Below are 57,671 nucleotides of genomic sequence, written 5' to 3' on the forward strand. Positions count from 1 at the left end.
TACTCGTCGCAATAGTAATATCCGTTTTACCCTGTTCGATACAGTCTTTGATATTACGGACACTGTTACCCACATCCAATTTTAAGTCCCATAACCAAGTGATTAACTGACTTATTTTTTCTTCGGATTGTTTATCAAATTTATTATCAGATAAAATAAGTAGGTCAATGTCAGACTTAGGATGTAACTCGCCACGACCATATCCACCCACAGCTAATAAGCTCAGATCTTTATTTTCGTTCAAACCAAGCATATTCCATAAACGGCTTAGTAATTGGTCAATATATTGTGAACGAGTGGCAACAATTTGATTGATAGGTTGTTTCGCTTCGAATTGTTCAAGTTGCCAGTCTGAGAAAGTGTGTAAGTGTTTTTTTAGAAAGGGGATAGTTAGGTTATTTTCTTCAATGATAAGTGGGGAGTGTTGTTCAAAGTCCATTTAAAGCCTCGATGTTGATGCCTGTAAGTGAGGTAAACCTTACAGGCTGTTCACGTTTATTCTGGGTTAATGATACGCTCAATTGTTTCTTCAGGACGAAGTGTTAAGATTTCAACACCTGTTTCTGTCACTAACAGTGTATGTTCCCATTGTGCTGATAGTTTTTTATCTTTAGTGACAACAGTCCATTCGTCACGTAGTACTTTACAATCGCGCTTACCGGCATTAAGCATTGGCTCAATAGTAAAACATTGACCTGCTTTTAATACTTCGCCAGTGCCTTTTTTACCGTAATGTAATACTTGTGGTTCTTCGTGGAAGCCAGCGCCAATACCGTGGCCACAATATTCGCGTACGATTGAGTAGTTATGGTTTTCTGCGTGTTTTTGAATCGCTGCACCGATGTCACCTAAGCGAACACCTGGCTTAACCATTTTAATACCAATGTATAAACACTCTTGTGTTACACGTGCTAAACGGTTTGCTAGAATTGAAGTGTTTCCAACCATAAACATTTTTGACGTATCACCGTGATAACCATCTTTAATAACAGTGATATCTAGGTTGATTACATCACCGTCTTTTAGTGGTTTGTCATTAGGGATGCCGTGACAAACTACATGGTTTATTGAAGTACAAATAGATTTAGGGAAACCATGGTAGTTTAATGGTGCTGGAATACCACCTTGGACATTAACAATAAAGTCATGGCAAAGTTGATTCAGTTCATTTGTGGTAACACCTACTTTTACATAAGGTTCTATCATAGTTAATACATCTGCAGCTTGTTGTCCTGCAATGCGCATTTTTTCTATTTCTTGAGCAGTTTTTATAAGTCCAGCCATCTAATGTCTCTATACTTTTTGGAGTGAATAATTTATATATAACTATAAAGAATTTTCCGCTTTGGTGCTAGACAAAATAATAACAACAAAGCCTTGTTCAGTGTAAGGGATTACGGCTTTTGTTGATTGTTAAAAAATCATTATTTAGCACGCTATTTATTGAGCTAATTCGATAACTGTGCTATAAAGCGCACCGAGTCTGATAGATTATTTTTTTAGTCACTTTCTCGAATAACCAATATAATTCATTCAATGCAATTTAATGCGTTGAATATTAAGGATTATTACTTAAATAACACACACGCATCGACACGTCACTCGGGGTGCCTACTTCAGTTTATGAAGAATATGGTCGAGTGTATGGGATGTGTGGAGGCCTAACCCCTTAAAGAGGAAATTCAAATGGCAACAGTATCAATGCGCGATATGCTACAAGCAGGCGTTCACTTCGGTCACCAAACTCGTTACTGGAACCCAAAAATGAAACCATTCATTTTTGGTGCTCGTAATAAAGTTCATATCATCAACCTTGAAAAAACAGTTCCTATGTTTAACCAAGCGCTTAACTTCTTAGAAGCTAAAGCTGCTAAAAAAGGTAAAATCCTTTTTGTTGGTACTAAACGTGCAGCTTCAGAAGCTGTTAAAGAAGCTGCTATCTCATGTGACCAATTTTACGTTGATCACCGCTGGTTAGGTGGTATGTTGACTAACTGGAAAACAGTTCGTCAATCGATCAAACGTTTGAAAGATCTTGAAACTCAAAGCCAAGACGGTACTTTTGACAAGTTAACTAAGAAAGAAGCGCTTATGCGTACTCGTGAATTAGAAAAACTTGAAAAAACACTTGGTGGTATCAAAAACATGGGTGGTATCCCAGATGCAATCTTCGTAATCGATGCAGATCACGAGCACATTGCAATTAAAGAAGCGAATAACCTAGGTATTCCAGTTATCGCTGTTGTAGATACTAACTCTTGCCCAGATAACATCGATTACATCGTTCCTGGTAATGATGATGCTATCCGTGCAGTTAAGCTTTACTTAAGTGCAGCTGCTGAAGCTGTTAAAGAAGGCCGTACTGCAGAAGTAGTAGTCGCTGAAGGTTTTGTTGAAGAAGAATCAGCTGAGAAATAAGCTCTTCTTTAAATAGAAGCTCTTATTAACCAATATTTGGTTGGTTATCAGGGGTCTATATGGCCCCTTTTTTATAGAAATAATATAGGAATTCAAACGATGGCTATTACAGCTAAGCAAGTTAAAGAACTTCGTGACCGCACAGCTGCGGGTATGATGGATTGTAAAAAAGCATTAGTTGAGGCAGATGGCGACATCGACCTTGCAATTGAAAACATGCGTAAATCAGGTGCAATTAAAGCAGCTAAAAAAGCAGGCCGTATTGCTGCTGAAGGTGCTATCTTTGCTAAAACAGACGGTACTACAGCATTAATCATCGAAGTTAACTGTGAAACAGACTTCGTTGCAATGGATAAAAGCTTCTTAGCATTTGCTGAAAAAGCTGCTGATATCGCTCTTGCAAACAAAGTTGACTCTGTTGAAGCACTAAACGCACTTGCATACGACGACATCACTGTTGATGAAGCTCGTGAGCTTTTAGTTGCTAAAATTGGTGAAAACATCTCTGTACGTCGTTTACAAATCGTTGAAGGTGAAAACCTTGGCGCTTACGTACACAGCCGTAAAATCGGTGTTATCTCTGTGCTAACTGGCGGTGACGCTGAACTAGCTAAAGATATCGCAATGCACGTTGCTGCTGCATCTCCACAGTTTGTTAAACCTGAAGATGTACCTGCAGACGTAGTTGCTAAAGAAAAAGAAATTCAATTACAAATCGCTATCGACAGTGGTAAACCTGCTGAAATCGCAGAGAAGATGGTAAGTGGTCGTATGGCTAAGTTTACTGGTGAAGTAAGCTTAACTGGTCAGTCGTTCATTAAAGACCCATCAATCTCTGTTGCTAAACTTCTTAAAGGTGCAAATGCAGACGTTGTCTCTTTTGTTCGTTTAGAAGTAGGCGAAGGTATTGAGAAAAAAGTAGAAGATTTTGCTGCTGAAGTTGCTGCTACAATGGCTGCTTCTAAGTAATTTCTTTAAAACAATAAGTTATGGTTTTATACACTAACATATTGTAATCAAAGAACCGCGGCCGAGCTGCGGTTCTTTTGTATTCAAAAGTAACATAATTTGTTGCTTTTATAAGCTAGTTAAAGACTTATTTTTTAAAAGTACTTATTATAATTTTTTTAAAAAATCGGTATTATTTCAACTAAAGGAATGAAATTATGAGCACTAATCCTAAATCTGCTTATCGTCGTATTTTATTAAAATTGAGTGGTGAAGCACTTGTTGGTGAAGAAGGGTTTGGTATAGATCCTAAAGTATTGGATCGTATGGCACTTGAGATTAAATCTTTGATTGAGTCAGGTGTTCAGGTTGGTTTAGTTATTGGTGGTGGTAATATCTTCCGTGGTGCAGGTCTAGCTGAAGCGGGTATGAACCGTGTTGTTGGTGACCACATGGGCATGTTAGCAACGGTAATGAATGGTTTAGCGATGCGTGATGCATTACATCGTTCACATGTAAATTCTCGTTTAATGTCAGCTATCCCATTAAATGGTGTGTGTGATGATTATAACTGGGCTGAAGCAATTAAATATTTAAAACTAGGCACAGTGGTTATTTTCTCTGCTGGCACTGGTAACCCATTCTTTACAACTGATTCTGCTGCTTGTTTACGTGGTATTGAAATCGAAGCTGATGCCGTATTAAAAGGCACTAAAGTAGATGGTGTTTACGATGCGGACCCTGTTAAAAACCCTGAAGCTAAGCTATACAGTGTATTAGATTACCAAACTGTACTAGAGAAAGAATTACAAGTAATGGATTTAGCTGCATTTACATTAGCACGTGACCACAGCCTACCTATTCGTGTATTTAACATGAATAAACCTGGTGCATTAAGCCGTGTTGTTCTAGGTGGTGATGAAGGTACAACGATTACTCACACAGAAGAAAATATTTAACTATCAAGTAAATAGCCTTGGTATAGACTCAATAAGTTAGGATAAAGATATGATTAATGAAATCAAAGATGATGCTCAAACACGTATGAACAAAAGCATCGAATCATTTAAAAGCCAATTAGCAAAAGTGCGTACAGGTCGTGCACACCCAAGCCTTTTAGACGGTATTATGGTACCTTATTACGGTTCAAATACACCATTACGTCAAGTAGGTAATGTATCAACTGAAGATGCACGTACACTAACAATTACTGTATTTGATGCAACACTAATTGCAGCTGTAGAAAAAGCGATTATGGGATCTAACCTAGGTTTAAACCCTATGTCGGCAGGAACGGTTATCCGTATCCCTTTACCACCATTAACTGAAGAACGTCGTAAAGACCTTATTAAAGTGGTTCGTGGCGAAGCTGAAAATACACGTATTGCGGTACGTAATATTCGTCGTGATGCAAATGGTGACTTTAAAGATCTTGAAAAAGAAAAAGAGATTAGTGAAGATCAACAGCGTCAAGGTGAAGAGTTAGTACAAAAAGTAACAAACGAAAGCATCAAGAAAATTGATGAAGTACTAGCTGTGAAAGAAGCTGAACTGTTAGAAGTTTAAGTATTTAGTGATAAAAATAATGCACCTTTTTAATTTTTAATAAGGTGCATTTTATTTTGTAAAGGTAGATTGTGAATTCTGAAACGTGTACGAATAAGTTACCTCAACACGTTGCTATCATTATGGATGGCAATGGTCGTTGGTCAGAGCAAAAAGGTAAACACCGTGTGTTTGGTCATAAACATGGCGTAAAAGCATTACGCCGCACGATCAGTTTTGCTGCAGAACAAAAAATTAATGCCTTAACTATTTTTGCTTTTAGCAGTGAGAATTGGAAACGACCTAAGCAAGAAGTAAATATGTTAATGGAATTGTTTTTCACAGTGTTAGGCAGCGAAGTTAAAAAGCTAAATCAAAATAATATTAAATTAAATATTATCGGTGATGTATCTGGCTTTAGTAATAATCTACAAAAAAAAATTATGGTTGCGCAACAACTAACAGAGAATAATACGGGTTTAGTATTAAGTGTTGCTGCTAATTATGGTGGTCGTTGGGATATTACTAACGCAACAAAACTTATAGCACAGCAAGTAAAGGATGGTGAGTTAAATATTGACGACATCAGCGAAGCGACAATTACTCAATCCTTATCTTTGTATGATTTACCAGATGTTGATTTTATGATTAGAACGGGTGGTGATCATCGTATTAGTAATTTTTTATTATGGCAGTTATCTTATGCCGAGTTGTATTTTACTAATACATTGTGGCCTGACTTTGATGCTGAAGACTTTCAATTAGCATTAGATGTCTTTTCAGGCAAAGAGCGTCGTTTTGGACAAACTAGTGCACAAGTCAGCGGTTAACATTTACCTGCCTTTTGCCTATAAATAATTTTCAGTCTAAAGATCTCTTTAGCATTAAATAATAACGGGAACCTTCTGTGAAGCAACGAATTATTACTGCGCTGGTATTAGCGCCATTAGCTATTGCAGCTATTTTCTTTCTGCCTCTGCAGTTGTTTACGCTGTTTAGTGCAGCTTTATTTTTACTTGCTGCAAAAGAGTGGGCAGGTTTTGTTAATAAAACACCTTCCAATGCTATTCTTTATATATTTGGCTTAATACTAGGTCTCACCTTGATTGCCATGCCTGTTAGCGATATTTGGCAGAATGGTGCATTAAATTCATCCCTGTCCTTAGCATTGAGTAGTGCCGGTGCTTGGTGGTGTGTCGCTCTGTTGTTAGTACTTCGTTATCCAACTTCTGCCGCTTTATGGTCTTCTAATAAACTACTTAAAAGTATATTTGGTCTATTAACATTGTTACCTTTTTTCTGGAGTTTAATTGTTTTACGTTCAGTTGATATGAGTGAACATTTTTACTATGGTGCTCAGCTGGTTATGTATGTTTTCTTATTAGTTTGGGCTGCTGATACAGGGGCTTATTTTGTAGGTAAAAAGTTTGGTAAAACTAAATTGGCACCTAACGTTAGCCCGGGTAAGACAATTGAGGGCTTTGCCGGTGGTGTTGTAAGTTCACTTATTGTCGCTTTTTTTGCTGCTCAATATTTCGCTATTTCTGACGATAATCTCTTCGCTTTTTTTGTTATCTCAATCATCACAACGTTAGTGTCTGCGTTAGGCGACTTAACTGAAAGTATCTTTAAACGCGAAGCAGGTTTAAAAGATAGTGGGAAGTTATTGCCAGGTCATGGTGGGATACTTGACCGTATCGATAGTTTAACGGCAGCAACGCCTATTTTTGCTCTTTTTTATATCCATTGGTTAATGTAAATGATCAAGAATCTCGCCGTTTTAGGTGCTACGGGCTCTATTGGTGACAGCACCTTGAGTGTGTGCCGTCAAAACCCTGCTTTATATAAAGTTCAATTCTTATATGCAGCGACTAATGTCGACAAAATGTTAGCACTTTGCTTGGAGTTTCAGCCTCGTTATGTTGCTTTATCAAACACTGACAGTGCATTGCAACTTAAGGCTTTAATTAAAGAGCATAGCTTGCTTTGTGAGGTCTTGCCGGAAGAGCAGGTGCTGGCTTTATTAGGTAGCCCTGAGATAGATTCTGTTATGGCTGCTATTGTCGGTGCAGCAGGCTTAAAAACCACCTTAGCGGCGGTTAATGCAGGCAAGGAAATCTTTTTAGCTAATAAAGAATCCTTGGTGATGTCCGGCGCTCTGTTTATTGATGCAGTTAAAAAATCGGGCGCAAAACTATGGCCAGTGGACAGTGAACATAACGCTATTTTTCAATCTATGTCTCCTACATTACAAAATGATATTGGTCATTGTGACTTAGCTACTGAAGGCGTTTCTAAAATATTATTAACAGGATCTGGTGGCCCATTTTTAGAAAAACCTTTAAATGAGTTTGACTCTATTACCCCACAGTTGGCAATTAAACATCCTAACTGGTCAATGGGTCCTAAAATATCTATCGACTCAGCTACTATGATGAACAAAGGGCTTGAATATATTGAAGCTCGTTGGTTATTCAATGCTAAGAAAGAACAATTACAGGTCATTATTCATCCCCAGTCAATTATTCATTCGATGGTCCAGTACAAAGATGGTAGTGTCATTTCTCAAATGGGAAATCCTGATATGCGTGTGCCTATTGCACATGTAATGGGTGGAGGGCATCGTATTAATAGTGGTGTCGCTGGTTTTGACTTTTTTGACAGTGAAAACTTTCGATTTATTAAACCTGATTATACCCGTTACCCTTGTTTAAAATTAGCGATTGAAGCTTGTTACGAAGGGCAGCATGCGACAACAGTGTTAAATGCTGCCAATGAAATTGCCGTTCAAGCTTTTTTAGAGCAAAAAATTCGTTTTACCGATATTCCTGACGTTGTCGATAACACACTGAATAAAGTAAGCTGTCAGGCTGTTTCGACAATTGATGAGCTATTGATGATAGATAAAATGGCAAGAGAGTCAGCTGAGGTATTAATTCATAGAGGTGTTAATTGTTAAGTTTTTTATGGAATACCGCTTCATTCATCGTTGCTTTAAGTATTTTAGTTGCCATTCATGAGTATGGTCATTTTTGGGTTGCTCGCCGTTGTGGTGTGAAAGTACACCGTTTTTCTATTGGCTTCGGTAAAGTGTTATTCAAAAAAACAGATAAACAAGGGACGGAGTTTGCTATCGCTGCGATACCTCTTGGTGGTTACGTGAAAATGCTCGATGGTCGCGTAGAAGAGGTTCCTGATGAACTAACTGAGTATGCCTTTGATAAGAAGACAGTTTGGCAGCGAATGGCGATTGTTGCGGCGGGGCCTATTGCTAACTTTCTATTGGCTATATTAGCTTTCTTCTTTATGTATAGCATTGGAGTGAATAGCGCAAAGCCGATAATTAGTGGTATACAAGATAACTCACCTGCAAGTGCGATGATGGTGTCTAGACCGTTTCAAATCACAGCAGTAAATGGGCAAAGTGTTAATGACTGGGAAGCTTTAAATCTATCTTTAGTTGGGCAGATAGGTGAAGACAGTGTCACACTCGATATTATTCCATTAACGATAGATGATTCAACAATCACTAATGAACCAACTCAAACTTACAAGGTCTCATTAAAAAATTGGCAGTTTGAACCTAAAAAAGAATCCATTATTAGCAGCTTAGGTTTTATTCCCTATTCTCCTGAAGTGCACTTAGTTGCAGACTCAATTTCTGAAGGAGGCGCAGCGCAACGTAGCGGTTTAATGAAAGGCGATAAACTAGTTTCAATTGATGGTGTGGCGCTATCTAGTTGGACGCAATTTGTCACCTCAGTTCAAGGTAGTGCAAATCAAACGCTTAATTTAACAATTGAAAGATCAGGTCAAATAAAGTCAATAGATTTACAGCCTGATGCGAGAGAATTAGATAATGGTCAGTTACAAGGGGTTATTGGATTAGCACCACAGGTTGATACTTACCCTGAGCAGTTTCGGGTTAATTTACAATATGGTGTAGTCGATGCCATTATCAAAGGGGTAGATAAAACATGGCAACTAACAACATTAACATTTGATACGTTAATAAAGTTAGTTACGGGTGATTTATCTGTTAAGAATTTAAGCGGCCCTGTAGGGATTGCTAAAGGTGCAGGAATGAGCGCTGATTATGGTCTGGCTTATTTTTTAGGTTTTATTGCTTTAATTAGTGTAAATTTAGGCATCATGAATTTAATTCCTCTACCTGTATTAGATGGAGGGCATTTAATGTATTACTCTATTGAAGCTGTTACAGGGAAACCTGTTTCAGAAAGGATACAAGAAATTGGCTTTAAAATAGGGGCAGCAATTTTGTTTGCGTTTATGTCCATTGCAATACTGAATGATTTCAATTTATTGTAAAATTGTTACTGCATTGTATTGCTTTAATTTGATAATGTTACTCTTTAATTGATCGTGAGTTTGTTAAAACTGTTTTGTGCACTGAAGCGCAGTAAAGGATTTTATAAATAATGTTTAAGAAATATTTATTGGCAATGGCATTGAGCGTGGTAAGTGGGTTCTCTCATTTTGCGTTTGCTGAAAAATTTACTGTATCTGATTTACAGTTTGAAGGATTGCAGCGTGTTACTTTAGGGGCAGCTTTATTAAGCTTGCCAATACGTGAGGGCGATGTTGTTGATGATTATGATTTATCACAAGCAATCAAAAAACTGTATAGCAGTAGTCACTTTGAATCTATTCAATTATTCAGAGACGATTCAGTGCTTATTTTTAAAGTTAAAGAAAGACCGACGATCAGTGCTATCGAATTATCGGGTAATGATAAGTTAAGTGAAGAACAGATACTTGACTCTTTAAAGACATCTTCAATTCAAGTCGGTGATGCTTTAGATAGAACTGTATTAACCAGCATTGAAAAAAGCTTAGAAGATTTTTATCACAGTATCGGTAAATATAGCGCGCAAGTTGAAACGATTGTGACTGCTTTACCGCGAAACCGTGTTTCTTTGCAGTTTGTTTTTCGTGAAGGCTTAACGGCTAAAATCGAAGAAATAAATATCGTTGGTAATACCGTTTATTCAGACACCGATTTACTTAAGCGTTTAACATTAAGTGATTCTGCTGGTTGGTGGGACTTATTTGCTGATGATAACTATCAAAAGCAAGCTTTAGCTGGTGATTTAGAGGTGATTAAAAGTTATTACTTAGATCGCGGTTATATTCGTTTTAATATTGATGAAACACAAGTTGCTTTACGACCTAACAAAAAAGGCGTTTATGTCACAGTAAATGTTGATGAAGGTGAGGTTTACAAAGTGTCAGATGTGACTTTCATCGGAGACCTGTTGGGTTATGATGAAGATGTTAAAAGCTTAGTATCATTTGAAGATGGCGATGTTTATGCAGCGTCTGACGTTGCAGCTTCAGAGCAAAGTATTCGTAAATACTTTGGTCGTTTAGGTTATGCCTTCCCTGAAATTAATACTTACCCTGAAATTGACGACGAAACAAACACAGTGGTGGTTAACTTCTCTGTTGACCCTGGCCAACGCGGTTATGTTCGTTATATCAATATTTCTGGCAACACTAATACCAAAGATGTGGTTATCCGACGTGAGTTACGTCAAATGGAAGGGGGATGGTTATCAAGTGAAGCTATCGAACTTTCTCGTGCTCGTTTAAACCGTTTAGGGTTCTTTTCTAAAGTTGATATTAATACAGACCGTATTAGTAATGATTTAGTTGATTTAAATGTTAAAGTTGAAGAGCAAGCCTCTGGTAGCTTTAATGCTGGTGTGGGCTTCGGTACTGAATCCGGTGTGAGCTTAAGTGGTGGTATTCAACAAAATAACTTTTTGGGAACGGGTGATAAAGTTTCTTTCCAGACTAAGTTAAATGATTACAGCCTAAGTGCAGATATTAGCTACGATACTCCTTATTTAACCAAAGATGGTGTAAGCGGTGGCGCTCGAATTTATTATGATAAATTTGAAGCAGCAGACGCGAACATTGTCGACTATACCAATACTACTTACGGTATTCGCTTTAGTGCTGGATTCCCTGTTAATGAAATTAATCGCTTAGGTCTTAGTGTTGGTTGGGAGAATAATGGCATTTCTCAATTGAATGGTTATGAGCAACTTAATAACTTTTGGGATATTTATGGTTCGATGCAAGATGCTGATGGCGGAGCTAACTTTAGAAACTTCGATCTTACTGCTACATGGAGTCGAAATAACCTAGATAAAGGTCAGCTTGCTACTCAGGGTATGTCTCATACTTTACGCGGTAAAGTCACTATTCCTGGTTCTGATTTACAGTTCTTTAAATTGAACTTTGATATTCGTAATTACCAACGTATTACCGATGACGGCGATTGGACAACCTTGTTACGTGGTAGTTTAGGTTATGGTAATGGTTATGGTCAATTTGAAGGTAATGACACGATTTTACCTTTCTTTGAAAACTATTATGTTGGTGGTTACCGTACTCTGCGTGGTTTCTCTAATAATACGGTTGGCCCTAGAGCACTGTATACAGGTACAAATAGCGGTAATACTAGCTCTGTTTATACCAACAGTGCTGTTGGTGGTAATGCAAAATATACAATGAGTGCGGAACTTATTTTCCCTGTGCCGTTCTTAGATGAAGCATATTCACGTCAAGTACGTAGTAGTTTGTTCGTTGATGCGGGTGAAGCTTGGGATACAGAGTTTGATAATGAGCTTTATTCACAGTTTACCTGTTCATACAACTGTGATTATGCTGGTGACTATTCTAAACCAGGGCGTATTCGTGCCTCTCTTGGTACGCAATTAACGTGGGTGTCTCCGCTTGGGCCATTAGTATTTACGTTAGCGGTTCCGCTAAAGAAATACGCTGGAGACCAAACGGAAGTGTTCTCATTTAATATCGGGGATACATTTTAGGATTGTTTAGTATTTGCATTATGTTTAAATATAATGTGCTATTTGTTAATTTTATTATTTTACGGAGTTATTTCATGAAAATCTTTTTAAAAGTTATTACTTTAGCTGTTGCTGTTGCAACTTTCTCAACGGTGCAAGCTGCAGAACAAAAAATTGGAGTGGTATTCCCATCTAAAGTAATAGAGGCTTCTCCACAACGTGCACGTACTGATAAAACGTTAGAAAGAGAATTTAAAGGGCGTTATGAGAAGCTTCAAGCCCAAGAAAAACAGATTACTAAGTTACAAGAAAAAATGAAAAAAGACGGTGAACTGTTAAGTAAACAAAAATTAACAGATATGCAGCGTGATCTTGCGGGTAAAGTATCTGATTACAAATTAAAGCGTAGAGCGTTTGAAGAAGATCAACAACGTCGTACTAGAGAAGAGCAACAAAAAATATTAACTTCAGTACGTGATGCAATCGCTTCTGTTGCTAAAAAAGGTAATTACGACATCGTCTTAAATGGTGAGCAAATTGTATTCTCTAAACCTGCTTTAGATATTTCAGATTCAGTGATTAAAGTGATCAGCAAGAAGTAGGTTTTAATATGGTTTATTCATTAGCAAGTTTAGCAAGCCAGTTATCAGCTGAGTTAAGTGGTGACGAAACATTACAAATAAATGCTTTAGCGACTTTTGAAGATGCAAAAGCGGGTGATATCACCTTTGTATCGGATAAAAAACTGTTATCTCGTTTAGCTGAATGTAAAGCAAGCGCGATTGTATTACCTACGGCATTAAAAGAAACATACCCTGGTAACGCACTATTTATGGAAAACCCATATGTAGGTTATGCATTATTAGCAAAAATCTTTGATATTACGCCTAATTTAGAGGTGAGTATTGCAGATTCAGCGAGCATTCATGCGTCTGCAAAAATTGGTAGTAATGTCGCTATTGCGGAAAACGTGGTGATAGGAAAAAATGTCGTTATCGGTGATAACTGTCAAATTTTTGCTAATACCGTTATTATGCAAGATGTTAAACTAGGAAGTGGTTGCAAAATTTACCCAAATGTTTCCATTTACCATGCTAGTGAAATTGGCAATGACGTCATTATTCATTCCAATACAACGATTGGTTCAGACGGTTTTGGTAATGCTCCTTACCAAGGGAAATGGGTTAAAATTCCACAAATTGGTAAAGTGATTATTGGTAATGGTAGTGAAGTTGGATCGGGCACTTCTATCGACAGAGGTGCGTTATCCGATACTATTATTGGCTGTGGTGTGAAAATAGATAACCAATGTCAAATTGCACATAATGTTGTTATTGGTGATAATACAGCATTCGCAGGTGCGGCAAGTGTTGCTGGCAGTACTACAATTGGTAAGAACTGTATTATTGGTGGTAGTGTAGCAATGAATGGCCACATTAGTTTAGCTGATAATGTTGTTATCACTGGTAATTCAATGGTTGTAAAAAGTATCAAAGAAGCTGGTGTATATTCCTCTGGGGTGCCTGCGCAAGATAATAAAACATGGCGTAGAAATACTGCTTATACATTAAAAATAGAAGATTTGTTTAAGCGAGTAAAGCAGCTCGAAAAGCAACTTCAAGATAAAAAATAAAGGAATCATACAGTGCCTAGTGAACTAAGCAGTTTGAATATTAAGGAGATCATGGATCTTCTACCACATCGTTACCCGTTTTTATTACTTGATCGTGTTATCGATCATGCACCTGGTGACTTCTTAAAGGGCTATAAAAATGTTTCTTTTAATGAGCCACAATTTACAGGTCACTTTCCTGGCACGCCTGTTTTTCCAGGTGTCTTAATATTAGAAGCCTTAGCACAAGCAACAGGTGTATTAGCCTTTACAAAACACGGTAAACCTGCTGAAAATGAACTCTATTTCTTTGCCTCTATTGATAAAGTAAAGTTCCGTAAGCCTGTTGTACCTGGTGATAGATTAGACCTTGAGGTTAAATGTTTAAGTGAGAAACGTGGCATGGGTAAATTTCAATGCTACGCTAAAGTTGATGAACAAGTTGTTTGTCAAGCCGAAATTATGTGTGCAAGAAGAGAGATCTAATGATTGATTCTACGGCAAAAATTCATCCAACTGCGATAGTGCATGAAAATGCAATTATTGGTAAAAACGTAGAGGTAGGTCCTTATACCATCATTGGCGATAACGTTGAAATTGGTGATGATTGCTGGATAGCGCCGCATGTTGTTATTAAAGGTTCTACTAAAATGGGCAAAGGTAATAAAATTTACCAGTTTGCTTCAGTAGGCGAAGACTGCCAAGATCTAAAATACAATGGTGAAACAACCTATTTAGAAATTGGTGATAATAATGTATTCCGTGAAAGTTGCACAATTCATCGTGGAACGGCGCAAGATGAAAGTCTGACAAAGATAGGTAATAATTGCCTATTGATGGCCTACGTTCATGTCGCTCATGATTGTATGCTAGGTGATAATATTATCCTATCAAACAATGCGACATTGGCGGGTCACAGTAAACTTGCTAATAATGTTATTATCGGTGGCTTGACTGCGCTGCATCAATTTACTCGTGTCGGTGAATATGCAATGATCGGTGGTTGTTCTGCTGTGAATAAGGATATTCCTCCTTACTTCATGGCATCGGGGAACTATGTGCAAGCGCAGGGAATTAACTCTGTTGGCTTAAAAAGACATGGTTTTAGTAGTGCAACAATAATGCATATTAAACGTGCTTATAAATCACTATGCCGCCAAGGTAAAACATTGACTGAAGCAAAAGCTGATATTGCGGAAAATGTTGATGAGTGCCCAGAATTAAAAACATTATTAGATTTCATCTCTGATGAAAATCGGGGTATTGTTCGTTAAGCCATTTTGTTTTTTTAAGATCAATAAAGGCTCATTAGAGCCTTTTTTTTTACCTAATAAAATTTATTTTTAGAAAAGAAGATAATCATGACAAAACCATTACGTATTGGCATCATAGCTGGCGAAACCTCTGGTGATATTCTCGGGGAAGGCCTAATTAAAGCATTGAAAAAGCAATATCCTAATGCGGTCTTCGAAGGTATTGCAGGTCCTCGTATGATCGCACAAGGTTGTACAGCGCTTCATCCTTTAGAGGCTTTATCTGTGATGGGGTTTGTTGAGGTTTTAGGTAAGTTACGTAGTATTTTACGTATTAGAAAAGACATTATTCAGCATTTTATTAATAACCCACCTGATATATTTATCGGTATCGATGCACCGGACTTTAATTTAACCGTTGAGCTTAAATTAAAACAAAAAGGCATTAAGACTATCCATTATGTTAGCCCTTCAGTTTGGGCTTGGAAGCAATGGCGTATTCATAAAATAGCAAAAGCAACCAATCTAGTATTGGCATTTCTACCGTTTGAAAAAGCGTTTTATGATAGATTTAATGTACCTTGCCAATTTATTGGTCATACACTGGCAGACCAACTACCACTAGAAAGAAATAAAGCGGGGGCTCGAGAGCAGTTAAATCTCAGTTTAGATCAAAAAGTAATGGCGATACTACCCGGCAGCCGTAAAGCTGAAGTGGAGATGTTAGGTCCGATATTTTTAAAGGCAGCACAAGTCATCCATCAAAAATACCCTGATTACCATTTTATTGTCCCTGTGGTTAATGATCGTAGAAAGAAACAGTTCCAAGAGCAAATTGATGCACTGCCAACACCAATACCTTTGACGCTAATAGACGGCCAATCTAGCGCTGTTTTACAGTCTGCTGATATGGTTCTGTTAGCATCGGGAACGGCAGCATTAGAGGCAATGTTAGCTAAGGCACCGATGGTCGTTGCCTATAAAGTATCGGCTTTGACTTATATGATTGCAAAATCATTGGCGACTGATATTAAATATACATCATTACCTAACTTAATTGCTGATAGAGAAGTTGTAAAAGAGCTAACTCAAGATAAGTGTACTGTAGAAAATATTGTCGCTGAATTAGAGCGTTTGATTGAACATGATGCCCAACAAATGATTGAAACGTTCACCGAGTTACATCAGTTAATTCGTTGTGATGCAGATACTCAAGCAGCGAATGCTGTGATTGGGTTATTAAATACAGATAGTGCAAGCGAGAAAGCAAATAATGAAAGTTGAATTTCCTGAGGTTATTTACCCTGATCTGCAGTTTATTGCAGGTGTTGATGAGGTTGGAAGAGGTCCATTAGTAGGAGATGTTGTTACTGCTGCTGTGATCTTAGATCCTGAAAATCCGATCCAAGGCTTAACCGATTCTAAAAAATTAAGTGAAAAAAAATTAGCCTTGTTATTTGATCAAATTAACGAGAATGCATTAGCAGTAAGTATTGGTCGCGCTTCACCTACTGAGATAGATCAATTAAATATATTGCATGCCACTATGCTAGCGATGCAACGTGCAGTAGAAGGGTTATCGACGCAACCTGATTATGTTTTTATTGATGGCAATCGTTGTCCTAGCTTAGCAATGCCAAGTGAAGCTGTAGTCAAAGGGGATTTACGTGTTGCAGAAATTAGTGCTGCTTCTATTATTGCTAAAGTCACACGCGACCGTGAAATGGTGGAATTGGATAAGCGTTATCCTGCTTACGGTTTTGCTAAACATAAAGGTTATCCAACTAAAGCACACTTTGAAGCATTACAAACACATGGTGTGATTCCGGAATACCGTCAAAGCTTTAAACCTGTTAAAGCGATTTTAACTGCCACATCAAAGTAGAATAGAATTTTTATGCCTGAAACAAGCGATCAACAGCTCACTGTAGCCAATCCCGATCCTAAGTTTGTACACCTTCGTGTACACAGTGATTTTTCAATGGTTGATGGTTTAACCAAAGTTAAGCCATTAGTTGCAAAAACTGCCGCACTCAATATGCCTGCTTTAGCGATAACCGATCAAACTAATTTTTGTGGATTAGTTAAATTTTATAGTGCAGCGCATGGCGCAGGTGTTAAGCCAATCATTGGTGCTGACTTTTGGGTGCAAAGTGAATTACTAGGTGATCAACAATTCCGTTTAACTGCATTAGCAATGGATGCCGTTGGTTATAAAAATGTCACCGAGTTGATTTCCAAGGCTTATTTACGCGGTCATGTAAAAGGTCGTGCAGTGATCGAGCAAGCATGGTTAGCTGAGCACCAAGAAGGGGTGATTATACTTTCTGGCGCAAAAGATGGTGATCTCGGCAAGATGCTATTAAAAGGTAAGCATACCGAGGTCGCTGAGATCGTTGATTTTTATAAAACTCACTTTCCTGATCGTTATTACTTAGAGTTAATCCGTACTAATCGAGTCGATGAAGAAAATTACTTACATTTAGCTTTAGATCTTGCCGCTGAGCAGCAACTACCTGTGGTTGCTACTAACGAAGTGGTTTTTGCTGATAAAAGTTTATTTGATGCTCATGATATCCGTGTCTGCATTAACCAAGGTTATGCACTAGGTGATGAAAAACGCCCTAAAGATTATAGCCCAGAACAATATTTACGTAGTGAAGAGGAGATGTGTGAGCTCTTCTCAGATATCCCTGAAGCATTACAAAATAGCGTTGAAATAGCTAAACGCTGTAATGTGACCTTACGTTTAGGTGAATACTTTTTACCTGACTTCCCTACAGACGGTATGCCTATCGAAGAGTTCTTTTGTAAAGTATCAAGAGAAGGCTTGGAAGAGCGATTAGATTTTTTATTCGATAAAAACAGTGACAACTTCGCAGAGATTAGAAAACCCTATGATGAACGACTCGAGATTGAGTTGGGAGTTATCAATAAAATGGGATTTCCTGGCTATTTCTTGATCGTAATGGAGTTTATTCAGTGGAGTAAAGATAACAACATTCCTGTTGGTCCAGGGCGTGGTTCAGGTGCCGGATCATTAGTCGCTTATGCCTTAAAAATTACCGACTTAGATCCGTTAGAATTAGAGTTACTTTTTGAACGTTTCTTAAATCCTGAACGTGTTTCAATGCCCGATTTCGATATCGACTTTTGTATGGATCGTCGAGATGAGGTAATCGATCATGTTGCTGAGCTTTATGGCCGAGATGCGGTATCACAAATTATTACCTTTGGTACGATGGCAGCAAAAGCGGTTATTCGTGATGTTGGACGTGTACTAGGCCATCCTTATGGTTTCGTTGATAGCATTTCTAAATTAGTGCCACCGACACCGGGGATGACCTTAACCAAAGCATTTGAAGAAGAGCCTAGGCTGCAAGAGCGTTATGATGGCAGTGAAGATGTACGTGCTTTAATTGATATGTGTCGTATTTTGGAAGGTACTATTCGTAATGCTGGTAAGCATGCGGGGGGTGTGGTTATCTCGCCGACTACGATTACGGACTTTGCACCATTATATTGTGATGATGAAGGTCATAACCCAGTTACTCAGTTTGATAAAAATGATGTAGAAACTGCGGGACTAGTAAAATTCGACTTCTTAGGATTAAGAACCTTAACCATTGTTCAATGGGCGTTAGATATGGCTAATGCACATAAACATGAGCGTGGTGAAGAACCGATTTACATTGAAAAAATAGACTTAACGGAACCTGCTTGTTTTGAATTATTGAAGCGCTATGAAACAACAGCGGTATTCCAGCTCGAGTCACGTGGTATGAAGGACTTGATTCGTCGCCTGCAACCCGATTGTTTTGAAGATATGATTGCATTGGTAGCCTTGTTCCGACCTGGTCCATTACAATCAGGGATGGTAGATAACTTTATTGAACGTAAACACGGCCGTGAGGTGGTTTCCTACCCTGATGAAAAGTGGCAACACGAATCCCTTAAAGATATTCTGTCACCAACCTACGGTATCATTCTATACCAAGAGCAGGTAATGCAGATTGCACAGGTGTTATCTGGTTATACGCTAGGTGGCGCTGATATGTTACGTCGTGCAATGGGTAAGAAAAAACCTGAAGAGATGGAAAAACAGCGTGCAACTTTTGAGTCAGGTGCTGTTGCCAATGGGATTGATGGTGAATTGGCGATTAAGATCTTTGACTTGGTAGAGAAATTTGCTGGTTACGGTTTTAACAAATCTCACTCTGCCGCTTATGCCTTGGTATCTTACCAAACCCTGTGGATGAAAACTTTTTACCCGTCGTATTTTATGGCTGCGGTAATGTCGGCAGATATGGATAACACAGATAAAGTGGTTATCCTTGTTGATGAGTGTCAAAACATGGGGTTAACCCTTTGTCCACCCGATGTAAATGAAGGCTTATTTAAATTTAACGTCGATAAAGACTTACGTATTATTTACGGCATTGGTGCTATTAAAGGTGTTGGTGAAGGGCCTATCGATGCGATTATTGAAGCACGTACCGAAGGTGGAAAATTTAAAGATCTCTTTGATTTTTGTAATCGAGTCGATTTAAAACGTTGTGGTAAACGTATTATTGAAAAATTGATCCTTGCAGGTGCTTTGGATAATTTAGGACCGCACCGTGCTGCATTAATGGAAAATTTAGCAGATGCATTAAGTGCTGCAGCTCAGCATAAAAAAGCAGAGTCATTTGGGCAAAGCGATCTATTTGGTGTATTAACCACTGACCACGATGAAATTGAAAATAAATTTTCTGTTGTTGAAAAGTGGCCTGAAAAACAATGGTTAAAAGGTGAAAAAGATACGCTAGGTTTATATTTAACCGGTCACCCTATTAATCAATATGAAGCAGACTTGCGTGCTATTAACTGTCTTAAGTTAGCTAATTTAACCGTTAATGGCCGTGGTCAAAATAGCCGAGTTTGTGGTTTAGTACTGGCAATGCGCGTTATGGTGACTAAAGCCGGTAAGCGCATGGGCATTTTGACCTTAGATGATAAAAGTGCACGAATGGACGTTACCGTCTTTGCAGATACATTAGATGAGCATGAAGCGATACTGGCGACGGATAATATTATCGTAGTGCAAGGGCAGGTGAGTGAGGATTATTTCAATGGCGGCTTAAAAATGAATGCCAGAGAAGTGATGACCATTGACCAAGCAAGAGAAAGATTTGCAAGCAAGTTACGTTTGACTATTTCTTCGAATATTTTAGATCTTTACGAAATGGCCGACTTTAAAGTCCGTTTAAATCAGATATTACAGGAAGCAGCTGGTGGTTTATGTCCTGTTTTTGTTGGCTATCAAAATGGTCAAGCTGTCACAGAGATAGAACTTGGTATTGAATGGTCTGTGACACCGAGTGACGATTTGCTGTTTGCATTGGGTCGTTTATTAGGTGAAGAAAATGTTACGTTGCATTTTGATTAAAGTGAAATAAACCATGTCGCATCTATTGTCAGCGAAATTTAATCAACATTTACACTCTTTATTAGCTTCTTTGGTTAACAAGCAGAGTGCTCAACCCCGTTTAATTGTCGCATTGAGCGGGGGAGTCGATTCAGTGGTGCTATTACATTTGTTAAAGGACTTTCAAGGGCAGTATGGTCAATATCAAGTCATCGCACATAATGTAAATCATGGTTTAAGTGAAAATGCTCAACAGTGGGGGAGCTTTTGCAAAGATCTATGCCATCAGTTAGCCATTCCTTTTATTTCATCTCATGTCGTTATACAAAAAAAATCACGTACAAGCTTAGAGGCGTTAGCAAGAGATGCTCGTTATCAGTGCTTTCAAGAAAAAATGCAAGATAACGATATTATTCTCACTGGACACCATGAAGATGATCAACTGGAAACCTTATTGCTGGCTTTAAAGAGAGGCTCAGGTAGTACAGGCTTACAGGGAATTCGAACACAGCAAGACTTTTTTACAGGTAGTTTACTTCGTCCTTTATTGATTTTTTCTCGGGTACAGTTAGTTAATTACGCTAATGAGCACGGCCTGCAATGGATTGAGGATGAGAGCAATCAAAACACTGACTTTGACCGTAATTTTATTCGTCACAATGTCTCTCCTTTATTAAATAAACGCTGGCCTGCAATAGCGAAGTCTGCTTCTCGTACCGCACAATTATGCCAAGAGCAGCAAAGCTTATTAGATGAAATTGCCATCGAAGATTTGAATGCTTGTTTAGTGGAAAGCTTTGCTCAGAAAACGCTTCTGGTTTCCGCTGCTGCTCGGTTTAGCGATGCGCGACGTAACAATTTAATTAGACACTGGCTTAAAAGTAATGGTCTACAATACCCAAGCCATAAGCAGCTTAAAATTTTATGGCAAGAAGTCGCATTAGCCGCTGCTGATAAACAGCCTCAATTAAGGTTAGGGACATATTTAATCAGACGTTATCAGGGCCGCCTTTATATTGTCTCGGAGCAACCTTTAGCGTTACCTGAAAAACCTTTGAATTGGTCTGGTGAAGATATTTTATGGATCGATAAAAATAGACTCGGAGTAGATTTTTCAGCAGTGAGTAAGGAACTGGCTAAGCAGTATAATGTCAGCTGTTATTTGAGAAAGCATCTTGATGCTAGCCTGACCTGCTTACCCGAAGGTAGAGATAAACCTCGCACCATAAAAAAATTATTGCATGAATACCAGGTGCCGCCATGGCTACGCGATCACGTTGTCTTTGTATTTGTAGATGGGCAGTTAATTGAAGCGCTTGATGTATGGAAATGTGAAGATAATAAAAGCAAACTATTAGCTGACGCTATATCGCCCTCATTATATTCCGATGATTAACAGATCAGCCTCTTATGTTTATTGTAAGAGGTTTAGTATCGAAATTTAAATAAAAAGATCCTTTTTGTGTGATTTATCGGCTGCCATTTGGATCATCTGTTTCTACCTTGTATAATCACCCTTTAAGTCACAATCACTCATATACTAAGTTAATGCTTATTATTTAAAGAGATACTCATGTCTGATAATTTATCTGAAGTCTTATTTTCTGAAAAACATAATGTTCGAGAAACCTCTACCTTGATCATAAACTCAGCATCCAAAAAAAATACGAAAGTTGCTGCTGAAAATTTAGATGGTCATGAGCAAGCCGGTTGGTATCGCATTTTGAAACTATTGCAATGGGCTTGGCAAGGATTGGATATCATCGATTGTTATGAGGTCCTCGCTAAAATCAGTGCTTCAACTAATGAGCGTACTGACCCCGATCTATTGGATACTGTAATAGGCTTTCGTAAAGGCAACTGGAGTTATGAGTGGTCTAAAAAAGCGATGCACTATCAAAGGCAAGCAAATAGTTTTGTTGAACAAGACCAGCCAGAAAAAGCGAAACAAGCCTATTATTTAGCGTCTCAGTTATACAGTGTTGCTAGTTATCCGCACCTTAAAGGTGACGATAGCAGTATTCAAGCGCAAACTCTGGCCTTTAATAATTATAGTAATAGCTTTAAATATACTAAAGATGCATTACTGAAAATCATAGAAGTCCCTTTTGAAGGTAAACAAGTTCGTTGCTACTTACATTTACCTAATGACGACACAATACATCCAGTTGCTATTGTTAGTGCAGGTGTAGATGCACTTCAATGTGACTTATTACCTTTATTTGAAAAACAATTAAAGCCTGCTGGTATTGCGATGTTAACCGTGGATATGCCGGGAGTTGGCTTTTCTAACCATGTTAAATTAGATCAAGATACATCTCGTTTACATCAAGCTATATTGCATTACATGCGTAAAGTGCCTTGGGTAGATCAAGCGCGAGTTGCCTTAATGGGCACACGTATGGGCGGAAATGCACTGACTCGCTTAGGGTTTGTTGAACCAAAATTAGTAAGAGCGGTGGTGAGTGTCGGAGCGGCTGTTGCCAGTGTCTTCGATAAATACGAGAATTTCTCTAAGTTACCTATTATGACGCTAGACTGTTTAGCAAGTCGAATGCAGCTACAAAGCTCAGATGCTGATCTATTGTATCGACACTGTGTGCCATTTTCGCTGTTAAAACAAGGACTGCTAGGGCGTAAAAAAGTCAAAATACCTTTATTAAGCATTGGCCATGCTCAAGATATTATGTGTAATGAGCAAGATTTGCAGCTAATTGCTCGGACAAGTTATGGAAGTGAAGCTAAGATTATTGATAAATCTCCCATTTTTGATGCTTATTTGAGGTCTTTAGAATACTCTGCGCAGTGGTTAGGGCAACATTTACAAGAGTAGCTACTACTTTGGTAGTATTTTATTTGAGTAACTAATGGAGATCGCTAATATGCCTAACCATTTAATAGAAGAGCCACTGCAAGGACGACTATTTAAAATGTTTACTGACTTTGGTCCTTACTTCAGAGAGTTGAAGTCAGATGATAAAAACTTTTTCTTTGATTGTTTAGAAATTTGTGTCGATGCCACCGTTGAGCCTGAAAAAAGAGTGTTTTTAGGCTGGTGGATGGTCATTACACGTGACAATGATAAATTTACCTATCAACGTTTTAATGGCTTATTTGATATAAATGGCGACTGGACTGAAGCAGAGCTTGATAACAAACACTTGCAGCAGATTGACCAATCTTTTAATGCTGTTATGAAAAAACTTACTGCTATATTAGAGGCTGAAACAGGATATAAGCTCACAGCTCCCTAAACAAAGCCTGATATTTTGATCCTATTTGTTTTGACAATAATGATATACTAAGGCAGTAATTTTTTTAATTACTGTTTTTTTTTGAAGTTACAAACCATGATTATCCAAAAAACGCCTTTTATTTTCCGAGATGAAACATAAGCAATGAACACGAATAAAAAAACAATTGTAGTTAAGTTAGGGACCAGTGTATTAACCAGCGGCACAAGCAAGCTTGACCTTGCACAGATGGTGGAAGTTGTTAGGCAGTGTGCCATTTTACATGAGCAAGGCCACCCCATTATAGTTGTCACTTCTGGCGCTATTGCTGCTGGTAAAGAACACCTTAACTTACCTAATATTGAACCTACTGTAGCGAATAAGCAGATGCTTGCTGCTGTTGGTCAAGGTCAATTGGTACGTGCTTGGGAAAACTTATTTAAAATATATGGTTTACACGTTGGTCAAATGTTACTAACAAGAGCTGATTTAGCTGATAAAGGTCGTTTTTTAAATGCACGAGACACTTTAAATACATTGCTAAAGCACCGCATTATCCCTTTAATCAATGAAAATGATGCGGTTGCGACAAGTGAAATCAAAGTAGGGGATAATGATAACTTATCTGCATTGGTTGCTTTACTAGCAGATGCTGAGCAATTAATCTTGTTAACAGACCAAGAAGGGCTGTTTACTGCAGACCCTCGCAATAACCCTGATGCAAAGTTAATCTCTGAAGTCTCAGAAATTACAGATGCTATTTGTAAGCTAGCGGGTGGCAGTGTTGGTGGTTTGGGAACGGGTGGCATGGCGACTAAAATAGAGTCAGCAACGGTGGCTAACCGTGCTGGGATAGAAGTTATCATTGCAGCGGGTAAGCGTAAAAATGTGATCTTAGACGCTGCTAATAACGTCTCTGTTGGTACACGCTTTGTATCTGAGCATTGTCGTTTAGAAGCGCGTAAAAACTGGATCTTCGCAGGATCTAGGTCTGCTGGTGGCATCATAGTTGATCAAGGTGCTGAAAATGCTATTGTTAATAGTGGTAGTAGTTTATTAGCAAAAGGCATCATAGCCGTTGAGTCGAACTTTTTACGTGGCTATGTTGTCTCAATTTGTAACTCAAAAGGGAAAGAGATCGCACGAGGAATCACTCGTTATAAAAGTGTTGATATTGAAAAAATAAAGGGACAACACTCAGAAGAAATAGAAGAAATACTAGGTTATGAACACGGTACTGTGGTGATCCACAGAGATGACTTAGTGATCTTATAATTTAAAAGCTCTATGTTCTGTAGGGTTTGTATAAAGGAGTAGAAATGAATTTACAACAAATAGGTCAACAAGCGAAACAAGCAAGTTACGATTTGGCAATCACGGATACGACTACAAAAAATGCGGCACTCGAAGCAATTGCATTAGAATTAGAAGCTAATGTGGCAGAAATTGTGTCAGCAAATCAGAAAGATATTGAAGCAGGTAAAGCTGCTGGTTTAACCGATGCATTATTAGATCGTCTCTTATTAGACGAAACACGCCTAGCAGGTGTTATTGCTGATTTACGTAGCGTGAAAGGTTTGACCGATCCTGTTGGTGAAGAATTTGATAGTAAAGTACTAGAAAATGGCTTGAAGCTTTGTAAGCGACGCGTTCCTGTTGGGGTTGTTGGCGTTATTTATGAAGCACGACCTAATGTAACCATCGATATCGCTGCATTAAGCCTAAAAACAGGTAATGCTAGTATCTTACGTGGTGGTAAAGAAACAATTAATTCAAACTTAGTGCTTGTAAAGCATATCCAAGCTGCGTTAGAAAAAGCTGGCCTACCAAAAACATCAGTACAGTACATTGAAAACACTGATCGTGCATTGGTCGGAGAGTTATTAAAGTTAGATAAATATGTTGATATGATCATTCCTCGTGGTAACTCAGGGCTACAAAAATTCTGTAAAGAAAATAGCACCATTCCAGTTATCATCGGCGGTATCGGTATTTGTCACTTATTCGCAGAAAAAACCGTTAATGTTGAAAAGGCATTAGCGATTATTGAAAATGCGAAAGTGCAACGTCCAAGTGTTTGTAACGCACTAGATACTTTATTAGTAGAAGCAGATATTGCTGATACCTTCTTACCTAAACTTGCAGCACACTTATTACCACTAGGCGTGACTTTAGTTGCAGAAGAAAAAGCTAAAGCAATTTTGGGTGATGACGCGAAATTAGCTGAAGAAGGTGATTTCTCTCGTGAATGGTTATCTTTAAACTTAGGCGTTAAAGTGGTTGCTGATTTAGGCGAAGCATTAACACATATTCGTGAACACAGCTCTGAACATTCAGATGGTATCTTAACCAATGATTATACTGTTGCTAACAAGTTTATTAACTCAGTTAATTCAGCAGCTGTTTATGTTAATACAAGTACTCGATTTACTGATGGTAGCCAATTTGGCTTAGGTGCAGAGGTTGCGGTTTCTACGCAAAAATTACATGCGCGTGGTCCAATGGGATTACCTGAATTGACAACGTATAAATGGATTGGAACGAGTGATAATTTAATTCGTTCATAGTCTTCATTACCAATAAAAAAAAGGGGCTGATACTGGTGTGTATCAGCCCCTTTTTTATTTAAGCTTACATTACTTTTGCGTTAAACTGACCTTTATCTAAAGTTACTTGAACAATATCATCTGTTTTTAACTTAGCAGAGTCGGTACTGACTTTCCCATCTTGATCCTTAACGATCGCATATCCTCTTGCCAATGTCGCTAACGGGCTAAATGCATTTAATTGTTCAATTTGGTGCTGTAAGTGCTGTTGTGAATGAGTTAATTTATTATTCATCGCTTGTTTTAAATCACGAGATAGTTGTATTTGCTTGTGCTGTTCAAAATTAATTTTATGAGCCGGACTGGCCTGTTGTAATCGATTTTTTAATTGTGTTGTGACCGTTGTCTGTTGCTGCATTTTTTGTTTCATTGCATGTTGCAGACGCAAGGTTACTTCATCTAAATGTTGTGTCTTTTGTTGTAACTTATGTTTTGGATCGTGCTGTAACAATGTTTGTTTTAAAACATTTTGTTGATGAGCTTTAGATTGCAATATATTAAGCGCGGATTGTTTAAGTCGACTGACTAAGGTCATCAATTGAGTTGATACAAAGGTTTTATTTTGACTAACAAGCTCTGCAGCAGCAGAAGGCGTTGCAGCCCTCAAGTCGGCAACAAAATCACTGATGGTAACGTCTATTTCATGTCCAACCGCGCTGATCACCGGTAGAGTACTATGGTAAATAGCATAGGCAACTTGTGGCTCGTTGAAACACCAAAGATCTTCTAAAGAACCACCGCCACGGCCAACAATTAATACATCACATTCATTACGTGCATTGGCTAAGGTAATCTGAGAAGCAACCGATGCCGCACTACCTTGTCCTTGCACTGTACTAGGGTAGATAATAATCTGTAAGCGAGGATCTCGACGCTGTAAGACACTTAACATATCGTGTAAAGCTGCGCCCGTTGATGAGGTAATGATACCAACACGTTTAATGATTTCAGGCAGTTGCTTTTTTATTGATTCAGAAAACAGTCCTTGTGCCGCGAGTTGACACTTTAATTCTTCAAATTGTTGCTTTAATAAACCGTCACCCTCAGGGGCCATCGTTTCAACAATTAATTGATAATCGCCTCGCGCTTCATAAAGGCTTAATTTTGCTCTAACTAATACTTGTTGGCCATGTTTTGGGGTAAAGCCTGCACGGCTATTATTGCCACGAAACATAGCACACTTAATTTGCGCGCTTTGGTCTTTAAGTGTGAAATACCAATGCCCAGAAACCGCAATGGTTAGGTTAGATATTTCACCTGATAACCAAATTACACCTAACCCTGTTTCTAACAGAGATTTCGCTGCTCGGTTAAGTGAACTCACGCTATAAATATTATTTTGAGCTGCCATATTAGAGATTCTTAGTAAATAAATCAGAAGACAGATATTAACATAGTAAAAACTATGTATAAAAACATAAATACTATTGTACTTATCACAGAATACGATTAAAATCCCACCGCAATATCCTACCCAAGAAATCTTGGGTAACTCTAAAAAATACTCCCAACTATAAGTGAGATATTGCAATGCTAAGAATAGCAAAAGATGCATTAACATTTGATGATGTATTATTAGTACCAGCTCATTCGACTGTACTACCAAACACTGCCGATTTAAAAACACAATTAACAGAGAACATTTCGTTAAACATTCCTGTTGTTTCTGCTGCTATGGATACAGTAACAGAAGCGCGCTTTGCAATTGCTTTAGCACAAGAAGGTGGCATGGGTTTTATTCATAAAAACATGTCTATCGAATTGCAAGCAGAGGAAGTTCGTTTAGTTAAAATTCATGAAAGTGGTGTTGTTGCTAAACCTGTTACTGTTTCACCTACAACAACGTTAGGCGAAATAAAAGAATTAACCATTAAAAATGGTTTTGCGGGTTACCCTGTTGTTGAAAGTACCGGTGAACTAATTGGTATCATTACAGGCCGTGATGTGCTGTTTGAAACAGATATGAGTCGTCCTGTCTCTCAGGTAATGACACCTAAAGCAGAATTAGTAACTGCTAAATCAAACACACCGCGTGATGAAATCGAAGCATTAATGCATAAACATCGCATTGAAAAAGTATTATTAACTGATGATAACTTTAAACTAAAAGGTATGATCACAGTTAAAGATTTCCGTAAAGCTGAGCGTAAACCTAATGCATGTAAAGATGAACTAGGTCGTTTACGTGTTGGTGCTGCTGTCGGTGCTGGTGCAGGTAATGAAGAACGTGTTGATGCTTTAGTAGAAGCTGGCGTAGATGTATTATTAATCGACTCATCACATGGTCATTCTCAAGGTGTATTAGATCGCATTAAAGCAACACGCTTAGCACACCCTAATTTAGAAATTATCGGTGGTAATGTTGCTACTGGTGAAGGTGCTAAAGCGCTAGTTGAAGCTGGCTGTAGTGCTGTTAAGGTTGGTATCGGCCCTGGTTCTATTTGTACTACTCGTATCGTAACCGGTGTTGGTGTACCACAAATTACAGCTATTTCTGATGCAGTAGAAGCTTTAAAAGGTACTGGTATTCCAGTGATTGCTGATGGCGGTATTCGTTTCTCTGGTGATATTGCTAAAGCGCTTGCTGCAGGTGCATCATGTGTAATGATGGGAAGCATGTTCGCAGGAACTGAAGAATCTCCAGGTGAGATTATTTTATTCCAAGGCCGTTCTTACAAATCATACCGTGGTATGGGGTCATTAGGTGCGATGTCGCAAGGTTCTTCTGATCGTTATTTCCAGTCTGATAACGCTGCTGATAAATTAGTGCCAGAAGGTATCGAAGGACGCGTTGCTTACAAAGGTAAAGTTAAAGAGATCATTCACCAACAAATGGGTGGTGTTCGTTCTTCAATGGGCTTAACGGGTTGTGCAACAATTCATGAGATGAATACAAAAGCAATGTTCGTGAAGATCACCAGTGCAGGTATGGGTGAGAGCCATGTACATGATGTTGCTATCTCTAAAGAAGCACCAAACTACCGTACAGGTGGTTAACGCTAACATTTAAGCTAAGTGACCAAGTTTATAATTATTTTTATTAAACAGTCACTTAGCTAAACTATATTTGATAATTATTTAAAGACGATTTATATCGTCTTTATTCATTTTTAGAAACACAAAAATTAGGACAACTTAATGAGCAAAAATATTCATGACCAACGTATTCTAATACTAGACTTTGGTTCGCAATACACGCAGCTAATTGCGCGCCGTATTCGTGAAATTGGTGTTTACTGTGAATTATGGAGCTGGGATGTTGATGAAGCTGACATCAAAGAATTCAATCCAAATGGGATTATCTTAGCTGGTGGCCCTGAAAGTGTTATTGCTGAAGGATCTCCTCGTGCACCTGAATACGTATTTAATGCAGGCGTACCTGTATTAGGTATCTGTTACGGTATGCAGACTATGTCTCACCAGTTAGGTGGTGCAGTGATCAAGGGTGAAGGCGAAGGCGAATTTGGCTATGCTCAGGTTGAAGTACAAACTGAATCTGCGTTCTTTAAATCAATTCAAGATGCGGTTTCAGAGCAAGGTAAAACACTATTAGACGTATGGATGAGCCACGGCGATAAAGTGTCTGCTATTCCTGCTGACTTTACTACAGTAGCAAACACGGCGACATGTAAATACGCTGCAATTGCTAATGAAGAAAAACGCTTTTACGGCGTACAATTCCACCCAGAAGTAACACATACTACCCAAGGTTCAGGTATGTTACGTAATTTCGTGGTAGATATTTGTAATTGTGAAACATTATGGACTCCTGCATCAATCATTGATGATGCTGTTGCCCGTATGAAAGAGCAAGTGGGTGATGATGAAGTTATCCTGGGTCTATCAGGTGGTGTCGATTCATCTGTTGTAGCAATGCTTTTACAGCGTGCAATTGGCGATAAATTAACTTGTGTGTTTGTTGATAACGGTTTATTACGTTTAAACGAAGGCGCACAAGTAATGGAGATGTTTGGGGAAAAATTTGGCCTAAATATCATACATGTTAATGCTGAGCATCGTTTCTTAGAAGAGATGGCTGGTGAAGCCGATCCTGAAGCTAAACGTAAAATTATTGGCCGTGTATTTGTTGAAATTTTTGATGAAGAATCTAAAAAACTAAAAAATGCAAAATGGTTAGCACAAGGTACTATTTACCCAGATGTGATTGAATCTGCAGCTTCAAAAAATGGTAAAGCACACGTTATTAAATCTCACCATAATGTAGGTGGATTACCAGATGATATGGCGATGGGGCTAGTTGAGCCACTACGTGAGCTATTTAAAGATGAAGTACGTAAAATTGGTCTAGAGTTAGGCTTACCATACGATATGCTTTACCGTCATCCGTTCCCTGGACCTGGTTTAGGTGTGCGTGTTCTTGGTGAAGTGAAGAAAGAATACTGTGACTTATTACGCCGTGCAGATGCTATCTTCATTGAAGAGCTTCATAAAGCAGAGCTTTACCATAAAGTAAGCCAAGCATTTGTTGTATTCTTACCAGTCCGTTCAGTGGGTGTAATGGGCGATTGCCGTAAATACGATTGGGTTGTTTCACTACGTTGTGTTGAAACTATCGACTTTATGACAGCGCGTTGGTCACATCTTCCTTATGAATTAATTGGTCATGTATCTAACCGAATCATTAATGAAATTGATGGCATCTCTCGTGTTGTTTACGATGTATCAGGTAAACCACCAGCAACAATCGAATGGGAGTAGGGTTAGTTATAAATAGCTAATCTGCTTTTCCAAAAATAAAATGCCAGTCAGTTTTCTGACTGGCATTTTTTTTGTGATTTTTCTAATGACATAGTTTAACGTTCCACCCCCAAAACAGGTTGGCAGGGCAGCTTACAAGGACATGACGAAGTTGCCTTTCAAATCGTCAAAATGAGTCTCTGACCGTATGGTCGATGAAGTAGAAAGTCCAATGATCTGTGATGCTGAACCAGCATCATTTCTTCATACATTAAACTGACTATGGTAAAGTCGACTCGTTTCTGGATAGAAAACACTTAGTAAAGTCATTCTAAGCCATTTATAGTAGATTAGTAAAAGTATCTTAAATCTTACACGTTTGTTATAAGTCAATTCTATTTAAAGTAAAATTTATCTGCGCTACCCTTACCAAAGTATTTTTCATACTCCTGAGCTGCATATGAATCCATCATGCCTGAGATATAATCAGTAACTAAACGAGTTTTACAGTCAGTAATTGAACGTAGTTCCGGTGGTAACAATATATTGTCTTTATTATATTTTTCATCAGAATACACTTCAAATAAACCTCGAATAATCTGCTCGCCACGTCGTTCATAAAGCTGAATATCTTTTTTACGAAGAATCGCTTTAAATAATAACTTTTTAAGCCCCTCTGCTAGTTTTGCATGTTCCTTGTAGCCCAAGCGCCCCCCCACTAAACTAATGTCTGTGCATAAAGTATTAACTATTTTCGAGGTCAACTCTTTCTTTAAAATAATTGCATATTCTTCTGATGTGTGGCTCCTAGTCGCTTTCATTGCTACTCTTTGTGCATCTTTCGCAATATTAGCCATTGTAGGATATGCATCTTTAAACTTTTCACTAATACTAAACTCATGAACAATTTCACCTAAGCTGATCATCCCAAAGCTTAGTGCATCCTCCAAGTCATGTGCTGCATAAGCAATTTCGTCAGCTAAATCCATTATTTCAGCGTCTATACTTTTAGTTACAATGACTTCTTTACTATCGAGTTCAGCTTTTAAAAAGTCATAATCAGTATCATACAGAAACTTTTTACTGTTTTGTTGTTTGTTGAAGAAGTATTTAGTTATAGCCATTAAGGTACGTACATTAAGGTTTAGTCCTGGATACGCATAATGCTTTTTCTCCAAAGTACGTAATATTCGGAATGCTTGTGCATTTCCTTCATAACCACCACATCCTGCACTCAAATTGTTAAGTACAACTTCACCATAGTGTCCAAATGGCGGGTTACCAATATCATGAGCAAGTGACGCAGTTTCAGTTACAACTGTATGTTTCAAGTTTAGATCATAAGCAATGGAGCGAGCTATTTGAGCCACTTCTAGGCTATGAGTAAGTCGATTTCGATTAAACTTATTAGCATCTACTCCAAGTAATTGCATCTTACCTTGTAAACGTCGAAATGATGAAGAATACAGAACTCGTGCATAGTCACGCATTAAGTCTTGGCGGTTTTCAGAGCGCCCATCATAATGATTATAAACGCGGTATTCTAGTTTAGAGATGATATTCTCTTGTTCTTTTGCATAATCAATTACTTCTTTATCGTACATATTTTTCTCTTTATTATTTTCTAATCAACTAACCTTAGTTTATAAGAACCATATTTACGGCTGATTTGGAGCACAGCGTAAAGCAAGTCCGACAAAATCTGTTTGTTACATGAAACCTGACTTTCAAGTTTTCAACATTGGAAACTGAGGAGCTCTCTTTTATTCATATCGCTATAACATCACCTTCGGTGGGAATAGGCCAAAACGATCGTGCTGAGGGTTTTTCGTGAATACTGTCAATCCAAGCTGACCTTTAAAGGATTCTGGTGGGTGCTCATTTTCTACTATTATTACTTGGCTGTCGGAATGTTCTTCGATCAGATACTTATAAAATTTCTGTTTTAGACTTGTCCCTTGAAGGCTATCGTCTTCGCCTTCAGGCTTATAATACGCCAGTAATGGTGAATCAAGTACAACAAAACCAGGATGTGGTAACGAGTTTTCTTTACAATATTCAAGCAAGCCTAAAGTGGCAGCAGCGTGAGTTATCGCTCTAAGTCCTTTCCCCCTATTGCCGCGGAGCTTGCCGTTAATAATAAAGTCCATTGCCTCTTCATCAAAATGTACACTGCCTTTATCTGGAAAGTCCCAAGCCTCAAGTATTCGCTCTACTATTTTTGAAAAGTCATGTAGAGCCTGAGTCGATAGTTTAGTCGCAATCGTATGATCGTCGGGTTTTGTTTCCTCTATGTCACCAAATAATTCATTTTTTTGTACTAGAAGCTTATCTAATCTTGTAAAAACAGAGAGGTGTGAAATAACTTTACTGCGTGCATCAACAAAGTCAGAATAACTAGTTTGTGTGTCTGATAGCTCAGGAGCTATGGCGCTCTTAATATCAATATCAACTTTGTCAAATCGTCTTTCGACCTCAATTAGGTCTTTAGATAACCATGCGGATTCCTCATGTAACGCCGTAACTGTAGAATTTAGATCGCTTGCCAATATCTTGATCTTTTCCATTTCAGCTGCTGCCGCAATAACTATTGATTCAACGTCGCCATCACATTTTTCGGTATTGTGTTGCGTTTCAGGTGGAGCACCACAAAGCGAGCAAGGTGCTCGATCTTGGTGTACAAAAAGGGAGCCAGATTCTTCAATTGCCATTAATCGATGTAAATCTGTTTCATATTGTGTCTTTAGTAAATTGAAGCGCACTAACATATCCGCTATATCATCTTTGCGATCCCTGATCGTCTCACGATCTCTCACCATTTCTCGTCTCTGAATCATTAACTCATTTAGTTGAAATTGAATCAGTTTGAGCTTTTCTTTACTTAAGGAAATCGATTTTTCTAGCTTGTGGAGTTGCTCCTCCAGCTCCTCACGCCCAAACCCAAACTTGGTTATCTCACTCCCTATATCAGTAATCCATTGATCAAGAAACTCTGCTTTTACCTGATCGTTGGACTTCGATTTTTTCATAGTGTTCGCTGGTACTATCGAGTTATCATCTACGTCCGTAAGCATTAGTTTTAAGGTGGATTTTTCGGCGGTTTTAGAAATAAATTGACCTGTTAAGAAAGGGGAGTTCTGACGAATTATTTCGTGCTCATTAACAATTATGAGCCGAGCCATATCGCGAAAACTAAGAGATCTACAATCTCCATTTGCATTTTTTCGCACACATTTATTCAGTAAATCAATAGCACTAAGAAGCCAGCCGGAAATATTATCTTCCTTACCTGCTGCATGTTTCATCTTAATCGTGCCGCTTTCATTTACATTAGTCGAGGTTCCAATATCCCCCTCAAATATTCGGTAGTTACCACCTTGAGTACTGCGTTCAAACGTCCAGATTCCTTTTTCTGATGATTCGATAGTTATTCGTACTTTATCATAGCCATCAAGTTCAGGAATTTCTCGCAGTTCTTTTCCTCCAACAAGAAAGTCAATAGCTTCAACAAGGAAGGACTTTCCTGTATCGGATGCACCACATACAACGCTTAAGCTTTGATCGAATTGAATTAAAGCAGGGGGAACTCTAGTGCCCAAAAAGCTTATGTTTCTTATTTTAATTGTTTTATTCATTTTTGTTGCTTCCACCTAATGGATGAAATTGAGTAGTCCACTTGTTAAAGAAGCCATTAATCAAATTGTGAAGATCGGTAGTGTCCATATTCCCGACAGTATCCCTAACCCAATTTGCTCTATCTATTAATGAACGCATGTAAGGAGTAGTCAACGAATCAACGAATGGCTTGGCATAATCACTTGCCTGATAAAAAATTCCTTCCGCGTTAGCTATTCTGGTGACAAGCCCTCGGCTCATCATTAGTAGAATTCCTGATTCAATAATATTACGCCTAACAAGAAGTTCGCCTTCCCTTAAAGGAAGTGGGGGGTGAAGGCTTTCGGGACCCTCAAGATCGCCTGAATGAACAACTAGATAGTCAAAATCTACCAGGCGCTGTAAATCCATTGCAGATGGAAAATTTGCTACAAGGATTACTAGTGAGCGAATACCTGTCTCGAGAGCGCTGTTAAATACTGTGACATCTGGTCTACATGCTTCACTCATCGTTCTCACTCCAATTCAGCCGGTTGTCATTCACAAGTTGATGGCACATTCCTTGTTTATCCCTTGGTCTGGTGACACTAGAAAGCGGGCTCGCATCAGCGGTAACATTAGCGGCCTGACTCATTGTTTTATTTAAACGGTCCATATCACAGGAATGCGATGCTTCACACGTATCCACCACTCCATCGAAGATATCATCTTGAAGAGCCTCGAAGACACCTAACGGCAAAGTGTCACGGGAAAAGCTTCGCAATGACTCTGCATGATAAAAGCGCTCACGTTGCCTAAGAAAATTGTTTCTTATATTGTCATCTTTGTCCAATATGGATAGATCTGGTGATTGCTGATCATTGCCAATGGACTGCGCATATACATTTAGTAACTGCCTCACGTAGCGTTGTTCCATCGATACCGTATTTTCTGGCGGTATTTCAGGCTCAGGACGGATACCAAGCCCTCCACCAAACCTCACTGTATGAAAAGGTGTATTTACATGTTGTTTAATCATTTGCACAAGCGACACGGAGTCGAATATCGTAAAATCAAAACTCTCTAAATGAGTGAGAAGATCACCTTCAAGTTTTATCTTGGCTGTAGATGTAATGCTATTCTGACAATATTTTTCCCAGTTATCTTTTAATTCTTTTTTTAATTTAGAAGCATTACTGAGAAGTTTACCAAGTCTAGTTCCGATTTGTTTTGGAGCAACAAAGTAGTACTTTCGTGGTGTCGTGTATGAACCAAATTTCGTAAAATAAATTATTTTACCAAATTCGACCCAAACATTGGAAGGAGTTAAAGGCTTATCGTAAAACTTACACTGGTAGTTGTCCCAACCATCATTAAACTGGTTAGATTTTATAAAGCCTACGACGTCGAGTCCTTTGTCGCCTGCGCCCGCAAATCGCTTTACACAATGATACGAATTTTCAAGTGATGAAGCCCACTCCTCAGTAAACTCCTCCCACTCGTCTGGACTAAATAGCTGCACACGCTGTGTTTTTGGAATAGGAATTCCTGCGCTCACATGCTCTGAGTTATACAATCCTTTTTTAGGATTGGGCGAGAGTTCTTGGAAATCATCATCGTTCATTTTTTTCATAGTGAGTCGGCCAAAATACTGGCTTAGTCATCCTTAAATTTATGTTTTGAACCGCAATGGTTATTTAGTTATGTTAGCTCCGAATCAAAAGCGATCATGTTACGCACTGTATAACGCCACATTAAAGGGGGCTTTTTGATTAATCAATAAAGCACACAAAACCTTAAACCAAAAACGCTATGTATTCTTTAAATATGTAGTTATATGCAAAGTTCAGGCAAGTAACTGATTTATTTGCTTTATTATCAATTTTAATATCTGAAGCTTTAGGATTAAACCAAATAGCTTTAATTTCTACTGTAATTGTAGGCTCGAGATCTTTGTCATAAGTACCATCAATTATGATCATTGATGAGGGCGAACATCCAGCTGGTTAATAATTTTAAGGTAGAGCTCAGGCTTTTCTTTGCCAATGCCAATATTTAACTTATAAAAATAACCTGAAATATATTTTTTAAAGCAACCCTTTCAAATTATTGTTTTATATTAACTTATGAGGGATAATTTGCATTTTTTACTACACTTTATTTATTATATTTTAATTTTTAGTGTGCTTGTAGGACGATTTACAACTGAACGGTATCCAATAACACATTTTCCATTTTGTTCAGAGAAGTCGATCAGAAGAGTATTACCCAGTCGAACAAGTAGCTATACTCATGTTGTCTCTTTGCTATACTATTTATCGTCGATTTATATACTCCTATAATGCAATCTTTTTAAAATAATTTCAATTTATAATCAATAAATTAATTAATAAGAGGTATCAACGTTAGATTGCAAAATGACGCATAATTTTTCAAAAGCTTACTCTGATACTCTCTCGGATAACTACAAGTAAGGAAAACGTACAATTACAGATTGTAAGTAAATTTTCTTGCTGAGAAGGAATGGGCAAAAGTGTATTTGGGTTTTAACTATAAGAGTCAGTGCCGCTTACTCTGACTCCATATTGAAGTAGCGTTAATTGATCGAGGATTTGTTCAGCTTTAGGTCGGAAGTGTTTTCTGGCGTTTGTTGTCCCCAACCTTTAGTAGGTATAGGTATCCCTTCGATATCAAAGTCACCCTGCAGATAAAAGATCGCTCAACGGCAGTCCTTAGAGACCTTATGTTTCTGCTATCATCGAGTGAATCATTAGATATAGGATCCTAAATAAGGGCTGAATACTTTACATTATGATGCGAAGTCGCTATCAACAAAAATTTAGTCATTGTCTAAGGGACAATTTCCATTCGCGAGCTCCATTTTAACAACCGAACCATCACTATACTTACAATAAAGTGTAGTGGAATCTGTTCCTGTTCCCCACCAACTGCTAAGCAGTACGCCTGCCATTACATTTGTTGCAATTACAGTTGATATTAGTACGACAAATAATCTTAATGTTTTCATGTGATATCCAATTAAATATATGAATTATAAGATACCACAGCGTAAGTACTTAATATACGTACCTTCAGTTGTTTGGGTACAGTATTGATGGAGGAATTCAAAGTATTTAGATGGTTACGAAATAATTCCTCACTCAGATATTATGACAAAAGCTGTAACCTTTATGGTTAATATTAATCCTTCAAGTAAGTTGGAAGAAAACGTCTCGCTAAGTTAGAAGTAATTGCTGACAAATTAAGGCGTGAAATATGTTTAGTGTGTTATATAGTGGTTGTACATGTACTATTTGGACAATGTCAGTTGTTGATAATAAAGTAGATAAAATATATGCCACTACTGAATGGGAATAGCCTATAATTGTTAACGCTATTTTATAAAGCGTTTGAAAAAAGGTGGCTTATTTGCCACCTTTTTTATAACTAAATTTTAAGGGGTGAAAGTGATTAAACAAAACGGCGTGTTACAAGATGCTCTCTTTATTGAAAGTCCTTTTTATAATTTAAGACCGCAGGGCACTGAGGTTAGCTTACTAGTGATTCATTGCATTAGCTTACCGGAAGGGCAGTTTGCTACCCCCTATGTAAAAGACTTATTTACAGGGTGTCTTGATTGTTCTGCTGATCCTAGCTTTGCTGATTTAGAAGGCTTAGAGGTATCTGCTCACTGTGTGATTCGTCGTGATGGCAGTATTGAGCAATATGTGCCCTTTGATAAGCGTGCATGGCATGCGGGTGTTTCGTCTTTTGAAGGTGTTGAAGCGTGTAATGACTATTCAATCGGTATTGAGTTAGAAGGGACAGATCATAGCGCCTATACAGAACGACAATATCAGGCTTTAGCGAAAGTTACTGAGCAAATTCAGCAACGTTATCCATTAATTACTAATAAGCGAATTGTTGCTCATAGTGATATTGCGCCGGGCCGTAAAACCGATCCTGGTAGTGAGTTTGATTGGTCACTTTTTTTTAAACTCATTGCGTAAAGATTTAACATTATTATTGAGTGGTATTACTTCACCTAAAAGGTTGTTTTAACTTATCTTGGTTAAAATAAATGTAAGCTTGGTTTCCCTCTGAGAATACAGGTGCTCGTTACTGTCACGGCTCCTTACTTACCTCTATTTTGTGCTGCCTAGCTAGACACCTATTGAATTAAATGAGTCTCAATCGATAAGACTAAAGGTGCTTTTTAGGCAGCGTATTTGTTTACTCGTCTTAGTTTTATTCGCCAGATAAGTATTGTTGTAGTTGTTTAAGTGATGGTAGTGCGGTCATAGCCCCTTTTTGTGTTGTTGCTAAAGCACCACAAGCATTCGCCCATGTTACCGCTTGAGTAATCTCAGCTGCGCTATTCCAACACTCACTTTGCGCTAAGTAGGTGATTAAGCCTCCGACAAAAGCATCACCGGCACCAGTCGTATCGATTGGTTGGATAGCTTTTCCAGCCAATTGCTGCTGGTTATCATTATGGATCACTAGCGCGCCTTTTGCGCCTTGAGTCACTAACACAAGGGGATTTTGATATGACTTTATTTTTTCTAATCCAGCTGTTAATGAGGCTGTTTCAGTTAAAAATAATAATTCGTCATCAGAAAATTTTACTACATCAGCAAGCGCGATTGCTTTTAGCACAACTGGCTTTATATCGTCTTGATTTATCCAAACCTCATTGCGTAGGTTAGGGTCGAAGCTAATGAATCCACCAGCTTCTTTGATTTTTTCCATGGCTAAAAAAGTACTGCTACGACTCGGTTCATTGGCTAAAGCAATTGAGCAGATATGCAACCATTGGCCTTGTTTAAATTCAGGGATATCAGTTGCTTGTAAAAACTGGTCCGCACTCGGCTTTACCATAAAAGTAAAACTACGTTCACCGCTACTATCTAAATCGACAACGACAGTGGAAGTACGTTGTGCTGGGTCAAGTAACATAAAGCCCGTATCGACACCTTCTTTATCTAAAGTACTTTCCATGAATCGACCAAATGGATCGTCACCTGCTCGTCCAAAAAATGCACTATTACCACCTAAACGAGAGACTGCAACAGCAACATTGGCTGGTGCACCACCAGGACATTTTAAATAGCTAGTCGTGCTATTTGGGATTAGATCTACAACGGCATCACCGCTAACCCAAACTTTATTCATAACAACCTCATTTCTTTAATTTGTATAAAACCAGTATCAATCTTAATACTGGTTTGTGATTCGCTTATTGACTGTGTTTATAATTATTAAGCATTAGCCGCTTTTGCTTGTTTTGCTTTAGCACGATTACCTAATATTGCCGTTAATATAAATGCAACGGTAAATGAAATCGCCATACCTATAATGTAAGGGGTTACATCACCTGTACGAATTGAGATAATCCCAGGTAGACCTGCAGCACCAAGAGCACTTGCTTTGACATTAAATAGAGTAATGAAGGCACTTGCTATTGCGGCGCCACAGATTGCTGCGATGAAAGGGTAACGTAGTTTTAAATTAACACCGAACATAGCTGGCTCTGTGATACCTAATAATGAAGTGACCCCTGATGGGATAGCAATCCCTTTAAGTTTAGTTTCTTTAGTAAAGAAACCCACTGATAGCGCTGCGCCACCTTGAGCAATGTTAGCCATTGCCGCAATTGGGAAAATGAATGAACCGCCTGTAACTGCCATATCCGCTAACAATTGTATTTCAATCGCAATGAAGCTGTGATGCATTCCAGTAATAACAAAAGGTGCGTAGATAAAACCAAATACAGCACCGCCAATGAAACCAGCAGAGTCATATAACCAATTTAATCCATCACCTAATAAAAAGCCGATGTCACGTGTGAAAGGTCCTACTACAGTAAATGTTAATATCCCTGTGATAAAAATAGCAAGGAGTGGTGTGAGTAGGTTATCTAATACTGATGGAATAAATTTACGTAATCCATTCTCAACTTTAGCTAATATATAAGTTGCTACTAACACAGGTAATACAGAGCCTTGATAACCTACTTTTTCAATTTCAAAGCCAAGGATATTCCAAACAGGGATATCACCTGTAACCGCTGCACCACCAAAGCCCCAGCCGTTTAGCAGATCTGGATGCACCATTAACATACCTAATGCAGCACCTAAGAATGGGTTCCCGCCAAATTGTTTACTCGCAGAGAATGCAATTAATATAGGCAGAAACACAAAAGGAGCGTTGGCAAATGTATTAATAAGTGCCGCAAGGTCAGTGATATTTGGATAAGCATCCACTAACGACTTTCCTTCAATAAATAAACCGGGTGCAACTAAGACGTTGAAGATACCCATTAACAAACCACCGGCAACAATCGCTGGAATGATAGGTACAAAGATATCCGATAAACCTTTTACTGCTCGTTGGATGATATTTTGATTTTGAGCGCCAGTTGAAGCGACATCTTTTGTGCTCATCTCTCCTAAGCCTGTAATCTTTGCCATTTGAGCATAAACTTGATTCACGATGCCTGAACCAAAGATCACTTGATATTGTCCTGCTACTTTAAATTGTCCTTTTACACCATCAAGCGACTCAATACCTGATTCATCAATTAATGATTCATCAGCAACGGCAAGGCGTAAGCGAGTAGCACAATGGGCTAATGCTTTAATATTGCTTTTTCCTCCGAGCATCTCTATAAGTTGAGATGCGATTTCTGGATAATTCATAACTTACTCCTTGGTATCATTTGTAGATTGTTTTTTTATTTAAAATGGGAACGTTTGCAATAAGCGAATATTTGGCTTAAATTGATTCTTTTTCAAGGCTTGTATTAAATAAATGTGATCTATAACTTTTTATCGATATAAGTTGTTGTAAATACCTTAAGTTTGTTGGTTTTGAGGGCTTTTGCTATTATTCATGGTAAGTAATTTAAATTAATGGAAATAATATGTCTGGACTACATACAGTCGCAAAATTAGCTGGTGTTTCAAAGTCGACGGTATCTCGCGTGATTAATAACGAGTATGGCGTGAAAGCGAGCACCAAAGAAAAAGTGCAAAAAGCGATTGTAGAATGTGGTTATATGGCTAACCAAGTTGCACGGGATTTAAAGTCTCAAAAAACCAATTTAATTGGCGTGATTGCTCCGAGAATATCTTCAAACGCCGTCTCACTTGGCTTGGAAGGTATGGCAGACATATTTGAACAAGCAGGAAAGCACTTACTACTCGCTAATACATTACAAAATAACGAAAAAGAAATTGAGTATATAATGCGCTTTAATCAGCGCCGTGTTGAAGGCATATTACTCTTTGCTACACATTTAGATACGCCCTTAATCGAAGCTATCAATCATTCAACCGTCCCAATCGTGCTAATAGGCCAAGATGGGTCATTGTTTAATATCCCTAGTATTATTCATGATGATATCAGAGTTGGATTTAGCGCCGGAATGAGGTTGATAGAAGCAGGGGCAAAGAATATAGGTTTTATTGGTGTACACAGTCAGGATGCCGCAGTAGATGGGGCGCGTTACCAAGGGTTAGTACAAGCTTTGCAGCATGCCAAGCAAGTCGCACCTCTCTTTCATAGTCACGGAGAATTCACCATCGAATCGGGTTACCAGCAAACAAAGAAATTATTGATGGAGTGGCCACAATTAGACGCTTTATTTTGTGCAACCGATAGAATTGCGATCGGCGCGATGAGGGCGATCACTGAAATAAATAAAGTGCCCGGTAAAGATATCAAGGTGTTAGGGGTTGGTAATGATGAGTTAGGGCAGGTCTGTACTCCAAGCTTATCGACGTTCAACTATGCATTTACTTTGTCAGGTAAAAAGTCGGCATTAATGCTGCTTGATTTGATTGAAAATAAAAACGCAGAGGTGAGTAAGTTAGTACTTAGCTTTGATGCCATTGAGCGCGGAAGTTGTTGATATAAAACTCCTTATAAGGGCTTGTACGCACATTGCTGATAGCCTTAATAATATGACTTGTAATGAATTTTATTACCTTATTATTATTTCCAGTTTAAATAGATTGTTTCCTTTTCTTTATTTCTAATCGTAACGAGACTGCACTCTAAAAAAATGAGACATTGATCGAAGGGTTTACACTACTTATGTTTGCTCCTTGCAAAATAGATGATTTTTAGCTACCTTTTCTGCAAACGTTCCCGTAATCGAAGTTTATTATTAAATTAACCAATCATTCTGCGCTTAATAACGATTTGATTGAACCTAGTATTTGAGTTTTGTGTTGAGTTCTTTTAATGAACTGAATGGGAAATATAATTTTTACGGTCTAAAGGTGAGTTGCATATGTTGTTATTAGAAATGATTGAAGAGTGTGGTGGTATTGGCAATGTGACTCGCATTTTAAGTCCTGATACTCGTATTATTATTGAAGTACAGGATACTTCTCTTTTGCCGTTAACATTCTCTGCACAGGGCGACTACCACGCAGTTTTAAAGCAAGTCACTTATCCTAAAGCAACAGTCGACTGTGATAACCAGGGAAGTGACATTAACAACAGTCATTCAGGTGAACCCGCTGTATTGTCACTTAAAGCGCAATTATTAAAGGTTGGGAAATTAATTGCTGAAAAGCAAGTAAAGCAAGCTCAAGCATTTATTCAACCTGCGATTTGTCCTCACCGCCCAAGTTGGCATATTTCGCCACCTCAAGGGTTATTAAATGATCCTAATGGATTTATCTATCATCAAGGTCAATATCATTTATTTTATCAAATTTATCCTTTTGCTTGTGTCCATAAAGATAAGTACTGGGCGCATTTAACCAGCAAAGATTTAATTAATTGGCAGTGGCAGTCTTTGCCGCTGACACCATCTGATTATTTTGATAGTCACGGTGTGTTTTCTGGTCATGCTCTTAGTAATGGTGATGAATTAATGTTGTTTTACACCGGTAATGTCCGTACCGAAGAGCAGCGAGATAGACATACTACTCAATGTTTAGCTACATCAACGGATGCCGTTCACTTCACTAAGCAAGGGCCTGTCATTGATACACTACCTCCTGGTGTTACTCCCCATTGTCGAGATCCTAAAATTATTCGACATCAAGATCGTTGGTTAATGTTATTAGGTGCTCAGCGAGAGGATGAAATTGGGCGACTTGCGATTTATGAATCACAGGACCTTAAACAATGGACCTTTATCGAGTTGTGTGGCGATGAATTAGGTGATTATGGATATATGTGGGAGTGTCCTGACTTTTTCACATTAAATGATCAGGATTTTGTTGTTATTTGTCCGCAAGGTATTGAAGCTGATGCTAAAAGCCATACAGTGCCTCACCATAATCGTATTTTAAAGGCGACACTAGATGAGCGAGGCAGTATTAAGTTATCAGCACCACAAGTATTAGATCATGGATTTGATTTTTACGCTCCTCAGTCACTACAAACCATTGATGGCAGACGCATTATGTCCGCTTGGATGGGGTTGCCGGATGAAATCAATCATCCAAGTTCCGACAATGGTTGGGTTCACCAATTGACAGCATTACGCCAATTATCTTATGAAAATGGACAGTTAATCCAACAACCGATCAAAGAGTTACAAGGATTACGTGGCGAAGTCGTGGAGATTCCTGCTAGTCCACGGAACTTTGACTTACACAGCAAAGCTTTTGAATTAAAAGTAACGATGCAATGGGGAAGTTCATTGAAGCTGCATCAATCAGAGGAAGGCTATTGTGAGTTACGTTTAGATGAAGAGTCTAAAGTATTGTATTTAGACAGAAGCAATACCTTAATTCGTGAAGGTGATACGGTAAGAGAGCTGCCTCTTTCTGATACTTCAACTGTACAGGTGCATATACTTTCAGATAACTCTTCTCTAGAGCTATATATTAATAATGGTTCTGCTGTAATGTCTGCACGTATCTTTACACCAGCAACCGCAACACGATTAAGTTGTTCTGATAAGGTTGATATTGACGCTTGTTGGATGTTAAACAAACCATCAGCCCCTTTTATTAACTGATTAAATAGAGAGTGAGCATACTAGCTTAATTTTTTTTATTAGTTAATGGTGACCTAGTGTCACCATTTTTATTGGCTTTAAATATTAGCTTTTAACTTTTAATGCTATGCCTTTAATTGAGATAACTAGTTGATAACCTTTCAGTCTTACCTTGGTGACTTCGGCAGTTATATGGTTGTAGGTTTTGAAGCTAATTACGCTAATAAAATACCTGTATAGTGGTAATGATAGGTGATAAATGCCTGATTATTTATATTTCTCCTACAATATCTTGATTAATGGTTAATAAATCATACTAATTAAATCTTATTAATAATTCTTTCTCATCCTCTTTTATTGTCTTTTTCTTGATATTTATTTATTTTTAATGTCTTTTTGTTGCTATTTTGTGATGAAAACAGGCTGATATTTCAATTCAACTATAAATATCTAGACATAAATTCTTAATTTTGTTAATTTCTCTATCCAAATTATAATTGGTAATACCATTTTACATTCGATTGTTTTTTCTTCGTAACATAGCTTTGTTACGATTGATTAATTTAAGGCTGTTATGACTTACGCAAAAATTAAACAACCTAAACTTGCAGATGTGATTGAATCACAGATTGAAAGCATGATTTTAGAAGGAAGTTTAGAGTTAGGTGAGAAGTTATTGCCTGAGCGTGAGCTAGCAAAGCAATTTGATGTTTCTCGACCTTCTTTGCGTGAAGCAATTCAACGCTTGGAATCAAAAGGACTGCTAACTCGTCGTCAAGGTGGTGGAACTTATGTAAAAGAAGGTTTGAGAGAAAAATTAACAGATCCTCTTTTTGAATTACTCAATTCTCACCCAGAATCTCAATATGACTTATTAGAATTTCGTCATGCTATTGAGGGGTTTTCTGCTTATTATGCAGCTTTACGTGGTACCTCTGAAGACTTCAAAAAAATAAAAACAAGTTTCAATGCCATTGATAAAGCACATAGCACTGGTAACATTGAGCTGGAAATAAAATCTGTTGTACAGTTTTACTTAGCTGTTATTGAAGCTTCTCATAATGTTGTGTTTTTGCACCTAGCAAGAGGGATAAACCCTTTATTGCAAAAAAACATTTCTGATAATGTAGAGCAACTGTATCATTATCCAGAAGTGGCCAAACAAATACATCGACATCGTTTACAGCTAGTTGATGCTATTTTATCAAAGCAACCGATGAAAGCGAAAGCAGCGTCTGATCAACATTTGAATTACATTGAAGAAACACGCTTAGTTATGCTGCGTGAAGAAAGCGCCTTTAAACGAGAGTTGGGCGGTTTTTAAAGCAAAATACTGTTTCATGGTATGACAGGTGCAACTATTGTTGTAAAAAAATACCTAAAGTTATAACTATTTGGATTACTTATTGCCGAAATGGCATTAAATCGTGCTGTGAAGCAGGTAGTGGTTAATGTAAATAATTATTTAAAAACGCTTGGCTTTATAGCTAAGATTACCTAGTGATATAGAAGGAAAGTGTCATGACTGACATCTTAAAAGATATTGATGCGCAAGAAACTTCTGAATGGCTTGAAGCATTAACAACCATTCTTGAAGATGAGGGCTCAGAACGTGCTCAGTTTATCCTTGAGCAAGTAATAGAAAAAGCACGTGTTGAAGGTGTTAATTTACCAACAGGTATCAACACTAACTACATAAATACTATTGCTGCCTCTGAGCAACCAGCTTACCCTGGTGACCTTAAAATAGAGCAACGTATTCGTTCAATCATTCGTTGGAATGCGATCATGATTGTAATGCGTGCTTCTAAGAAAGATTTAGATCTTGGTGGTCACATGGCTTCTTACCAGTCAGCGGCTGCGTTTTACGAAGTATGTTTTAACCACTTCTTCCGTGCTCCAAATGAAACTGATGGCGGTGATTTAGTTTATTACCAAGGCCATATTTCTCCTGGTATTTACGCACGTGCTTTCCTTGAAGGTCGCTTAACTGAAGAGCAGCTAGACAACTTCCGTCAAGAAGTTGATGGTAAAGGTCTACCTTCTTACCCACACCCGAAATTATTGCCTGAATTCTGGCAGTTCCCAACAGTATCTATGGGTCTTGGTCCAATCGCTGCAATCTATCAAGCACGTTTCCTTAAATACCTTGACGGTCGTGGTTTAAAACCAACTTCTGCACAACGTGTTTACGCTTTCCTAGGTGATGGTGAAATGGATGAGCCGGAATCACGTGGTTCATTGTCATTCGCTTCACGTGAAAAACTAGATAACTTATGTTTCTTAATTAACTGTAACTTACAGCGTCTAGATGGCCCTGTAATGGGTAACGGTAGCATCATTCAAGAGCTAGAAGGCCTATTTACAGGTGCTGGTTGGAATGTTGTTAAAGTAATCTGGGGCGGTAACTGGGATGCATTAATCGCTAAAGACACGTCTGGTAAATTATTACAATTAATGGAAGAAACCGTTGATGGTGATTACCAAACATTTAAATCTAAAGACGGTGCTTACGTTCGTGAACATTTCTTTGGTAAATACCCTGAAACAGCTGCACTAGTAGCTGACATGACAGATGAAGAGATCTTTGCCCTGAAACGTGGTGGCCATGATTCATCTAAACTTTACGCAGCCTTTAAAAATGCAGAAGATACTGCAGGTAAACCAACAGTAATCTTAGCTAAAACAGTTAAAGGTTACGGTATGGGTGCTGCCGCTGAGGGTAAAAATATTGCCCACGGTGTTAAGAAAATGACTGAAGACCATATTCAAAGCTTACGTGATCGTTTAGGTCTACAAGACTTAATCTCTGATGAGAAAGCAGCGACACTTCCTTACCTAACGCTTGAAGAAGGTTCTGAAGAGTACAAATACCTGCACGGTAAACGTGAAGCATTAATGGGTTACACACCTAAGCGTCTACCTAAGTTTACTGAAAAACTAGCTGTGCCAGAATTAGATAAATTCTCTGCACTTTTAGGCGAGCAGAAGCGTGAAATTTCAACAACAATGGCTTACGTACGTATCCTAAATGTATTGTTGAAAGATAAAGGTATCGGTAAAAACATCGTACCAATCATTGCCGATGAAGCACGTACATTTGGTATGGAAGGTCTGTTCCGTCAAGTGGGTATCTACAATCCACATGGTCAAGAATACACACCTGAAGACCGCGGCGTAGTGTCTTACTACAAAGAAGCGACTTCTGGTCAAGTATTACAAGAAGGTATCAATGAACTTGGTTCTATGTCTTCTTGGGTTGCTGCGGCAACGTCATACAGTACTAATGACTTACCAATGATTCCATTCTACATCTACTACTCTATGTTTGGTTTCCAACGTATTGGTGATATGGCTTGGATGGCAGGTGACCAACAAGCACGTGGTTTCCTATTAGGTGCTACTGCTGGTCGTACTACGCTAAATGGTGAAGGTCTACAGCATGAAGATGGCCACAGTCATATTCAAGCGAATACTATCCCTAACTGTGTTTCATACGACCCAACGTTTGCTTACGAGCTAGCGGTTATCGTCCAAGACGGTATTGAGCGTATGTACGGTGAGAAACAAGAAAACGTATTCTATTACCTAACAGTAATGAATGAAAACTATGCAATGCCTGCAATGCCTGAAGGTGCTGAAGAAGGTATTCGTAAAGGTATTTACAAGTTTGATTCATTACCAGGTAAGAGCAAAGTACAACTACTAAGCTCTGGTACTATTATGAATGAAGTACGTGCAGCTGCTGCGATTCTAAGTGAAGAATACGGTGTTGCTTCTGATATCTTCTCAGTAACTTCATTTAACGAACTAACACGTGATGGTCAAGACGTTGAGCGTTACAACATGTTAAACCCTGAAGCAGAGCAAAAAGTACCTTACATTACATCTGTATTAGGTGATGAACCTACTATTGCTGCTACGGATTACATGAAAAACTATGCTGAGCAAGTACGCGCATTTATTCCTGCTGATACTTATAAAGTACTAGGTACTGACGGTTTTGGTCGAAGCGATAGCCGTGACAACTTACGTCGTCACTTTGAAGTGAATGCTAATTACGTTGTTGTTGCTGCATTAAGCGAACTAGCAAAACGTGGTGAAATTGAAACGAAAGTAGTAACGGAAGCTATTGCTAAGTTTGATATTGATGTAAACAAAATCAACCCATTATTTGCATAAATCAGTCTCGGTGTTAATGGCTATTAACACCGACTTTTATTGATTAGGAAAATTATTATGTCTGAATTAAAAGAATTTTTACTACCTGATATTGGTGCTGATGCGGCTGATATTACTGATATCTTAGTTGCTGTTGGCGACACTATCGAAGAAGACCAAGATGTATTAACGATTGAAGGTGACAAAGCGTCAATGGACGTACCTTCATCAGTTGCAGGTGTGGTAAAAGAGATTAAAGTAAACGTTGGTGACAGCGTTTCTGAAGGTAACCTAGTATTGATCGTTGAAGTAGCTGGTTCTGCTGCTGCAGAAGCGCCGGCTGCTGAGTCTGAAGCTCCTGCTCCAGCAAAAGAAGAAGCTCCAGCACCAGCTGCTGCAACTGCTGTTAAAGAACTATGTGTTCCTGATATCGGTGGTGATGAAGTTGAAGTAACTGATATTCTTGTTGCTGTTGGCGACAAAATTGAAGAAGACCAAGATGTGATCACTGTTGAAGGTGATAAAGCATCAATGGACGTTCCTGCACCATTCGGTGGTGTTGTTAAAGAGATTAAAATCGCAACGGGCGATAAAGTTTCTGAAGGTTCTTTAATCTTACTTGTTGAAGCTGAAGGCGAAGCGCCTGCTGCGGCACCAGCTGCACCTGCAGAAGCACCTAAAGCGGCTGCGCCAGCACCTGCTGCTCCTAAAGCTGCACCAGCTAAAGCAGAAGTTGCTGTGAACAAAGATGTTAAAGCATCTCCATCTGTTCGCCGTATTGCACGTGAATTTGATTTAGACTTAAACGTTATTGCTTCTACAGGACCTAAAGGTCGTACAACTAAAGAAGACGTACAAAAATACGTTAAAGCACAGCTACAAGCTGCTAAATCTGGTGGCGCTGGTGGTCTAGCTGTTGCTGCTGCACCAAAAGTTGATTTTGCTAAATTTGGTGAAGTGGAAGTGAAAGAACTTTCTCGCATCCAAAAAATCTCTGGTCCTGCTTTACACCGTAACTGGGTTACTATCCCACACGTTACACAGTTTGACGAAGCAGATATCACTGAGCTAGAAGAGTTCCGTAAAGAGCAAAATGCAATCGCACTTAAGCAAGACCTAGGTGTTAAAATTAGCCCGTTAGTATTCATGATGAAAGCGGTAGCAAAAGCATTACAACAATACCCTAACTTTAACTCTTCACTTTCTGAAGATGGTCAAAGCTTGATCTTGAAGAAATACTTCAACATTGGTATCGCAGTAGACACGCCAAACGGTCTAGTTGTACCAGTAGTTAAAGATGTATTAAACAAAGGTATCTTTGAAATTTGTCGTGATATCGCTGAAATTTCTAAGAAAGCGCGTGCTGGTAAATTAACTGCGAAAGATATGCAAGGTGGTAGCATGACTATCTCTAGCCTTGGTGGTATCGGTGGTACACAATTTACACCAATCGTTAATGCGCCTGAAGTAGCTATTTTAGGTGTATCTAAATCAGCGGTTAAACCACAATGGAATGGTAAAGAGTTTGAACCTCGTATGATGGTTCCTCTTGCACTTTCTTACGACCACCGTGTAATCGATGGCGCTGATGGTGCTCGCTTTATCACTGCTGTTAACAAGCACTTATCTGATTTACGTACGTTAATCTTATAATCTTTGTTAACTAGGTCGGCAGTTACGCCGACCTATCATTTACATTCTATTAACATTTGAATAGACTAGAATTCTAATTCGAGTGTTCTTTTTTATAGAGGTCGTCATGAGTAAAGAAATTAAAGCGCAGGTTGTTGTATTAGGTTCTGGACCAGCTGGATATTCTGCCGCATTCCGTGCAGCAGACTTAGGTTTAGAAACTGTATTAATCGAAAAATACGACACACTTGGTGGTGTTTGTTTAAATGTAGGTTGTATCCCTTCTAAAGCTCTTTTACATGTTTCTAAAGTAATCGAAGAAGCAAAAGCATTATCTGAGCACGGTGTATTATTTGGTGAGCCATCAACAGATATCGATAAAATCCGTATCTGGAAAGAAAAAGTAGTATCACAACTAACTGGTGGCCTTAAAGGCATGGCTAAAATGCGTAAAGTAACAACAGTAAATGGTTTTGGCCGTTTTACTGGTGCTAATACCATTGAAGCAACTAGTAGCGAAGGTGAAGTAACGACTGTTACTTTTGATAACGCAATTATTGCTGCGGGTTCTCGTCCTGTTAAATTACCATTCATTCCACATGATGACCCTCGTGTTTGGGATTCAACAGATGCACTAGAGCTTAAATCAGTACCTAAACGTTTACTTATCTTAGGCGGTGGCATCATCGGTCTTGAAATGGGTACAGTATACAAATCTCTAGGTTCTGATGTTGATGTTGTAGAGTTCGCTGACCAATTAGTACCTGCAGCTGATAAAGATATCGTGCAAGTTTACACTAAGAAAGTGAAAAGCAAATTCAACATCATGCTAGAAACAAAAGTAACAGCTGTTGATGCTAAAGAAGATGCACTTTACGTTTCTTTTGAAGGTAAAAATGCACCAGCTGAATCAAAAGCTTACGATGCAGTATTAGTAGCAGTTGGTCGTGTACCAAACGGTCTATCACTTGATGCAGAAAAAGCGGGTATCACAGTAACTGAACGTGGTTTCATTGAAGTTGATAAGCAAATGCATACTAACGTACCGCATATCCACGCTATCGGTGATATTGTTGGTCAACCAATGCTTGCGCATAAAGGTGTGCATGAAGCGCATGTTGCTGCTGAAGTTATTTCTGGTAAGAAACATTTCTTTGACCCGAAAACTATCCCTTCAATTGCTTACACAGAGCCAGAGATGGCTTGGGTTGGTGTAACTGAGAAAGAAGCGAAAGAGCAAGGTCTTAACTACGAAAAATCAGTATTCCCTTGGGCAGCATCTGGTCGTGCAATCGCATCTGACTGTTCAGATGGTATGACTAAACTGATCTTTGATAAAGATACACACCGTATCATCGGTGGTTCTGTAGTGGGTACTAATGCTGGTGAATTATTAGGTGAAATCGGCCTAGCAATTGAAATGGGTTGTGATGCAGAAGATATCGCATTAACTATCCATGCTCACCCAACACTACATGAATCTGTAGGTTTAGCTGCAGAAGTTTATGAAGGTTCAATTACTGATTTACCGAATCCAAAAGCGGTAAAACGTAAATAATTTAATACTTAATTAAGTATTTTAAGGCTTGTTAGCATGCAGTTAACAAGCCTTTTTTTATACTTAATATTTGATATTCTCTCACTTAAAATATGATCTCATCGCATGTCGATTTAAGTACCGTTTTATTTGATTATTGATAACAACTTCTTATGTCGTTTTCGTCATAAGGTAAGAATACCAATCTGTAAAATTAACTAGTCAGTTTCATCCAATTTCTAAAGCACATACTTTTCACCCTTCGAGGTCTTCGCTTAGATAGATACTCACCCATTTATTAACGCTAGTGCTATTCACTTTCAAGAACCTTGCTTTGACTTTGGGGCGGTGGCTTCAGCCTCCCTTGTAGATGCAGCTAATAAAACAAAGCACTTCGCTCTTTACCTTGTAGCATTTTACTTAGATGAAGTTTGTTTTGGTTTTTTACTTTGATGCAAGCAGGGAGACTAAAGTCACCGTCCCAAAGCGAACGTCAATACGGCTAGTAAAGCGTCCGAAATATTTGAAGAGTGCTCTATAAATCTAGAATACTTAAAATCACTTCAGCCATAAATATTACTCTGGGGCGGTGGGCGAATTAAGCGCCAGCTTAGTCTCATGCGCGGAGAAGCTCTGCGACTTTTTTCAGGAATCTTGTTTTGACTTTGGGGCGGTGGGCGAATTAAGCGCCAGCTTAGTCTCATGAGCGGAGAAGCTCTGCGACTCCTTTTTTTAGCCTCCCTTGTAGATGCAGCTAATAAAACAAAGCACTTCGCTCTTTACCTTGTTGCATTTTACTTAGATGAAGTTTATTTTGGTTTTTTATTTTGATGCAAGCAGGGAGACTAAAGTCACCGCCCCGAAGCGAACGTCAATACGAATAGTAAAGCGTCCGAAATATTTGAAGAGTGCTCTATAAATCTAGAATACTTAAAATCACTTCAGCCAGAAATATTACTCTGGGGCGGTGGGCGAATTAAGCGTCAGCTTAGTCTCATGCGCGGAGAAGCTCTGCGACTTTTTTCAGGAATCTTGTTTTGACTTTGGGGCGGTGGACGAATTAAGCGCCAGCTTAGTCTCATGAGCGGAGAAGCTCTGCGACTCCTTTTTTTAGCCTCCCTTGTAGATGCAGTCAATAAAAAAAAGCACTTCACTCTTTGCCTTGTTGCATTTTACTTAGATTAAGTTTGTTTTGGTTTTTTACTTTGATGCAAGCAGGGAGACTAAAGTCAGCGCCCCGAAGCGAATGTTCATACTACTCCGCTTAGATAGTCACTCACCCATTTATTAACGCTAGTTCTACTCATTTTTAGGAACAGGGTAATTTGAGTTCGTGAATAAACATCTTGAAAATGTGCTAAAGCCAGTAAACGCATTTTTATTTGTAATGAAGTTTGCTTACGGGCAAGTACTTTAAAATCTGTCTTTTTTATATGCCCCATCTTAAGTCGCTTTAATCGCAATAGATAAATCAATTAGATCATATTTTTACTTAGGTTGGTATAACTCTTATTGATAGCGCACACCTTGTATTTAGTTGTCTTTCTTACCTAATAATGATCTATTAATTAAAACCTAGTTAATATTGCTGATTACAGCTCTGTAGAGCGTGTTCTAAGATCACTTATCACATTATTCAGTACTATGCTTAAATTCTTATCAAGCGTCTTTTGTGGTGATATCAGTGGCAATGTTAATCATGCTTATAAATTAGGTGGTGGATGTGGAAGTGATGTTATCGAGTTTTAATTTTAATATATTGCTCAGCAGATATCAGTGAAGCATTAATCTAATGGATAGGAGCAGGTCTATTGTTGACCTTTATTTTTGCGTGGTCGTTTTTAGCAAGAAAAACAGTTATTTCAAGAATGGGTTAAGCAATAAGACTCTCGAAGTAAATATTCCATCGCTTGCGTCTAATGAGTGGGGAATAAAAAAAGGGCGCTTATTTTAGCCTGAATTAACCGGACTAAAATAAGCAACCCTCTTAATTTATACTAAGATAGGTCCCTTAATAGGAAACTAGATTAGTTTGATTGGCACGTCGCCAGATGGCATTGTTAATGCATCTAATGGCGGAGCGAAATCAGTTAATACAATGCCTTCTACCGCAGCTTTATACTCTTCTAAAGTCGGTGTACGGCCCAGTATTGTAGATAGAACAACGACTGGTGTAGAGCCAAGTAATGATTCACCTTTTTTCTCTTCTGTATCTTCTACTACACGTCCTTGGAATAGACGAGTAGAAGTCGCTAATACAGTATCACCTTTTTCAGCTTTTTCTTGGTTACCCATACATAGGTTACATCCAGGGCGCTCTAGGTACATCATATTTTCATATTTTGTACGTGCTGATTGTTTAGGCGTAATATCATCAAACTCAAAACCAGAGTATTTCTTAAGAACATCCCAGTCGCCTTCAGCTTTTAGCTCATCAACAATGTTATATGTTGGTGGAGCAACAACTAGCGGTGCTTTAAATTCAACTGTACCGTTTTGTTTTTCGATGTTTTGTAGCATTTGAGAGATAATTTTCATATCACCTTTATGTACCATACATGAACCAACAAAACCTAAATCAACTTTTTTAGTGCCGTTGTAGTACGAAATAGGGCGGATAGCATCATGTGTATAACGTTTTGAAACATCTTCGTTATTTACATCTGGATCGGCAATCATTGGTGCATCGATTTGGTCTAGATCAACTACTAATTCAGCAAAGTATTTTGCATTATCATCAGGACGTAAAACTGGTTTTTCGCCAGATTTAATATCTGCGATTCTTGCATCAGCTTTATCAATCAAACCTTGAAGCGTTTTAGCTTTGTTATCCATACCTTTGTTGATCATGATTTGGATACGGCTTTTCGCAATTTCTAATGAACCAATTAATGTATCGTCTTCTGAGATACAGATAGACGCTTTTGCTTTCATTTCAGCAGTCCAATCGGTAAATGTGAACGCTTGGTCAGCTAGTAGTGTACCAATATGTACTTCGATTACACGGCCTTGGAAAACGTTGTCACCAAAGGTTTTTAGCATTTGAGCTTGTGTAGCGTGCACTACGTCACGGAAGTCAATATGACTTTTCATCTCGCCTTTAAAGGTTACTTTAACAGACTCAGGGATTGGCATATTTGCTTCACCTGTTGCAAGTGCAAGAGCAACCGTTCCTGAATCGGCACCGAATGCAACACCTTTAGACATACGAGTATGAGAGTCACCACCAATAATAATAGCCCACTCATCAACAGTAATATCATTCAATACTTTATGAATAACATCTGTCATTGCAGGGTAAACACCTTCAGGGTCACGTGCAGTGATTAAACCGAATTTGTTCATAAAGCTCATTAGTTTAGGAATATTCGCTTGTGCTTTGCTGTCCCAAACTGATGCGGTATGACAACCTGACTGGTAAGCTCCATCAACGATTGGAGAAATAACAGTCGCAGCCATTGACTCTAGCTCTTGAGACGTCATTAAACCTGTTGTATCTTGAGAACCAACGATGTTTACATTTACACGAACGTCTGAACCTGCGTGTAAATCTGCTTCAGAAGCAACACCAACCGCATTTTTGTTGAATATTTTTTCAACAGCAGTTAAGCCTTGACCTTCATGTGCAATCTCTTTTGAAGAAGCATAAACAGGGACGATATCAATACCCAGTGTTTCAGAAGCAAATGTTTGTAGTTTTTTACCAAATACAATTGCGTAAGAACCACCGGCTTTCATAAACTCAACAGCTTGTGGGCTGAAAGCTGAAGAAACATCAACTAGCTCTTTGTCGCCGTTGTATAGTTTCTTTTCTTTGGTGTTGATTGTTAATACTGTACCCGTTTCTACAGAGTAAACTTGCTCAAGAACAGGGTCACCATTTGCATTTAGTACTGTTTTACCTTCGGCATCGACTTTCTTAACCCAGTTTTTAAGGTCAAGACCAATACCACCAGTTACACCAACTGTTGTTAAAAAGATTGGTGAAATACCGTTTGTACCAGCAACAACTGGTGCAAAGTTAACAAATGGAATGTATGGACTTGCTTGCTCACCTGCCCATAGTGCAACGTTATTTACACCAGACATACGTGAAGAACCAACACCCATAGTGCCTTTTTCAGCGATTAACATCACTTTCTTACCAGGGTATTGTTTTTGAAGCGCTTGAATTTCTTCTTGTGCTTCAGGTGAAATCATACATTTACCATGTAATTCACGGTCAGAACGAGAGTGAGCTTGATTACCTGGAGATAATAAATCAGTTGAAATATCACCTTCAGCTGCAATGTAAGTTACTACATCGATTTTTTCTGGGATATCTGGAAGTTTAGTGAAGAAGTCTGCTCTTGCGTAGCTTTCAAGAATCTCTTTCGCAATGACATTACCTGCTTTATAGGCTTCTTCAAGACGGCTTGTATCCGCTTCGTATAAAAATACTTGTGTTTTTAATACTTCAGCTGCAGGTTTTGCAACTGACTCACCATCAGAAAGTGCTAAGTCAAGTAGCACTTCGACAGATGGTCCACCTTTCATGTGAGATAATAATTCAAAAGCAAACTCTGGAGTGATTTCTTCAACAACAAATTCACCTAAGATGATTTCTTTTAAAAATTTAGTTTTTACTGCAGCTGCGCTGGTTGTTCCTGGCAGTGTATTGTAGATAAAGAAGTTAAGTGAATCTGCACGATATTCATTTTCTGTATCTTTAATTTGTTCGATAATTTCAGCTAGTAAGTCAGCTCCATCGATTGGCTTTGGTGCTAAACCAAGATCATTTTTACGAGTTTCAATTTCTTTAATGTATTCTAAATATAGGCTCATTTAACACTCTCTCTGATTCTAACGGGGGCGATAACATTCCGATAACATTCTAATAACATTGCCACCATTAGCAAGGACAAATTTATCTTTCCTAGTCTACCTTATTTTTCTATGACTATTAAATATTTGCTGCTAATCAGGCTTATTCCTGTGATTTAGGTTGTTAAAAATCTTATTTTAATTAATAAAGCGCTAAATAGAAGGAAACTAAAAATACGACAAATAGATAAAGAAAATATAAATATGTTTGACTTGTACAAAAAAATTATAATCACCACATCATATTTAAAATATAAAATAATATAATTATAATCATGTTTAATGGTTATTAAGTGAGTTAAACAGCGTGTGTAAGTTTATTTTTAATAATATAGTTGGCGAATTTAAGAGCAATCAAAAATATAAATTAACATATAAGATCATTTGTTTTATTGTATTACTATTTGGAGTGTTGTTTACCTATTTTAAATAGCTAAAACAATCGTTTTAATAGGGTTAGTATCATTTGTAGATAAGTTTCAAAACAACGACGAGCCTGGTTTTAGAGTGAGCAGATTAATTAAGATCCCCCACTAAAAAGTAACCTAGTAAATGCTTTTAAATCTACAAAAAGAAGAGTCAAAATTTGAGACTAGGAATATCTTTGTGTTTTTATTTTAATTTGATATTATAATGAAGATTATAAAAAAGAGATTGTTTTAACAATCCAAAAAATTAAATTGTCCGTCAATATAGAACGGCATACAAATAAAAAATATGGGTATTATTATGTTAGAAAAAAATTTAGTGGTGGGCGAGTTCCACATCGATTCAAGTCAAAACAGTTTGATTCACGGCAGCCGTAAAGTTTACTTAGGTCCTTTACGTACTTCTTTATTACATTTTTTGTGTAAAAACGTGAATACAGTGGTTACTCGTGAAGATCTTGCTCAACATGTGTGGGGACGTTTAGTTACAGATCACACTATTAATCAGCATATTTCTCAGTTACGTAAGAGTGTCGGCACCTTAAGCTTGCATGGCTTAAATATTTCAACAATTCCAAAGCGTGGTTATATCGCGAGAATGGAAGGGTTAGTGGCTACTGATAATGCGCCTTCGCCTGTTGCCCAATCAGAAGTAACAAGCAATGCAATTTCTAATTTGAAAGTATTAGTGGTTGAGGGCTCAACGGAAGGTAGAGCACAACTTATTGAGCAACTAGAAGCTTTAAATGTTTCTTATGTGGAAGGTGTTCCATCCGCACGTGAAGCTGAGCGCTCAATTGCTTTACAAGATTTCGATTTAATTATTGTTGATACATTATTACCGCAATATTCAGGGCTTAACCTAATTAAAGCTATTCGAACGGGTCAAACGTCGGCTTCATCTGACATTAAAATTTTGAATTCACATCA

The 57,671-nt window shown here is 38.2% G+C and carries 42 protein-coding genes (2 of these 42 cut by a window edge); 31 read left to right on the forward strand and 11 right to left on the reverse strand.

Annotated elements, in window-relative coordinates; translation table 11 throughout:
* Both glnD and map read right to left on the reverse strand, forming a co-directional pair.
* On the reverse strand, window positions 1–439 hold the beginning of the coding sequence (gene glnD / locus V6256_RS00775; protein ID WP_341596063.1) for a [protein-PII] uridylyltransferase. It extends 2,177 nt beyond the left edge of the window; 439 of the gene's 2,616 nt are visible here — the first part of the coding sequence; its start codon is at window positions 437–439; its stop codon lies off the left edge, out of view.
* Between the two features lie 56 nt (window positions 440–495).
* Window positions 496–1,284 (reverse strand): type I methionyl aminopeptidase, encoded by a 789-nt coding sequence (gene map / locus V6256_RS00780; RefSeq protein WP_341596064.1) that lies wholly within the window; start codon window positions 1,282–1,284, stop codon window positions 496–498.
* A 402-nt stretch (window positions 1,285–1,686) separates the two neighbouring features.
* Here map and rpsB point away from each other — a divergent pair, with 402 nt between their 5' ends.
* The 21 genes from rpsB (at window position 1,687) to V6256_RS00885 (ending at window position 25,822) form a co-directional block, all read left to right on the forward strand.
* Window positions 1,687–2,418: a 30S ribosomal protein S2 gene (gene rpsB, locus V6256_RS00785; protein WP_113817957.1), complete on the forward strand. Its 732-nt coding sequence runs from the start codon at window positions 1,687–1,689 to the stop codon at window positions 2,416–2,418.
* 99 nt (window positions 2,419–2,517) lie between these two features.
* Window positions 2,518–3,387: a translation elongation factor Ts gene (gene tsf / locus V6256_RS00790; RefSeq protein ID WP_341596065.1), complete on the forward strand. Its 870-nt coding sequence runs from the start codon at window positions 2,518–2,520 to the stop codon at window positions 3,385–3,387.
* 197 nt (window positions 3,388–3,584) lie between these two features.
* Window positions 3,585–4,325: a UMP kinase gene (gene pyrH / locus V6256_RS00795; RefSeq protein ID WP_341596066.1), complete on the forward strand. Its 741-nt coding sequence runs from the start codon at window positions 3,585–3,587 to the stop codon at window positions 4,323–4,325.
* Window positions 4,326–4,374: 49 nt separating this feature from the next.
* The gene (frr, locus tag V6256_RS00800; RefSeq protein ID WP_341596068.1) at window positions 4,375–4,932 is read left to right on the forward strand and encodes a ribosome recycling factor; all 558 of its coding nucleotides are present in this window, start codon (window positions 4,375–4,377) and stop codon (window positions 4,930–4,932) included.
* A gap of 122 nt (window positions 4,933–5,054) precedes the next feature.
* Window positions 5,055–5,741 (forward strand): polyprenyl diphosphate synthase, encoded by a 687-nt coding sequence (uppS, locus tag V6256_RS00805; RefSeq protein WP_424141039.1) that lies wholly within the window; start codon window positions 5,055–5,057, stop codon window positions 5,739–5,741.
* 77 nt (window positions 5,742–5,818) lie between these two features.
* Window positions 5,819–6,670 carry a phosphatidate cytidylyltransferase gene (locus V6256_RS00810; RefSeq protein ID WP_341596070.1) on the forward strand — a complete coding sequence of 284 codons (852 nt, stop codon included), beginning with the start codon at window positions 5,819–5,821 and terminating at the stop codon, window positions 6,668–6,670.
* Window positions 6,671–6,673: 3 nt separating this feature from the next.
* Window positions 6,674–7,870: a 1-deoxy-D-xylulose-5-phosphate reductoisomerase gene (gene ispC, locus V6256_RS00815; RefSeq protein ID WP_341596116.1), complete on the forward strand. Its 1,197-nt coding sequence runs from the start codon at window positions 6,674–6,676 to the stop codon at window positions 7,868–7,870.
* The gene (gene rseP / locus V6256_RS00820) at window positions 7,864–9,240 is read left to right on the forward strand and encodes a sigma E protease regulator RseP (RefSeq protein ID WP_341596071.1); all 1,377 of its coding nucleotides are present in this window, start codon (window positions 7,864–7,866) and stop codon (window positions 9,238–9,240) included. The genes ispC and rseP overlap by 7 nt, the downstream gene beginning before the upstream one ends.
* A gap of 110 nt (window positions 9,241–9,350) precedes the next feature.
* Window positions 9,351–11,771, forward strand: a complete 2,421-nt coding sequence (gene bamA, locus V6256_RS00825; RefSeq protein WP_341596072.1) for an outer membrane protein assembly factor BamA — start codon at window positions 9,351–9,353, stop codon at window positions 11,769–11,771.
* A 74-nt stretch (window positions 11,772–11,845) separates the two neighbouring features.
* The gene (locus V6256_RS00830) at window positions 11,846–12,352 is read left to right on the forward strand and encodes an OmpH/Skp family outer membrane protein (RefSeq protein ID WP_341596074.1); all 507 of its coding nucleotides are present in this window, start codon (window positions 11,846–11,848) and stop codon (window positions 12,350–12,352) included.
* 8 nt (window positions 12,353–12,360) lie between these two features.
* A complete protein-coding gene (gene lpxD / locus V6256_RS00835) occupies window positions 12,361–13,383 on the forward strand; it encodes a UDP-3-O-(3-hydroxymyristoyl)glucosamine N-acyltransferase (protein ID WP_341596075.1) in 1,023 nt (340 codons plus the stop codon).
* Window positions 13,384–13,395: 12 nt separating this feature from the next.
* Complete coding sequence (fabZ, locus tag V6256_RS00840) at window positions 13,396–13,848, forward strand: 3-hydroxyacyl-ACP dehydratase FabZ (protein WP_341596076.1); 453 nt, start codon at window positions 13,396–13,398, stop codon at window positions 13,846–13,848.
* Window positions 13,848–14,636 (forward strand): acyl-ACP--UDP-N-acetylglucosamine O-acyltransferase, encoded by a 789-nt coding sequence (gene lpxA / locus V6256_RS00845; protein ID WP_341596077.1) that lies wholly within the window; start codon window positions 13,848–13,850, stop codon window positions 14,634–14,636. Before fabZ ends, lpxA begins: the two co-directional genes overlap by 1 nt.
* Before the next feature lie 87 nt (window positions 14,637–14,723).
* Complete coding sequence (gene lpxB, locus V6256_RS00850; RefSeq protein ID WP_341596078.1) at window positions 14,724–15,899, forward strand: lipid-A-disaccharide synthase; 1,176 nt, start codon at window positions 14,724–14,726, stop codon at window positions 15,897–15,899.
* On the forward strand, window positions 15,889–16,500 hold the full coding sequence (rnhB, locus tag V6256_RS00855; RefSeq protein ID WP_341596079.1) for a ribonuclease HII: 612 nt from the start codon (window positions 15,889–15,891) through the stop codon (window positions 16,498–16,500). Before lpxB ends, rnhB begins: the two co-directional genes overlap by 11 nt.
* Before the next feature lie 12 nt (window positions 16,501–16,512).
* Window positions 16,513–20,043 carry a DNA polymerase III subunit alpha gene (gene dnaE, locus V6256_RS00860; RefSeq protein WP_341596080.1) on the forward strand — a complete coding sequence of 1,177 codons (3,531 nt, stop codon included), beginning with the start codon at window positions 16,513–16,515 and terminating at the stop codon, window positions 20,041–20,043.
* Window positions 20,044–20,056: 13 nt separating this feature from the next.
* Window positions 20,057–21,418: a tRNA lysidine(34) synthetase TilS gene (gene tilS, locus V6256_RS00865; RefSeq protein ID WP_341596081.1), complete on the forward strand. Its 1,362-nt coding sequence runs from the start codon at window positions 20,057–20,059 to the stop codon at window positions 21,416–21,418.
* A 177-nt stretch (window positions 21,419–21,595) separates the two neighbouring features.
* Window positions 21,596–22,855 carry an esterase FrsA gene (frsA, locus tag V6256_RS00870; protein ID WP_341596082.1) on the forward strand — a complete coding sequence of 420 codons (1,260 nt, stop codon included), beginning with the start codon at window positions 21,596–21,598 and terminating at the stop codon, window positions 22,853–22,855.
* 49 nt (window positions 22,856–22,904) lie between these two features.
* Entirely contained in the window at window positions 22,905–23,276 is a 372-nt protein-coding gene (crl, locus tag V6256_RS00875) for a sigma factor-binding protein Crl (protein ID WP_341596083.1), read from the forward strand.
* A 144-nt stretch (window positions 23,277–23,420) separates the two neighbouring features.
* Window positions 23,421–24,530, forward strand: coding sequence for a glutamate 5-kinase (gene proB / locus V6256_RS00880; protein ID WP_341596085.1), 1,110 nt, complete (start codon window positions 23,421–23,423; stop codon window positions 24,528–24,530).
* Window positions 24,531–24,574: 44 nt separating this feature from the next.
* Window positions 24,575–25,822, forward strand: coding sequence for a glutamate-5-semialdehyde dehydrogenase (locus tag V6256_RS00885; protein WP_341596086.1), 1,248 nt, complete (start codon window positions 24,575–24,577; stop codon window positions 25,820–25,822).
* Window positions 25,823–25,886: 64 nt separating this feature from the next.
* Here V6256_RS00885 and xseA read toward each other — a convergent pair whose 3' ends face one another.
* Window positions 25,887–27,212 carry an exodeoxyribonuclease VII large subunit gene (xseA, locus tag V6256_RS00890; protein WP_341596088.1) on the reverse strand — a complete coding sequence of 442 codons (1,326 nt, stop codon included), beginning with the start codon at window positions 27,210–27,212 and terminating at the stop codon, window positions 25,887–25,889.
* Between the two features lie 179 nt (window positions 27,213–27,391).
* Here xseA and guaB point away from each other — a divergent pair, with 179 nt between their 5' ends.
* Both guaB and guaA read left to right on the forward strand, forming a co-directional pair.
* Window positions 27,392–28,858 (forward strand): IMP dehydrogenase, encoded by a 1,467-nt coding sequence (guaB, locus tag V6256_RS00895; protein ID WP_341596089.1) that lies wholly within the window; start codon window positions 27,392–27,394, stop codon window positions 28,856–28,858.
* 141 nt (window positions 28,859–28,999) lie between these two features.
* Window positions 29,000–30,580 carry a glutamine-hydrolyzing GMP synthase gene (gene guaA / locus V6256_RS00900; RefSeq protein ID WP_341596090.1) on the forward strand — a complete coding sequence of 527 codons (1,581 nt, stop codon included), beginning with the start codon at window positions 29,000–29,002 and terminating at the stop codon, window positions 30,578–30,580.
* Between the two features lie 374 nt (window positions 30,581–30,954).
* On the opposite strand, the gene V6256_RS00905 is transcribed toward guaA, so the two are convergent.
* The 4 genes from V6256_RS00905 to V6256_RS00920 all read right to left on the reverse strand — a co-directional run bounded on the left by V6256_RS00905 (window position 30,955) and on the right by V6256_RS00920 (window position 35,786).
* Window positions 30,955–32,163 (reverse strand): deoxyguanosinetriphosphate triphosphohydrolase family protein, encoded by a 1,209-nt coding sequence (locus V6256_RS00905; protein ID WP_341596092.1) that lies wholly within the window; start codon window positions 32,161–32,163, stop codon window positions 30,955–30,957.
* 171 nt (window positions 32,164–32,334) lie between these two features.
* Window positions 32,335–34,194 (reverse strand): hypothetical protein, encoded by a 1,860-nt coding sequence (locus V6256_RS00910; protein ID WP_341596093.1) that lies wholly within the window; start codon window positions 34,192–34,194, stop codon window positions 32,335–32,337.
* On the reverse strand, window positions 34,187–34,684 hold the full coding sequence (locus tag V6256_RS00915) for an ABC-three component system middle component 2 (RefSeq protein WP_341596095.1): 498 nt from the start codon (window positions 34,682–34,684) through the stop codon (window positions 34,187–34,189). Before V6256_RS00915 ends, V6256_RS00910 begins: the two co-directional genes overlap by 8 nt.
* Complete coding sequence (locus V6256_RS00920; RefSeq protein ID WP_341596096.1) at window positions 34,677–35,786, reverse strand: ABC-three component system protein; 1,110 nt, start codon at window positions 35,784–35,786, stop codon at window positions 34,677–34,679. Before V6256_RS00920 ends, V6256_RS00915 begins: the two co-directional genes overlap by 8 nt.
* A gap of 1,834 nt (window positions 35,787–37,620) precedes the next feature.
* On the opposite strand from V6256_RS00920, the gene ampD reads away from it, so the two are divergent.
* Window positions 37,621–38,163, forward strand: a complete 543-nt coding sequence (gene ampD, locus V6256_RS00925) for a 1,6-anhydro-N-acetylmuramyl-L-alanine amidase AmpD (RefSeq protein ID WP_341596097.1) — start codon at window positions 37,621–37,623, stop codon at window positions 38,161–38,163.
* Between the two features lie 238 nt (window positions 38,164–38,401).
* Here the strand turns inward: ampD and V6256_RS00930 are convergent, their stop codons facing one another.
* Window positions 38,402–39,328 carry an aminoimidazole riboside kinase gene (locus V6256_RS00930; protein ID WP_341596099.1) on the reverse strand — a complete coding sequence of 309 codons (927 nt, stop codon included), beginning with the start codon at window positions 39,326–39,328 and terminating at the stop codon, window positions 38,402–38,404.
* 86 nt (window positions 39,329–39,414) lie between these two features.
* Window positions 39,415–40,854: a sucrose-specific PTS transporter subunit IIBC gene (locus V6256_RS00935; protein WP_341596101.1), complete on the reverse strand. Its 1,440-nt coding sequence runs from the start codon at window positions 40,852–40,854 to the stop codon at window positions 39,415–39,417.
* A 224-nt stretch (window positions 40,855–41,078) separates the two neighbouring features.
* Here V6256_RS00935 and V6256_RS00940 point away from each other — a divergent pair, with 224 nt between their 5' ends.
* The 6 genes from V6256_RS00940 (at window position 41,079) to lpdA (ending at window position 51,471) form a co-directional block, all read left to right on the forward strand.
* Window positions 41,079–42,068 carry a LacI family DNA-binding transcriptional regulator gene (locus V6256_RS00940; RefSeq protein WP_341596102.1) on the forward strand — a complete coding sequence of 330 codons (990 nt, stop codon included), beginning with the start codon at window positions 41,079–41,081 and terminating at the stop codon, window positions 42,066–42,068.
* A 384-nt stretch (window positions 42,069–42,452) separates the two neighbouring features.
* Window positions 42,453–44,141, forward strand: a complete 1,689-nt coding sequence (locus V6256_RS00945) for a glycoside hydrolase family 32 protein (RefSeq protein WP_341596104.1) — start codon at window positions 42,453–42,455, stop codon at window positions 44,139–44,141.
* Between the two features lie 553 nt (window positions 44,142–44,694).
* Window positions 44,695–45,444: a pyruvate dehydrogenase complex transcriptional repressor PdhR gene (gene pdhR / locus V6256_RS00950; protein WP_341596106.1), complete on the forward strand. Its 750-nt coding sequence runs from the start codon at window positions 44,695–44,697 to the stop codon at window positions 45,442–45,444.
* 197 nt (window positions 45,445–45,641) lie between these two features.
* On the forward strand, window positions 45,642–48,302 hold the full coding sequence (gene aceE / locus V6256_RS00955) for a pyruvate dehydrogenase (acetyl-transferring), homodimeric type (RefSeq protein ID WP_341596107.1): 2,661 nt from the start codon (window positions 45,642–45,644) through the stop codon (window positions 48,300–48,302).
* Window positions 48,303–48,359: 57 nt separating this feature from the next.
* Window positions 48,360–49,934, forward strand: a complete 1,575-nt coding sequence (aceF, locus tag V6256_RS00960; protein ID WP_341596108.1) for a pyruvate dehydrogenase complex dihydrolipoyllysine-residue acetyltransferase — start codon at window positions 48,360–48,362, stop codon at window positions 49,932–49,934.
* A 106-nt stretch (window positions 49,935–50,040) separates the two neighbouring features.
* On the forward strand, window positions 50,041–51,471 hold the full coding sequence (gene lpdA / locus V6256_RS00965) for a dihydrolipoyl dehydrogenase (RefSeq protein WP_341596109.1): 1,431 nt from the start codon (window positions 50,041–50,043) through the stop codon (window positions 51,469–51,471).
* Between the two features lie 1,229 nt (window positions 51,472–52,700).
* Here lpdA and V6256_RS16395 read toward each other — a convergent pair.
* Window positions 52,701–52,892 (reverse strand): helix-turn-helix domain-containing protein, encoded by a 192-nt coding sequence (locus V6256_RS16395; RefSeq protein ID WP_424141037.1) that lies wholly within the window; start codon window positions 52,890–52,892, stop codon window positions 52,701–52,703.
* 580 nt (window positions 52,893–53,472) lie between these two features.
* The gene (locus V6256_RS00970; RefSeq protein WP_341596110.1) at window positions 53,473–56,274 is read right to left on the reverse strand and encodes a bifunctional aconitate hydratase 2/2-methylisocitrate dehydratase; all 2,802 of its coding nucleotides are present in this window, start codon (window positions 56,272–56,274) and stop codon (window positions 53,473–53,475) included.
* A 768-nt stretch (window positions 56,275–57,042) separates the two neighbouring features.
* Between V6256_RS00970 and V6256_RS00975 the strand changes: the two genes are divergently transcribed.
* A protein-coding gene (locus V6256_RS00975) for a winged helix-turn-helix domain-containing protein (protein ID WP_341596111.1) crosses the window boundary here: on the forward strand, window positions 57,043–57,671 show its 5' portion. It continues 202 nt past the right edge of the window; 629 of the gene's 831 nt are visible here — the first part of the coding sequence; its start codon is at window positions 57,043–57,045; the stop codon falls past the right edge of the window.

The organism is Psychromonas aquatilis (genome assembly GCF_038155185.1).
Lineage (GTDB): Bacteria > Pseudomonadota > Gammaproteobacteria > Enterobacterales > Psychromonadaceae > Psychromonas > Psychromonas aquatilis.

Bases quoted from the DNA above. Each gene is read 5' to 3' on its own strand.
- V6256_RS00830 (WP_341596074.1), top strand. From the start codon at position 11,846: ATGAAAATCTTTTTAAAAGTTATTACTTTAGCTGTTGCTGTTGCAACT.
- V6256_RS00935 (WP_341596101.1), bottom strand. From the start codon at position 40,854: ATGAATTATCCAGAAATCGCATCTCAACTTATAGAGATGCTCGGAGGA.
- V6256_RS00940 (WP_341596102.1), top strand. From the start codon at position 41,079: ATGTCTGGACTACATACAGTCGCAAAATTAGCTGGTGTTTCAAAGTCG.
- aceE (WP_341596107.1), top strand. From the start codon at position 45,642: ATGACTGACATCTTAAAAGATATTGATGCGCAAGAAACTTCTGAATGG.
- rnhB (WP_341596079.1), top strand. From the start codon at position 15,889: ATGAAAGTTGAATTTCCTGAGGTTATTTACCCTGATCTGCAGTTTATT.
- V6256_RS00910 (WP_341596093.1), bottom strand. From the start codon at position 34,194: ATGAATAAAACAATTAAAATAAGAAACATAAGCTTTTTGGGCACTAGA.
- V6256_RS00945 (WP_341596104.1), top strand. From the start codon at position 42,453: ATGTTGTTATTAGAAATGATTGAAGAGTGTGGTGGTATTGGCAATGTG.
- rpsB (WP_113817957.1), top strand. From the start codon at position 1,687: ATGGCAACAGTATCAATGCGCGATATGCTACAAGCAGGCGTTCACTTC.
- lpxD (WP_341596075.1), top strand. From the start codon at position 12,361: ATGGTTTATTCATTAGCAAGTTTAGCAAGCCAGTTATCAGCTGAGTTA.
- uppS (WP_424141039.1), top strand. From the start codon at position 5,055: ATGGATGGCAATGGTCGTTGGTCAGAGCAAAAAGGTAAACACCGTGTG.
- tilS (WP_341596081.1), top strand. From the start codon at position 20,057: ATGTCGCATCTATTGTCAGCGAAATTTAATCAACATTTACACTCTTTA.
- dnaE (WP_341596080.1), top strand. From the start codon at position 16,513: ATGCCTGAAACAAGCGATCAACAGCTCACTGTAGCCAATCCCGATCCT.
- lpxA (WP_341596077.1), top strand. From the start codon at position 13,848: ATGATTGATTCTACGGCAAAAATTCATCCAACTGCGATAGTGCATGAA.
- frr (WP_341596068.1), top strand. From the start codon at position 4,375: ATGATTAATGAAATCAAAGATGATGCTCAAACACGTATGAACAAAAGC.
- pyrH (WP_341596066.1), top strand. From the start codon at position 3,585: ATGAGCACTAATCCTAAATCTGCTTATCGTCGTATTTTATTAAAATTG.
- xseA (WP_341596088.1), bottom strand. From the start codon at position 27,212: ATGGCAGCTCAAAATAATATTTATAGCGTGAGTTCACTTAACCGAGCA.
- pdhR (WP_341596106.1), top strand. From the start codon at position 44,695: ATGACTTACGCAAAAATTAAACAACCTAAACTTGCAGATGTGATTGAA.
- proB (WP_341596085.1), top strand. From the start codon at position 23,421: ATGAACACGAATAAAAAAACAATTGTAGTTAAGTTAGGGACCAGTGTA.
- guaA (WP_341596090.1), top strand. From the start codon at position 29,000: ATGAGCAAAAATATTCATGACCAACGTATTCTAATACTAGACTTTGGT.
- crl (WP_341596083.1), top strand. From the start codon at position 22,905: ATGCCTAACCATTTAATAGAAGAGCCACTGCAAGGACGACTATTTAAA.
- tsf (WP_341596065.1), top strand. From the start codon at position 2,518: ATGGCTATTACAGCTAAGCAAGTTAAAGAACTTCGTGACCGCACAGCT.
- bamA (WP_341596072.1), top strand. From the start codon at position 9,351: ATGTTTAAGAAATATTTATTGGCAATGGCATTGAGCGTGGTAAGTGGG.
- lpxB (WP_341596078.1), top strand. From the start codon at position 14,724: ATGACAAAACCATTACGTATTGGCATCATAGCTGGCGAAACCTCTGGT.
- V6256_RS16395 (WP_424141037.1), bottom strand. From the start codon at position 52,892: ATGGGGCATATAAAAAAGACAGATTTTAAAGTACTTGCCCGTAAGCAA.
- map (WP_341596064.1), bottom strand. From the start codon at position 1,284: ATGGCTGGACTTATAAAAACTGCTCAAGAAATAGAAAAAATGCGCATT.
- lpdA (WP_341596109.1), top strand. From the start codon at position 50,041: ATGAGTAAAGAAATTAAAGCGCAGGTTGTTGTATTAGGTTCTGGACCA.
- frsA (WP_341596082.1), top strand. From the start codon at position 21,596: ATGTCTGATAATTTATCTGAAGTCTTATTTTCTGAAAAACATAATGTT.
- V6256_RS00930 (WP_341596099.1), bottom strand. From the start codon at position 39,328: ATGAATAAAGTTTGGGTTAGCGGTGATGCCGTTGTAGATCTAATCCCA.
- V6256_RS00920 (WP_341596096.1), bottom strand. From the start codon at position 35,786: ATGAAAAAAATGAACGATGATGATTTCCAAGAACTCTCGCCCAATCCT.
- V6256_RS00970 (WP_341596110.1), bottom strand. From the start codon at position 56,274: ATGAGCCTATATTTAGAATACATTAAAGAAATTGAAACTCGTAAAAAT.
- V6256_RS00915 (WP_341596095.1), bottom strand. From the start codon at position 34,684: ATGAGTGAAGCATGTAGACCAGATGTCACAGTATTTAACAGCGCTCTC.
- V6256_RS00905 (WP_341596092.1), bottom strand. From the start codon at position 32,163: ATGTACGATAAAGAAGTAATTGATTATGCAAAAGAACAAGAGAATATC.
- guaB (WP_341596089.1), top strand. From the start codon at position 27,392: ATGCTAAGAATAGCAAAAGATGCATTAACATTTGATGATGTATTATTA.
- aceF (WP_341596108.1), top strand. From the start codon at position 48,360: ATGTCTGAATTAAAAGAATTTTTACTACCTGATATTGGTGCTGATGCG.
- V6256_RS00885 (WP_341596086.1), top strand. From the start codon at position 24,575: ATGAATTTACAACAAATAGGTCAACAAGCGAAACAAGCAAGTTACGAT.